This is a genomic window from Lentzea sp. NBRC 105346 (genome assembly GCF_030269605.1).
In the GTDB taxonomy this organism is placed as follows: domain Bacteria; phylum Actinomycetota; class Actinomycetes; order Mycobacteriales; family Pseudonocardiaceae; genus Lentzea.
Map to the genome: position 1 here is coordinate 115,344 of NZ_BSTQ01000017.1, position 56,703 is coordinate 172,046.

Annotated in this window: 57 protein-coding genes and 1 riboswitch (2 of these 58 running past the window's edge); of the genes, 16 read left to right on the plus strand and 41 right to left on the minus strand. The window is 68.7% G+C overall.

What is annotated here, in order from left to right:
- From QSK35_RS31600 to QSK35_RS31635, 8 genes are all read right to left on the minus strand, one after another.
- Nucleotides 1-627, minus strand: partial view of an alpha/beta fold hydrolase gene (locus QSK35_RS31600; RefSeq protein ID WP_285751256.1) — the 5' portion only. Its footprint begins 165 nt before the window's first position; the window shows 627 of its 792 coding nt (coding positions 1-627); it begins with the start codon at nt 625-627; its stop codon lies off the left edge, out of view.
- 112 nt (nt 628-739) lie between these two features.
- Nucleotides 740-1,675 carry a DUF3500 domain-containing protein gene (locus tag QSK35_RS31605; protein WP_285751258.1) on the minus strand — a complete coding sequence of 312 codons (936 nt, stop codon included), beginning with the start codon at nt 1,673-1,675 and terminating at the stop codon, nt 740-742.
- Complete coding sequence (locus QSK35_RS31610) at nt 1,675-2,445, minus strand: Tat pathway signal sequence domain protein (protein ID WP_285751260.1); 771 nt, start codon at nt 2,443-2,445, stop codon at nt 1,675-1,677. The genes QSK35_RS31605 and QSK35_RS31610 overlap by 1 nt, the downstream gene beginning before the upstream one ends.
- Nucleotides 2,446-2,490: 45 nt before the next feature.
- Complete coding sequence (locus QSK35_RS31615) at nt 2,491-2,913, minus strand: hypothetical protein (RefSeq protein WP_285751262.1); 423 nt, start codon at nt 2,911-2,913, stop codon at nt 2,491-2,493.
- A 40-nt stretch (nt 2,914-2,953) separates the two neighbouring features.
- A complete protein-coding gene (locus tag QSK35_RS31620) occupies nt 2,954-3,868 on the minus strand; it encodes an MBL fold metallo-hydrolase (protein ID WP_285751264.1) in 915 nt (304 codons plus the stop codon).
- Between the two features lie 30 nt (nt 3,869-3,898).
- Entirely contained in the window at nt 3,899-4,324 is a 426-nt protein-coding gene (locus QSK35_RS31625) for a CBS domain-containing protein (protein WP_285751266.1), read from the minus strand.
- Between the two features lie 173 nt (nt 4,325-4,497).
- Entirely contained in the window at nt 4,498-4,680 is a 183-nt protein-coding gene (locus QSK35_RS31630; protein ID WP_285751268.1) for a hypothetical protein, read from the minus strand.
- Between the two features lie 184 nt (nt 4,681-4,864).
- Complete coding sequence (locus QSK35_RS31635) at nt 4,865-6,091, minus strand: DUF6923 family protein (RefSeq protein WP_502881747.1); 1,227 nt, start codon at nt 6,089-6,091, stop codon at nt 4,865-4,867.
- 74 nt (nt 6,092-6,165) lie between these two features.
- Between QSK35_RS31635 and QSK35_RS31640 the strand changes: the two genes are divergently transcribed.
- On the plus strand, nt 6,166-6,912 hold the full coding sequence (locus tag QSK35_RS31640; RefSeq protein ID WP_502881751.1) for a bestrophin-like domain: 747 nt from the start codon (nt 6,166-6,168) through the stop codon (nt 6,910-6,912).
- Here QSK35_RS31640 and QSK35_RS31645 read toward each other — a convergent pair whose 3' ends face one another.
- The 10 genes from QSK35_RS31645 to nrdR form a co-directional block, all read right to left on the minus strand.
- The gene (locus QSK35_RS31645; protein ID WP_285751272.1) at nt 6,913-7,566 is read right to left on the minus strand and encodes an EcsC family protein; all 654 of its coding nucleotides are present in this window, start codon (nt 7,564-7,566) and stop codon (nt 6,913-6,915) included.
- 28 nt (nt 7,567-7,594) lie between these two features.
- Entirely contained in the window at nt 7,595-8,428 is an 834-nt protein-coding gene (locus QSK35_RS31650; RefSeq protein WP_285751273.1) for a bifunctional 5,10-methylenetetrahydrofolate dehydrogenase/5,10-methenyltetrahydrofolate cyclohydrolase, read from the minus strand.
- A 20-nt stretch (nt 8,429-8,448) separates the two neighbouring features.
- Nucleotides 8,449-8,530: riboswitch (ZMP/ZTP riboswitch) on the minus strand.
- Nucleotides 8,506-10,971, minus strand: a complete 2,466-nt coding sequence (locus tag QSK35_RS31655) for a PEP/pyruvate-binding domain-containing protein (protein WP_285751274.1) — start codon at nt 10,969-10,971, stop codon at nt 8,506-8,508. Its footprint overlaps the riboswitch before it by 25 nt.
- Before the next feature lie 172 nt (nt 10,972-11,143).
- Nucleotides 11,144-12,133 (minus strand): ADP-ribosylglycohydrolase family protein, encoded by a 990-nt coding sequence (locus QSK35_RS31660; RefSeq protein WP_285751412.1) that lies wholly within the window; start codon nt 12,131-12,133, stop codon nt 11,144-11,146.
- Nucleotides 12,134-12,137: 4 nt separating this feature from the next.
- A complete protein-coding gene (locus QSK35_RS31665; protein ID WP_285751275.1) occupies nt 12,138-13,031 on the minus strand; it encodes an ADP-ribosylglycohydrolase family protein in 894 nt (297 codons plus the stop codon).
- 33 nt (nt 13,032-13,064) lie between these two features.
- A complete protein-coding gene (locus QSK35_RS31670) occupies nt 13,065-13,424 on the minus strand; it encodes a nuclear transport factor 2 family protein (RefSeq protein ID WP_285751276.1) in 360 nt (119 codons plus the stop codon).
- 12 nt (nt 13,425-13,436) lie between these two features.
- A complete protein-coding gene (locus tag QSK35_RS31675; protein WP_285751277.1) occupies nt 13,437-14,153 on the minus strand; it encodes a helix-turn-helix transcriptional regulator in 717 nt (238 codons plus the stop codon).
- Nucleotides 14,140-14,790 carry a ferritin-like domain-containing protein gene (locus QSK35_RS31680; RefSeq protein WP_285751278.1) on the minus strand — a complete coding sequence of 217 codons (651 nt, stop codon included), beginning with the start codon at nt 14,788-14,790 and terminating at the stop codon, nt 14,140-14,142. The genes QSK35_RS31675 and QSK35_RS31680 overlap by 14 nt, the downstream gene beginning before the upstream one ends.
- A gap of 83 nt (nt 14,791-14,873) precedes the next feature.
- Entirely contained in the window at nt 14,874-17,717 is a 2,844-nt protein-coding gene (locus tag QSK35_RS31685) for a vitamin B12-dependent ribonucleotide reductase (protein ID WP_285751279.1), read from the minus strand.
- A 56-nt stretch (nt 17,718-17,773) separates the two neighbouring features.
- Nucleotides 17,774-18,238: a transcriptional regulator NrdR gene (gene nrdR / locus QSK35_RS31690; RefSeq protein ID WP_285751280.1), complete on the minus strand. Its 465-nt coding sequence runs from the start codon at nt 18,236-18,238 to the stop codon at nt 17,774-17,776.
- Nucleotides 18,239-18,556: 318 nt separating this feature from the next.
- Here nrdR and QSK35_RS31695 point away from each other — a divergent pair, with 318 nt between their 5' ends.
- Both QSK35_RS31695 and QSK35_RS31700 read left to right on the plus strand, forming a co-directional pair.
- The gene (locus QSK35_RS31695) at nt 18,557-18,967 is read left to right on the plus strand and encodes a hypothetical protein (RefSeq protein ID WP_285751281.1); all 411 of its coding nucleotides are present in this window, start codon (nt 18,557-18,559) and stop codon (nt 18,965-18,967) included.
- On the plus strand, nt 18,940-21,990 hold the full coding sequence (locus QSK35_RS31700; protein WP_285751282.1) for an AfsR/SARP family transcriptional regulator: 3,051 nt from the start codon (nt 18,940-18,942) through the stop codon (nt 21,988-21,990). The genes QSK35_RS31695 and QSK35_RS31700 overlap by 28 nt, the downstream gene beginning before the upstream one ends.
- A 56-nt stretch (nt 21,991-22,046) precedes the next feature.
- Here QSK35_RS31700 and QSK35_RS31705 read toward each other — a convergent pair whose 3' ends face one another.
- The 3 genes from QSK35_RS31705 to QSK35_RS31715 are packed head-to-tail and all read right to left on the minus strand — an operon-like array spanning nt 22,047 to nt 24,199.
- Entirely contained in the window at nt 22,047-22,454 is a 408-nt protein-coding gene (locus tag QSK35_RS31705; protein ID WP_285751283.1) for a hypothetical protein, read from the minus strand.
- A gap of 15 nt (nt 22,455-22,469) precedes the next feature.
- The gene (locus QSK35_RS31710; RefSeq protein WP_285751284.1) at nt 22,470-23,846 is read right to left on the minus strand and encodes a chymotrypsin family serine protease; all 1,377 of its coding nucleotides are present in this window, start codon (nt 23,844-23,846) and stop codon (nt 22,470-22,472) included.
- The gene (locus QSK35_RS31715) at nt 23,843-24,199 is read right to left on the minus strand and encodes a peptidase inhibitor family I36 protein (RefSeq protein WP_285751285.1); all 357 of its coding nucleotides are present in this window, start codon (nt 24,197-24,199) and stop codon (nt 23,843-23,845) included. The genes QSK35_RS31710 and QSK35_RS31715 overlap by 4 nt, the downstream gene beginning before the upstream one ends.
- A 582-nt stretch (nt 24,200-24,781) precedes the next feature.
- Between QSK35_RS31715 and lexA the strand changes: the two genes are divergently transcribed.
- The gene (gene lexA / locus QSK35_RS31720; protein ID WP_285751413.1) at nt 24,782-25,447 is read left to right on the plus strand and encodes a transcriptional repressor LexA; all 666 of its coding nucleotides are present in this window, start codon (nt 24,782-24,784) and stop codon (nt 25,445-25,447) included.
- A gap of 96 nt (nt 25,448-25,543) precedes the next feature.
- Here the strand turns inward: lexA and QSK35_RS31725 are convergent, their stop codons facing one another.
- On the minus strand, nt 25,544-26,236 hold the full coding sequence (locus tag QSK35_RS31725; protein ID WP_285751286.1) for a GbsR/MarR family transcriptional regulator: 693 nt from the start codon (nt 26,234-26,236) through the stop codon (nt 25,544-25,546).
- A gap of 79 nt (nt 26,237-26,315) precedes the next feature.
- On the opposite strand from QSK35_RS31725, the gene QSK35_RS31730 reads away from it, so the two are divergent.
- The gene (locus QSK35_RS31730; protein WP_285751287.1) at nt 26,316-27,377 is read left to right on the plus strand and encodes a cytochrome P450; all 1,062 of its coding nucleotides are present in this window, start codon (nt 26,316-26,318) and stop codon (nt 27,375-27,377) included.
- Here QSK35_RS31730 and QSK35_RS31735 read toward each other — a convergent pair.
- From QSK35_RS31735 to QSK35_RS31745, 3 genes are read right to left on the minus strand one after another with little or no spacing between them, the layout of a single operon-like run.
- Nucleotides 27,374-28,318, minus strand: a complete 945-nt coding sequence (locus QSK35_RS31735) for a hypothetical protein (protein WP_285751288.1) — start codon at nt 28,316-28,318, stop codon at nt 27,374-27,376. The two genes, QSK35_RS31730 and QSK35_RS31735, sit on opposite strands and share 4 nt — an antisense overlap.
- A complete protein-coding gene (gene hflX / locus QSK35_RS31740) occupies nt 28,315-29,736 on the minus strand; it encodes a GTPase HflX (RefSeq protein WP_285751289.1) in 1,422 nt (473 codons plus the stop codon). The genes QSK35_RS31735 and hflX overlap by 4 nt, the downstream gene beginning before the upstream one ends.
- 28 nt (nt 29,737-29,764) lie before the next feature.
- Nucleotides 29,765-30,253: an ArsR/SmtB family transcription factor gene (locus tag QSK35_RS31745; protein ID WP_285751290.1), complete on the minus strand. Its 489-nt coding sequence runs from the start codon at nt 30,251-30,253 to the stop codon at nt 29,765-29,767.
- A gap of 55 nt (nt 30,254-30,308) precedes the next feature.
- Here QSK35_RS31745 and QSK35_RS31750 point away from each other — a divergent pair, with 55 nt between their 5' ends.
- Nucleotides 30,309-31,550 (plus strand): MFS transporter, encoded by a 1,242-nt coding sequence (locus QSK35_RS31750; protein WP_502881748.1) that lies wholly within the window; start codon nt 30,309-30,311, stop codon nt 31,548-31,550.
- Nucleotides 31,543-32,424 (plus strand): SMP-30/gluconolactonase/LRE family protein, encoded by an 882-nt coding sequence (locus tag QSK35_RS31755; protein WP_285751291.1) that lies wholly within the window; start codon nt 31,543-31,545, stop codon nt 32,422-32,424. Before QSK35_RS31750 ends, QSK35_RS31755 begins: the two co-directional genes overlap by 8 nt.
- Here QSK35_RS31755 and dapF read toward each other — a convergent pair.
- The 3 genes from dapF to QSK35_RS31770 are packed head-to-tail and all read right to left on the minus strand — an operon-like array spanning nt 32,397 to nt 34,770.
- Complete coding sequence (dapF, locus tag QSK35_RS31760) at nt 32,397-33,194, minus strand: diaminopimelate epimerase (protein WP_285751292.1); 798 nt, start codon at nt 33,192-33,194, stop codon at nt 32,397-32,399. The two genes, QSK35_RS31755 and dapF, sit on opposite strands and share 28 nt — an antisense overlap.
- A complete protein-coding gene (gene miaA, locus QSK35_RS31765; RefSeq protein WP_285751293.1) occupies nt 33,182-34,087 on the minus strand; it encodes a tRNA (adenosine(37)-N6)-dimethylallyltransferase MiaA in 906 nt (301 codons plus the stop codon). Before miaA ends, dapF begins: the two co-directional genes overlap by 13 nt.
- Nucleotides 34,084-34,770 carry a class III extradiol ring-cleavage dioxygenase family protein gene (locus QSK35_RS31770; protein ID WP_285751294.1) on the minus strand — a complete coding sequence of 229 codons (687 nt, stop codon included), beginning with the start codon at nt 34,768-34,770 and terminating at the stop codon, nt 34,084-34,086. The genes miaA and QSK35_RS31770 overlap by 4 nt, the downstream gene beginning before the upstream one ends.
- A 170-nt stretch (nt 34,771-34,940) precedes the next feature.
- On the opposite strand from QSK35_RS31770, the gene QSK35_RS31775 reads away from it, so the two are divergent.
- Nucleotides 34,941-36,254, plus strand: a complete 1,314-nt coding sequence (locus QSK35_RS31775; RefSeq protein ID WP_285751295.1) for a DUF349 domain-containing protein — start codon at nt 34,941-34,943, stop codon at nt 36,252-36,254.
- A 62-nt stretch (nt 36,255-36,316) separates the two neighbouring features.
- Here the strand turns inward: QSK35_RS31775 and QSK35_RS31780 are convergent, their stop codons facing one another.
- On the minus strand, nt 36,317-36,796 hold the full coding sequence (locus QSK35_RS31780; RefSeq protein WP_285751296.1) for an Rv2732c family membrane protein: 480 nt from the start codon (nt 36,794-36,796) through the stop codon (nt 36,317-36,319).
- Entirely contained in the window at nt 36,793-38,259 is a 1,467-nt protein-coding gene (gene miaB / locus QSK35_RS31785; RefSeq protein WP_285751297.1) for a tRNA (N6-isopentenyl adenosine(37)-C2)-methylthiotransferase MiaB, read from the minus strand. Before miaB ends, QSK35_RS31780 begins: the two co-directional genes overlap by 4 nt.
- Before the next feature lie 80 nt (nt 38,260-38,339).
- Here miaB and QSK35_RS31790 point away from each other — a divergent pair, with 80 nt between their 5' ends.
- Nucleotides 38,340-39,230, plus strand: a complete 891-nt coding sequence (locus QSK35_RS31790) for a TAXI family TRAP transporter solute-binding subunit (protein ID WP_285751298.1) — start codon at nt 38,340-38,342, stop codon at nt 39,228-39,230.
- Here QSK35_RS31790 and QSK35_RS31795 read toward each other — a convergent pair.
- A complete protein-coding gene (locus QSK35_RS31795; RefSeq protein WP_285751299.1) occupies nt 39,220-40,614 on the minus strand; it encodes a sensor histidine kinase in 1,395 nt (464 codons plus the stop codon). The genes QSK35_RS31790 and QSK35_RS31795 overlap by 11 nt on opposite strands.
- Nucleotides 40,611-41,288 carry a response regulator transcription factor gene (locus QSK35_RS31800; RefSeq protein WP_285751300.1) on the minus strand — a complete coding sequence of 226 codons (678 nt, stop codon included), beginning with the start codon at nt 41,286-41,288 and terminating at the stop codon, nt 40,611-40,613. Before QSK35_RS31800 ends, QSK35_RS31795 begins: the two co-directional genes overlap by 4 nt.
- Before the next feature lie 161 nt (nt 41,289-41,449).
- On the opposite strand from QSK35_RS31800, the gene QSK35_RS31805 reads away from it, so the two are divergent.
- The 4 genes from QSK35_RS31805 to QSK35_RS31820 all read left to right on the plus strand — a co-directional run bounded on the left by QSK35_RS31805 (nt 41,450) and on the right by QSK35_RS31820 (nt 44,719).
- The gene (locus QSK35_RS31805) at nt 41,450-42,178 is read left to right on the plus strand and encodes an amino acid ABC transporter ATP-binding protein (protein WP_285751415.1); all 729 of its coding nucleotides are present in this window, start codon (nt 41,450-41,452) and stop codon (nt 42,176-42,178) included.
- 37 nt (nt 42,179-42,215) lie between these two features.
- On the plus strand, nt 42,216-43,106 hold the full coding sequence (locus QSK35_RS31810; RefSeq protein WP_285751301.1) for a glutamate ABC transporter substrate-binding protein: 891 nt from the start codon (nt 42,216-42,218) through the stop codon (nt 43,104-43,106).
- A gap of 72 nt (nt 43,107-43,178) precedes the next feature.
- Entirely contained in the window at nt 43,179-43,826 is a 648-nt protein-coding gene (locus QSK35_RS31815) for an amino acid ABC transporter permease (protein ID WP_285751302.1), read from the plus strand.
- A complete protein-coding gene (locus QSK35_RS31820) occupies nt 43,823-44,719 on the plus strand; it encodes an amino acid ABC transporter permease (protein WP_285751303.1) in 897 nt (298 codons plus the stop codon). The genes QSK35_RS31815 and QSK35_RS31820 overlap by 4 nt, the downstream gene beginning before the upstream one ends.
- A gap of 42 nt (nt 44,720-44,761) precedes the next feature.
- Here QSK35_RS31820 and QSK35_RS31825 read toward each other — a convergent pair whose 3' ends face one another.
- From QSK35_RS31825 to QSK35_RS31865, 9 genes are all read right to left on the minus strand, one after another.
- The gene (locus QSK35_RS31825; protein WP_285751304.1) at nt 44,762-46,321 is read right to left on the minus strand and encodes a CocE/NonD family hydrolase; all 1,560 of its coding nucleotides are present in this window, start codon (nt 46,319-46,321) and stop codon (nt 44,762-44,764) included.
- A gap of 135 nt (nt 46,322-46,456) precedes the next feature.
- Nucleotides 46,457-46,735 carry a hypothetical protein gene (locus QSK35_RS31830; RefSeq protein ID WP_285751305.1) on the minus strand — a complete coding sequence of 93 codons (279 nt, stop codon included), beginning with the start codon at nt 46,733-46,735 and terminating at the stop codon, nt 46,457-46,459.
- Between the two features lie 40 nt (nt 46,736-46,775).
- Nucleotides 46,776-47,633, minus strand: coding sequence for a helix-turn-helix domain-containing protein (locus QSK35_RS31835; protein ID WP_285751306.1), 858 nt, complete (start codon nt 47,631-47,633; stop codon nt 46,776-46,778).
- Nucleotides 47,617-48,129, minus strand: coding sequence for a DUF6879 family protein (locus tag QSK35_RS31840; protein ID WP_285751307.1), 513 nt, complete (start codon nt 48,127-48,129; stop codon nt 47,617-47,619). The genes QSK35_RS31835 and QSK35_RS31840 overlap by 17 nt, the downstream gene beginning before the upstream one ends.
- On the minus strand, nt 48,123-48,317 hold the full coding sequence (locus QSK35_RS31845) for a hypothetical protein (RefSeq protein WP_285751309.1): 195 nt from the start codon (nt 48,315-48,317) through the stop codon (nt 48,123-48,125). The genes QSK35_RS31840 and QSK35_RS31845 overlap by 7 nt, the downstream gene beginning before the upstream one ends.
- A gap of 264 nt (nt 48,318-48,581) precedes the next feature.
- Complete coding sequence (locus QSK35_RS31850; protein ID WP_285751311.1) at nt 48,582-49,331, minus strand: succinate dehydrogenase/fumarate reductase iron-sulfur subunit; 750 nt, start codon at nt 49,329-49,331, stop codon at nt 48,582-48,584.
- Nucleotides 49,328-51,196: a fumarate reductase/succinate dehydrogenase flavoprotein subunit gene (locus QSK35_RS31855; protein ID WP_285751313.1), complete on the minus strand. Its 1,869-nt coding sequence runs from the start codon at nt 51,194-51,196 to the stop codon at nt 49,328-49,330. The genes QSK35_RS31850 and QSK35_RS31855 overlap by 4 nt, the downstream gene beginning before the upstream one ends.
- An 8-nt stretch (nt 51,197-51,204) precedes the next feature.
- Nucleotides 51,205-51,969 (minus strand): succinate dehydrogenase subunit SdhC, encoded by a 765-nt coding sequence (sdhC, locus tag QSK35_RS31860; protein WP_285751315.1) that lies wholly within the window; start codon nt 51,967-51,969, stop codon nt 51,205-51,207.
- Nucleotides 51,970-52,063: 94 nt separating this feature from the next.
- On the minus strand, nt 52,064-52,357 hold the full coding sequence (locus QSK35_RS31865; RefSeq protein ID WP_285751316.1) for an Rv0250c family protein: 294 nt from the start codon (nt 52,355-52,357) through the stop codon (nt 52,064-52,066).
- A 205-nt stretch (nt 52,358-52,562) separates the two neighbouring features.
- Between QSK35_RS31865 and edd the strand changes: the two genes are divergently transcribed.
- The 3 genes from edd to QSK35_RS31880 all read left to right on the plus strand — a co-directional run.
- Nucleotides 52,563-54,407 carry a phosphogluconate dehydratase gene (gene edd / locus QSK35_RS31870; RefSeq protein ID WP_285751317.1) on the plus strand — a complete coding sequence of 615 codons (1,845 nt, stop codon included), beginning with the start codon at nt 52,563-52,565 and terminating at the stop codon, nt 54,405-54,407.
- A 3-nt stretch (nt 54,408-54,410) separates the two neighbouring features.
- Nucleotides 54,411-55,031: a bifunctional 4-hydroxy-2-oxoglutarate aldolase/2-dehydro-3-deoxy-phosphogluconate aldolase gene (gene eda / locus QSK35_RS31875; protein ID WP_285751318.1), complete on the plus strand. Its 621-nt coding sequence runs from the start codon at nt 54,411-54,413 to the stop codon at nt 55,029-55,031.
- A gap of 117 nt (nt 55,032-55,148) precedes the next feature.
- Nucleotides 55,149-56,703, plus strand: partial view of a PEP/pyruvate-binding domain-containing protein gene (locus QSK35_RS31880; protein WP_285751319.1) — the 5' portion only. Its footprint extends 413 nt past the window's final position; 1,555 of the gene's 1,968 nt are visible here — the first part of the coding sequence; the start codon lies at nt 55,149-55,151; its stop codon lies off the right edge, out of view.

The window sequence follows — 56,703 nt, forward strand, 5'->3', positions numbered from 1 at the left end:
GCCGACCAGGAACGCGCTGCTGTACGGGATGACGACCTCGTCGGAGACCGTGGTGATCACGGTGTAGTCCGGGCCGTTCACGGTGTCGCCGCCGGCGTTCAGGGTAGTCAGGAAGTCCGAGCCCACCATCTGCTCACGGCACGCCTCGCACACCGTGTACCCGGTCGGGATGGTCAGCGGGTTGGTCGTGCCGTGGTTCGACGGCACGATCCCGACGAGGTCGTCGACCTTGTTGGCGCCACCGAGGAACCTCACGTAGTAGCGGGGCATCATGCCGCCCTGGCTGTGCCCGACGAGGTCGACCTTCCGGGCGCCCGTCGCGGACAGCACGGCGTCGACGAACGGCGCGAGCTGCGCGGCCGAGTCGGCGATCGGGCCGGTGGCGTCGTCGCCGTAGTTCAGCGCGAACACGCAGTACCCGGCGTCGGCGAGGACCGGCGACAGCGTCGACCAGTTCTTCGCCATGTTCTCGAACGTGCCGTGCACCAGCACCACCGGTTCGGGGTGCGCGGCGGACGGCTTGCAGGACCAGTCGTTGGCCCCAGGGGGCGACACGTCGACCACATCGGCCGTGGCCGGAACAGCGAGAGCGAACAACATCAAGACGGCGGCGATGACGGCGCGCACGCATTCCCTTTCGTCACCGCGTCCTCCCACAACCTGCACTGGTCACGCGGTAGGCAGGGAGTGTGAGGAATGGATTAACGTCATGTCAACCGCGGTGACGATCAGGTTTCGTTCAGTGACGGACGGCCGCGAAGTGAGCGGCGAGCAGATCGTCGCCGAAGTCGCCGGAATGACGGCGCCACACGGTGTGCGCGTGGTTGGCCTCGTTCTGCGTGTTGTCGTACTCGATGAGCAGCTCAGGCCCCTGGACGCGGTAGTAGTGCCCCTCACCGCGTCGCGTCGAGCCCTCCCACGAGAAGTGCAGCCGCTCCGGGTCGATCCGCTGGAACTCCTCGTCGGCGAGCTCGAACGCGAGCCGGTCAAGGTAGAACCGGACGATCTCGACGAGCAGGTCGCCCGCGCCCTTGCCGAGCTGGGCCGGGGTGACGCCGACGGGTTCCTGCGGGCGGATCGTGGGCTGGTTGCCGGTGCGGATGTCGTGCGGCGCGGTGTCCGACACGATCGCGAGCCGCCGAGCGGTCGGCCCCATGCGGTCGAGGAGCTCACGCGCGAGCTCCTCCTCGAGCCGCAACGGCTGGCCGACGACGCGTCCCCGGTACGTCACGCGCGCCGGGTTCGCACCGAGGAAGAACGGCGTCGCGGACACCTGTCCCTCGGCGACGACGACGTTGACCGACACGTGGTGTCCCTCGATGCGCCAGCCCCACGGCTCGTCACCGCCGGGCGTGCCGAACAGGACGGTCCAGTAGTCACCGTTGTGCCGGTCGCGGTGGCCGCCCTCGCGGTGGTCGAGCACGTCCTCGAGCGCCATGACCGCCGCGGCCTGCGCGTAGGCGTGCGGGCTGAGCACGGTCGCGAGCATCCCGTGCACGGCCTTGCGCTGGGCCCGCCGGAGATCGCCGAGGACGAGGCCGGCCCGCTCGCCCGGCGTGTATGCCCAGCGGTGCCGCAGTGCGTCGTCGGTGATCGGACGGACCGCGGCCTCGCGCTGGTCGCCGTCGAGTGAGTTGAGGAACCGGCGCGTGGCCTCGGCGACGTCATGCAGCATCATTCGAATTTATAGGCCTTCAGGTTCCGCAGCAGCAGGTAGCAGTTCTGCAGTGAGCCGGACGTGTCACCGAGCGACCGGTAGATCCCCCACTTGGGGCGTAGCCGATCGTCCAGCCAGGTGTCCACGTTCGTCTTCGTCGCGTCGATCACGGTCTGGGTTCCGTTGCGGACGATCCACCGCACGCGGCCGGTGCCGTTGCCGACCTTGATCTCGACCTCGGTGTCGATCCACTTGTTGTGCAACGGCTCCAGGTCGACGTTGCCGACGGTCACGTTGCCCTCGGTGACCTTGAACTCGATCTTCTGGGTGCTGCCGTAGCGGCGCAGCGACATCACGGTGACCGGTGCCGAGCCGAGGCCGGGCATCTTGGTCTGCATGATGTGCGTGAAGCTCGTCGTCGACTTCAGCGAGCTCGGGATGAACATGGAGTAGGTCCACTTCCACGTCTCGCCGTTGAAGATGTCGATGTTCTTGCCGGCCGCCTTCATGCCGCGCACCTCGTTGCGCTGCCGGTCGGTCGATGTGTCGCGGTCCCGTGTGTGCATGTCGAACCGGTAGTCGTTGCCGGACACGTAGATGTGCTTGACGCCGGGGTGCGAGCCCGCGCGGTCGTCCTCGACACCCTCGAACGCGCCGAGACCGTCCTTGTTCGCCTGCGGGCTCCACTTGAGCTGCCAGGAGGCGGCGTGTGCCGCCTCCGATCCCGCCATGAGCAACGGCACCGCGGCCGCCCCACCGATCAACGCCGAACGCCGACTGATCCGCACGCCCGTCTCCTCCCGAGACCGTTGGCGGCGGTTTTGGGAAAAGGTCTATACAACTGCGATCCCATCATCGGCGGCCGATCGTGTCAACGGCCACAGGGCCAACGGCAGCAACACCGCCACGACCAACGCCACGACGTTCCCGATCCGGTCCGCGACCGGCATGTGGTCGAGGTGGTTCAGGTGGAACGCGAGGTGCGGCACCGCGAACGCGACGTACGCGACCAGCGCCGCGCGCACCACCGTCCGTTGTGCCGTCACCGCCGCGAACACCAGCACCGCGCACAGCGACAGGCTCAGCGCGCCGAAGTCGCGCATCAGGTGCTCGTTGTACGGCGGGAACATGGCCACCCAGTGCGTGCCGGGGAACGGCCCGTTGTCGAAGAACGACCGCGGGGCGGCCAGGGCCCATCCGCCGACGAACGCCTGTGCTGCCGCGAGAACGCCTAGTCCAGTCCTGAGGAGTGTCATGCTGATCAGACGACACAGGTCCTCGTGATGTGACCGGAAGTCAGGCGTGACTGCGGATCGGGCCGCCGCTGAACGCCATCATGTCGCCCCACACCTTGGCCACGTCGAGCCGCGCCTCGATGTCGTTTCCGTCGAGCTCGCTGTACGCGCGGTGCAGGTTGCCGACCAGCCGCTCGCTCTCCTGCCACGTGTCGAACCGCGACGCGGCCTTGCCGCGCACCACTTCCAGCGGCGTGCGCCCGGCCGCGTGGCCTTCGCGTGCCAGTGAGTCGACGAACGACGCGTACGCGGAGAGATCGTCGAGCAACGACGTGACCTCGTCGCCGCGGCACACCGGGCCATGGCCGGGCACCAGCACGTCGGGCTCGAGAGCGCGGATCCGTTGCAACGCCTGGGGATATCCGGCGACGCTGCCCTCCGCGAGGAACGGCTGCCCGCCCGAGAAGGCGATGTCGCCGGCGAACAGCACGCGTTGCGCGGGCAGCCACACGACGACGTCGCTGCGCGTGTGCGCCGGGCCCACGTGGTGCAGCTCCACAACGGTCTCACCGAGGTGCAGCGTCAGCGAGCCGGTGAACGTGACGTCCGGCGGGCGCACCTCGATACGGCCGTAGTCCGGTCCGGTGAGGACCTGCGACGCCAGCAAACCCGCCGCGAGCACGTCCTCACGGCACTTCACGTGCCCGATGATCGGCATGTCCGCGGGCATCAGCCAGTTGCCGTACGTGTGGTCGCCGTGGTGATGGGTGTTCACGAGCGCGCGCGGCCGCCGTTCGGTGACGCCCTCGACCGCGGCGAGCAACGCACGGTTGCGCGCCTCGGTCGAGGTCGTGTCCACGAGCACCGCGGACCCGTCGTCGCCGACGACGAGCCCGGTGTTGTTGATCATCCACGACCCGTCGGGCTGGATGTAGGCGTGGGCGCCGGGCGCCACCTCGACCAGTTCAGGCTTCACCCGGCCAAAACTAGCTCGTGACAGCCAGAGTCAGCTGGTGATGTATGCCTGGAGTTGGTCGGAATCGGTTTCCAGCTGGCTGATCCTGCTCTTCACCACGTCACCGATGCTGACGATGCCGACGAGCTCGTCGCCCGAGATCACCGGCACGTGCCGGAACCTGCGCTCGGTCATCACGACGGTCAGGCTGTCCACGGTGTCCGATGGCGAACACGTGAACACATCGGCGGTCATGATCTCCGACACCGGGGCGGACAACAGGTCCGCACCGCGTTCGTTCAACCTGCGCACGATGTCGCGCTCGGACACGATGCCGGCGACACCGCTCCCGCCCACGACGACGATGGCGCCGACGTTGTGCTCCGCGAGCTTTCTGAGCAGCTCGGTCACCGTCGCACCAGGGTCGATCGTTGCGACCGCCGAACCCTTGGTCCGCAACACGTCCGCGATCCTCATGTGGCGCCTCCAGATCCTCACTGCGGTCCGGTGACCTACCCCACCCAGGCTAGAGCGGATCCGGACAGAACGGGAGATCTTGACGCCCGATAGGTGCATGCGAACGGTGCATACCGCAGGTCAGCGCCGCCCGGCGCCTGGTGCAACGCCAGGCGGCCGGACGGCGGGAACGCTCAGCCGCGGCGCCTGACGGCGTACTGGCGCGGCGCCACGACGGGACCGGACCGGCCCCCGCGGTTCTGGACGGGAATCTTCCCGCCGCCACCGTGCTTGGCGGCGCGCCGATCGCGACGGCTGAGCGGAGTCTGGTCCGGAATCTCCGGATTGGGATGTTCTGGGTGCTTGTCCGCAGGCATGCGAAGACCTCCTCGAATTCGAGGCGTGCAAAAGAGCGGCCGGATGGACGGCCGTGAACGACCCGCGAGGGTCACCTGGAGACATGAAGACGCGCGGCAGCGGATGCGCTGCGGGGCGGAGGAAGGACCTGTCAGATCACGTCCACCACGCTAGCGCCGCTGCCGCGCGCCACCAATCGAATTTCTACCTGCGAGAACGCGCCGCGGCGCCGGAGGCGCCGAGCAGGACGAGCACGATCGTCGCGATCGCCCACTTGCGGGTCTTGGTCATCGACGTCGGCTCGGGCGAGGCCGACGCCACGTTCCGCGGTTCCGGCCGCTTGGCGCCCGGCCGGGGCGGAACCAGCTGCGGCGCCACCGACGGCGGCGGCGTGCTCGGCGGCGGCGTGGGCACGGCCGGCTGCGGGGGTGCGGGCGGCTGTGCCGGTTTGGCGGGTTTGGGCGGGGCGGGCGGCACGGGCTGCGCGGGCGGGATGGGGACGTTCGACTTCGGCGGCATCGGCGCGGGCAGGCACCCGGCGCCGTCGACGAACCCGACCGGCGCCGCGCTCGAGACCTCGGCCGGCGTGTACTTGCCGTCGAGTGGCACGCGGTAGAACCGGCTGCGGTGCAGGAACCCGTTGTTCGTCGCGTAGAGGTTGCCCGCGCTGTCGGTGACGACCGCGCCGTAGGTCGACCCGCCGGGCAGGCCCTCGGGTGCACCGACCTTCGTGACCGCGCCGGACACCGGGTCGATCGTGACGATCTTGCCGGGACCGAAGCCCGCGGACGACAGGCCGTACAGCTTGCCGTCCACCGGGTTCACCGCGAAGTCGTCCACCGTGGACCCGAGCCAGCCCGGTTCCAGCCGGACGGTCCGGACGATCGTGAGGTACGTCGGGCTCGCCGGGTCGATGTCGACCGCGTGCAGCTTTCCGCTGTCCCGCAAGTAGAACAGCGTGCCCACGACGGTGCCCGCGCTGACGTCGTCGAACTTGTACCAGGGTGCCCGGATCGCGCCCATGTCCGTGGCCTTGCCCTGCTTGTCCAGCAGCACGATGTGGGCGGGGAACATGTGCCAGTCGTCGCGCTCGCGTGTGGCCAACGCCACTAGCCGGCCGAGCGCGGGCGAGTACCCCAGCGCGTTCACCGCGTAGTCGAGATCGGCCACAGTGGTCACTCCACCGGATGACACGTCGACCCTCACAAGCGTTGCCAGCACACCCGGCGCAGACGCCCTTACCTGAAAGGCCTCGCAGTTCGCCGGTGCGGCATACGCAACGGGGCTGGTCGCGAGGGTAAATAGCGCCAATAGAGACGCACTAGTACACATCGCAACGAAATCCGGTCGCCACCGCATTGGAGCAGCCCCTTGCGACAATCGGGTATTTCTGCCGTCGTTGAGCCGCATTCCCACCTGACCACAATTCATCGGACCGTGCTGTACCGGCCACAGTAGACCGTGGTCTAATCCCACACCAGAAAGGAGCCGAATTGAGTATTTATGTGAACGGCCTGCTCTGGGTTCTCGGAGCGGCTGCGATCTCCTCCGCCTTGGTAGTTGTGACCCGTCGGTTCGGCTCGGAGGACGACCGCGAGAAGACGCTCGGATCGGGCGGCGCGGTGTTCAGCATCGTCGGCGGCCTGCACGCCGTGCTCGTGGCGTTCATCCTGATCTCGCTCTTCGACGGCGCCAACGCCGCCGAGGACGCCGTGAACAAGGAGGCGAACGGACTCGTCGCGGTGAACTGGGCGGCCAAGTCGCTGCCCGAGCCCGCCCGCACGAAGGTCGACGAGCTCGGCAAGCAGTACGTCGGCATCGTGGTCGACGAGGAATGGCCGCGGATGAGCGACGGCGGCGACATCGGCAACAAGGGCTGGGACAAGCTCAACGAGCTGCGCGCGACGATCGCGGACGCCGCCCCCGACGGCGACTGGCAGCTCGACCGCAAGACCGAGGCCGCGAACCAGCTGTGGGACGTCTACCAGGCCCGGCAGGCCCGGCTCGACGCCGCGGGCGGCGGGGTGAACCCGGTCGTCTGGCTGGCGCTGATCATCGGTACGGTTTTGTCGCTGTTGTTCCCGTATCTGTTCGGCGGCCCGAACCTGATCTCGCAGCTGCTCATCACCGTCACCCTGAGTTCGACGTTGATTCTGCTGTTGTTCGCGATCTACCAGATGCAGAACCCGTTCAGTGGTGGAGTTCACATCCCGCCGGACGCGTTCACCGCGGCAATGGACCGGTTGAGTTAGTCAATCGGCTTCCTCTATGGCAGCTTCCTCGATGGCCACGACTTCACCGTCGATGACCATCGGGGAGCTTTCCTCGTTGGTGAAGAACTTGCGCGCGAATGCGCCGACCGCCCTGGTCGAGGCGGCGTCGAAGCCACCGCCGATGACGCCGCCGACCAGTGGAACGCCCTTCGCGAGCGTGGCCCCGGCCTTCTTGCCGCCGTACTTCGCCAGCAAAGCGGCCGCGACGCGTTTGTTGAACTGACCGATGCCGACTTTCTTCAACAGGTCCGTGCCCGCGTTGCCGAGCAGGCACAGCAGGATCGCGGTCTGCACCTCCTCGCTCTCCAGGTCCCGCCCGTAGACGGCGGCGATCGAGGCGATCAGGTGCGTCTGGATCACGTAGGAGGCCGTCACGTTCGTCGGCAGCGTCACCGGCAAGGTGATCAGCCCGCCGAGGTTCGTGACGAACCCCTGTGCGCCCGCGAGCGCGACGTGGTTGCGGATCAGTTGCCTCACCGCGCGGTCCCGGTCGCCCTCGCTCTTGGCGAGGGCGTCGGCCGCGGACTCGCGTGCGCTCTTGAACGGGCCGAACCCGTCGACGCCCACGCGCAGCAGATGGTCGACCAGGCCGGACCCGGCCTTGGCGAGCGCGCCCGGTTCTTCAGCTGACACGTCTCGACATTACCCCGCGACGAGATCGTTAAGCGTCGAGTCGCCGATGCGCGGCGTCGACGGTCTGCTCCAGCAGCACCGCGATCGTCGTCGGCCCCACCCCGCCCGGCACCGGCGTGATCAACCCGGCCCGTCCGGCTGCCTCGTCGTAGGCGACGTCGCCTACGTTGCCGGGGTTGTAGCCCGCGTCGATGACCGTGGCACCGGGCTTGATCCAGTCGCCCCGGACGAACTCCGGCTTGCCGACCGCGGCGACGACGATGTCCGCCGTGCGCACGATCTCCGGCAGGTTCTCGGTCCTGGAGTGGCAGATCGTGACCGTCGCGTTGCGCGCGAGCAGCAGCATCGCGACCGGTTTGCCGAGGATGGGGCTGCGGCCGATGACGACCGCGTGCTTGCCGCTCGGGTCCACGTCGTACGCGTCGAGCAGGCGCATGATCCCGCCGGGCGTGCAGGACGCGAAACCTGGTTCGCCAAAGGACATGGCGGCGAACGAGTGCATCGTGACGCCGTCGACGTCCTTGTGCGGTGCGATCGCCTCGAACGCCGCGCGCTCGTCGATGTGGCCGGGAACGGGGTGCTGCAACAGGATTCCGTGCACCGCCTCGTCCTCGGACAGCGCGGTGATCGCCGCGACGAGCTCCTCGGTGGTGGTCTCCGCGGGCAGTTCGACGAGCCGGGAGTCGATTCCCGCCTTGTGACAACGGTTGCGCTTCATCCGCACGTACGTCACCGAGGCGGGGTCGTCGCCGACGATCACGGTGGCCAGACAGGGTTTGCGGCCCGCACGCTTCTCGTACTCACCCGCGCGTTGTGCCGCACGGCCGACGATGTCGCGCGCGAGTTCGGTTCCGGACATCATGGGCAACTCCCTCTACTTGTCAGAGTTGCCCAGGCGCGCGGCGGGTTCGGCGGGCCGCTTCCCGGTGGTGGTCCACCTCAGGCGCCAGTCACGGCCTCCTCCAGTGTAGAGACCACGCCCGTGGCGCCGTCGACCGTGATGGTGTCGCCGGTCTTGATCCGTGTCACCGCCTCGCGCACGCCGACGACGGCGGGGATGCCGTACTCGCGGGCCACGACCGCGCCGTGCGAGTTGGCGCCGCCCATCTCCATCACCAGGCCGCCCGCCGTGAGGAACAACGGGGTCCAGCCGGGGTCGGTCGACGGCGCGACGAGGATCTCGCCCGGTTCGAGGTGCGCGCCGACCGGGTCCATCACGACGCGGGCGGTGCCGGTGACCGTGCCGGCCGACGCCGGGGTGCCGACGAGGTCGCCCTCCGCGACCGGACCGCGGTGCGCTTCGGGTTCGGTGCCGTCCGACAGCAGCACGCGCGGGATGTGCCTGCGCCGCATCTCACGGTCGTACACCTCGCGACGCTCACCGACCAGCGGGCGCAGATCCCCTTGCGGGGACCGCATTTCCTCGAACGTCAGGAAGAACACGTCGTCGCGCGCGTCGAGCCGGTCCGCCGCGACCAGCTGGTCGCCGATCGCCGAGATCTCCTTCCGCAACCGGCCGAACAACGTGATGATCAGGTACTTCGGGTACTCGCGCAGACCGGCGAGCAACCGCGTGCGCTTCAACGCGAAGCGCACCAGCCACCCGCGGCCGCGGGCCCTCCGTGCCAGCGTCTCGATCATCGCCTCGGCCTCCGCCGCGCCCCGCGCGAACAGGGCGTCCGGCGCCATCGAGTCGTCCTCGAGCTTGAGGTAGTTGCGCACCACGCCGCGGACGTAGGCCGGGTCCTCCGACCAGCGCGGCAGCCCGAGGTCGATCTCCGCGACGGCCCGGTCGCCCCACAACGACATGAACTCGTCGAGGCCGCCGCCGTTCTCGAACTCCTGCCGCGCAACGGGATCGTCGCGCAGCCGCCGGGCGAGATCCCACAGCGCGAGGTCCATCTCGGTGGTGATGTTGTTCGGCAGGCCGCGCAGGATCGTCTGCAGCTCGCCCGGCTTCGTGCGGACGATCTTGCTCACCAGGCCGAGCATCGCGAACCCGACCAGCACGGTCGGCATGATCCGCGGGATCACCGGAATGGTGCACTCGCGCAGCGCCTGCTCGACCGTCATGCCACGCGCGCGGCCGAGCACTTCTTCCTTCAACCGCAACGCCTTCGCCGCCGCCTTCTCCGGGTTCACCAGGGCGCGGACCGCGGTGACCGGGAGGTGGAAGCGCCGTGCGAGCCGCAGCACCCGCTTGATCGCCGGCCACGGCGAGGACTGCGTGACCGTCAGCCGCGGGTCGTCGTGCAGGCTCTTCAGCACCTCGGCCGACCGCGCCTCCATCACCCCGAGGAGTCTGCCGACGAACTCGCGGCCCACCCGGCTGCGCATCACGTTGGTGAAGTCGAAGAAGATCCGCTCCCCTGCCTCGGTGTAGCTCTGTGACTTCGGGTCGCCGACGACGATCTCCAGCGCCGACTTGGCGATCTCCCGGAACGCCGCGCGTCCGGCCGGCGTGATCGGCCGCTCGAGCCCCTGCGCCAGGCTGAAGCAGAAGTAGACGTGGAAGCCTTCCCGGTCCGGCACCGGGAACAGCGTCGTGATCGGCCGCGCCTGGGTGAGGTGCAGCGAGCCGTCGGCGTCGATCGCCCACTCGGTGTCCTGCGGGCTGCCGTAGTACTCCTGCACCCGCGCGCCCAGGTCCGCGAGCTCCAGGATCTGCGCGTCGGTGAGGCACGGCTCTTCGTTCGCCTCGGACGTGACGTGCTCCGTGCCGCCGCCCCGCTTCGAGCGGATCGCGAGCCGCTTGTCCCCCAGGCGCCTTTCGACGATCTCGTTCCCGTCGACGACGAAGTGGTCCGGGTTCACCGCACCCGACACGACGGCCTCACCGAGGCCAGGACTCGCGTCGATGACGACCTGGTCCCGCTTGCCCGTCACGGGGTTCGCGGTGAACATGACGCCCGAGACGGCCGAGTCGACCATCCGCTGGACGACGACCGCGAGGAAGACGCTGCCGTGGTCGATGCCGTTGCTCTCCCGGTAACTCACCGCCCGCTCGGTCCACAGCGACGCCCAGCAGCGGCGCACCGCGTCGAGCACGTCGTCGGCGCCGACGACGTTCAGGAACGTGTCCTGCTGTCCGGCGAAGCTCGCGAACGGCAGGTCCTCCGCGGTGGCGCTGGAGCGCACCGCCACCGGGACGTTCTCGCCGAGCTTCTCGTACTCGGCGACGATCGCCCGCGCGACCTCGTCCGGGACGGGTGCGTTCAGCAGCTGTTCCCTGGCGTGCGCGGGGTCCGCGGTCGTCGCGACCATGCGGTAGGCGTCGGTCGTGACGCAGAACCCCTGCGGGACCGGGAGCCCGGCCTTGGTGAGCTCACCGAGGTTCGCGGCCTTGCCTCCGACGACAGGGAGCATCGTGCCGTCGATGGCGCTGAAGTCGAGGACGAGCGACATGGGTTCCTCCAGACGTGTCTGAACAACACGTTAGGAGCGCGCGACCAAAAACTCAACACGTGATGAATAAATCACTCCGATGGGCGCCGTCGACTGCGACGACGTCGTCGTCGAAGTCGGGATCAGCAGTGATATGCGGCGTGCAGAATGCAATATATTGCGTTCTGCATCCTTAGTCCCAGAGTCGGCCGAACGCGACGAGCTCGTCGCCGTGCTCGATCCGCTCGACCCACTCCTCCGGCCAGGCGTCGGCGCCGTACGCCGCGCCGGCGAACGCACCCGCGAGGCACGCGATCGAGTCGGAGTCACAGGACGTCGTCGCTGCGCGGCCGAGCATGGCGACGACGTCGTCGTCGCGGAACATCAGGAAGCAGTGCAGCGCCGTCGCCAGCGCCTCCTCCGCGATCCAGCCCTCCCCGGTGGCCAGACACGGGTCGACGGCGGGATCGGGATCGGCCGCGACAACGGCGTCGAGCGCGCCCAGGCACTCGTCCCACCCGCGCGCGATGAAGTCGGCGGGGTCGTCGACGCCGGGCCGCTGCCACAGCTCGCCGAGCCACTCGGAGTGGTAGGTCGTCCGCTGGTCGGCGCAACGCTGGCGCAACGCGTCGAGCACGTCGTCCACGGGCATCCCGCCGCGCAGCCAGTGGATCGCGAACGCGGTCAGCTCGCTGGCCGCGAGCGCCGTCGGGTGCCCGTGCGTGAGCGCCGACTGCAGCTGCGCGAGACCGGCCCGGACGGCGTCGTCGATCCGGGTGAGCAGCCCGACCGGTGCGACGCGCATGTTCGCGCCGCATCCCTTGGACGACGTCCCCGTCGATTGGATCCAGGGCAGCCCGTCCGCGAGCTTCTCGCACGCGGCGAGGCACGTCATGCCGGGCGCGCGGTTGTTGTCCGGACTCGCCCACCACTCGACGAAGTGCTGCCGCAACGCTTGCTCTACACGATCAGGCTCGGGCGGAACGTCCCGCAACGCGCGGGCGACCGCCAGGGTCATCTGGGTGTCGTCGGTGATCAGCGCGGGATCGCCGTCGAGCTTCCGCGGCCCCTCGGGCCCGTAACGCGCGACGATCTCGTCGACGGTCATGAACTCGGTGGGCGCGCCGAGGGCGTCGCCGTACGCAAGAGCCAGCAGGCATCCGGTCGCTCGCAGAGACGGGATTTGGCTACTTCCGTACCCGGATCGCCCAGTCCGGCAACGGTTCCCGCGCGGCGAGCCAGTCGTCCGGCGGTCGCCCGACGATCCCGCCGACGATCGCGCCGGTCGTGTCGACATCCCCGCCGGCCTCGACGCACGCGGTGATCGCCGCCCGGAAGTCGAACCGCGTGGCCGCCACCCACAACGCGAACGGCACGGTGTCCTGCGCCGTGACGCGCGACCCGTTGCCCAGCTCATACGCGGCCTCGGCCACCGATTTCGTGAGCAGCGATCGCGCGCGGCGGGTCAACTTGCGGACCTGTCCTCCGGGCAGATGATCGAGAACGGCGTCGAGGAGGTCCGTGGGGCGCGTGCCGTTGAGCCGGGCCATTGTGGCCACCGCCGAAGCGACCGCGATGGCCACGGCACCCGCGATTCCCTCGGGGTGTTGATGAGTGACTTCCGCGGACTTGATCGCTTGCGCGACAACGGTTTTCAGGTCATCGGCGAAGTAGGCACCGAGCGGCGCGACCCGCATGGCGGCGCCGTTGCCGCACGACCCCTGACCGCCGAACGCGGCACCGGCCGCCGAACGCCACGGCACGCCGTCCCGGATCTGGTGCAGGATCACGACGGCACCGGCGCCGTAACCGCGATAGGGCTCGCAGCGGTCCGCGAACTTCCACGCCAGCCGGTCCTGCTCCACCTCACCGTGGTCACGCAATTCGGTGACGAGGTTGCAGGCCATCTCGGTGTCGTCGGTCCACTCCCACGGTCCCGCGGGCGGCCTGCCCGCCACGAGATCGGAAAGCGAGCGGCCGGCCATGAAGAACTGGGCGCCCAGCGCGTCGCCGACGGACAACCCGTCGAGCGAGGAGTACGCGAGATCCAGGCGCGCCCGTGCATGAAGGACGATGCGCATCACCGTCCATCATGCACTGCGGCGCAACGGTTTTTAGCTCGACAGGATCCGGCTCCCGCTCACCGACCAAGCCTCGGCGATCCGATCACCCTCCAGCCGCAGGATGTCGATCCCGCCCGTGGTCACCGACCCCCGCACGTCATCGGTGAGATCGGCCAACCAGCGGCACGCGACATGCGAGCCGTCAAAAATCGGCCCGACGTCCGTGCGGTAACGCAACTCGCGATACCCGGACCGGAAGGAGTCGATGAACCGAGTCAGATCAAGAGGTCCGCGCAAGGAGTCAGTGTCGTCCCGGCCACCGAAGTGAATCCGGAAGGAGGGCGTGAGAATGCGCTGCCCCAGCGCGAGATCGCCGTTCCACATCGCTGTCCAGTCATCCCAGATGGTCATGGACACCAGGGTTCAGCCCGAAGGCGACACCGTCCTGTCGGTGTTCGCGGTCACACCGATGAGCTCGTGCCCGAGCGCGTCGATGTCGCGCAGGTCGATCGGCCGGGCGGGCACGGCCTCGTCGAGCATCGAGGCGTCCCGGATGCGGTCGAACCGGAACCCGCGCACCGCCGACCGCAGCCGGCACCACGCCAGCAGGTACCAGTGCGCTCCGCCGAGATACCCCAGCGGCTCCACCACCCGATCGGTGACGACGTCGTTGCGGTCCGCATAGGACAGTCGCAGCACCCGCCTAAGACCCAAAGCTTCCTGCACCACAGCGGGAACGCCAACAGCAGGCGAAGCCACGAAAACGACCCGCGCGGCCAGTTCGTCGGCGGCGACCACTTCGGACGACGGCATGACGGCGCGCACCTTCTGCAACGCCGAACGCGCGGCCGAGGCGAACGGGCTGCCGGACAACCCGTGCAGGCCGACGGCGAGCGCGGTCGCCTCGGCGGCGGAGAGTGACAGGGGTGGCAGGGTTCGCCGCCGGTCCAGGACGTAGCCGCCCGCGCGGCCGGGCACGGCGTGGATCGGCACGCCGGCCTGTTGCAACGCGAGCAGGTCGCGCTCGATCGTGCGGGTGCTGACCTCGAAGTGCCGGGCGAGCCAAGAGGCACTGCGCGGCCGCGGCGATACCGCCCGGAGTTCCTCTACGAGCGCGTACAGCCGGTCAGTCCGGTTCACAAACTCCCCTGAACAACTCGCAGGCGTCGGCGAAGAACCGCCGGCGCGTCACCCCCAGCCTGCGCAACGCCCGTCCGTGGTCGTACACGACGACGAGCAAGGCGCCGGCGAACAGCACCCACCACACCGCTCTGGCCGCCGCGGGCAGCGGGCCGAGCCGATCGCGGTGGAACGGCACGTGCCGCTCCTCGTCGCTCAGGATACGTCCGGCCACTTCGGTCGTGAGCGGATCACTCGTGCCGTCACGCAACGCCCGGTAGTACCGCAGCGCCACGACTTCCGCGATGAGCAACACCATCAGCTCGAGCCTCAGGCCGAGCGCCCGCCGCAACCGCACGAACACCGTGTCGCTCCAGTGGCTCGCGATCGTGGGCTGCTCAGCGGCATGCAGGAGGTTCTCCAGCATGCGCGCGTGGTTCTGTTCCTCGGCGACGAACAGGCGTGCCGCCCTGCCGTAGGTTCCGGTGCCCGCCTTGGCGATCAGGTTGGCGCCGTCCCCCGCCTCGCCGACCTGGAACCGTTGCACGCTGCGGACTATGTCCGGGTGCATGCTGGCCCCGGCCGCCCAGTCCGGATCACCGGCCCGCGAGCGCCGGCGCGCTTCCGCCTCGAAGTTGTCGACCCACTTGGTGAACACGGTTCGACGATGCCCGACCGATGTGAAGGTTCTGTGCAGAAAGGCCGGGACCCGTGCGGGTCCCGGCCTTCGGTCAACGACGATCAGCTGCAGCCGGACGTGCTGCCGCAGCCCTCGCACAGGTAGCAGGACCCGGCCGGGCGCATCTTGGTGCCGCACGTCATGCACAGCGGCGCGTCGGCCGCCTTGCCGAGGTGCAGCTCCAGCAGCTCGGTCGAGCTGCCCACGGACTTCGGCGCCTCGACGGCCTTCGAAGGTGCAGCCTCCACGGAACCGCGCAGACCCTCGAGGTCCACATCGGACGATCCGCCGCCGTACTCACCGGCCACCTGGGCGGCCCGCTCGTCGGCGGTGAAGATGCCCAGCTGGGCGCGCTTGTCGTAGGGCAGGTAGTCCAGCGCCAACCGGCGGAACAGGTAGTCCAGCACCGAGGTCGCGATGCGGACGTCCGGGTCGTCGGTCATGCCCGCCGGCTCGAAGCGCAGGTTCTGGAACTTCGAGACGTAGAACTCCAGCGGGATGCCGTACTGCAGACCGACCGAGATGGACATGGAGAACGCGTCCATCACACCGGCCAGGGTGGAGCCCTGCTTGCCCAGCTTGACGAAGATCTCGCCGAGGCCGTTGTCCGGGTACGAACCGGCGTGCAGGTAGCCCTCGGCGCCGCCGACCGTGAACGACACCGTCTGCGACGGGCGCTTCTTCGGCAGGCGCTTGCGGACCGGGCGGTACTCGATGACCTTCTCGGACTCGGCGGAGGCCGACGAGGAAGCCGACTTGCCCGCGGACAGCGGCTGGCCGACCTTGCAGTTGTCGCGGTAGATCGCGAGCGCCTTCAGGCCCAGCTTCCAGCCCTGGTAGTAGATCTCCTCGACGTCCTCGACGGTCGCCGTCTCCGGCATGTTGACCGTCTTGGAGATCGCACCCGAGAGGAACGGCTGGGTCGCGGCCATCATGCGCACGTGGCCCATCGGGGCGATGGACCGCTCGCCCATCGCGCAGTCGAACACCTCGTAGTGCTCCTGGCGCAGGCCCGGCGCGTCGACGACGTGGCCGTGCTCGCCGATGTACTCGACGATCGCCTCGATCTGCTCTTCCTGGTAGCCCAACGCCTTCAGCGCGCGCGGCACCGTCTGGTTGACGATCTGCATCGAGCCGCCGCCGACGAGCTTCTTGAACTTGACCAGGGCCAGGTCGGGCTCGATGCCCGTGGTGTCGCAGTCCATCATCAGGCCAATGGTGCCGGTCGGGGCCAGCACGGACGCCTGCGCATTGCGCCACCCGTTGCGGGCGCCGATCTCCAGCGCCTGCTGCCACGCCTCGGTCGCGACCTTGTGCACGGCCGCGTCGTTCGCGTGGTACGTGCGGATCAGGTCGTTGGCGGCGGCGTGCTTGCGCATGACGCGCTGGTGCGGCACGGAGTTGCGGGCGTAGCCCTCGTACGGGCCGACGAACCCGGCGAGCTCCGCGGAACGGCGGTACGAGACACCGGTCATCAGCGAGGTGATGGTCGCGGCGAGCGCGCGGCCGCCCTCGGAGTCGTACGCGTGGCCGGTCGCCATCAGCAGCGCGCCGAGGTTGGCGTAGCCGATGCCGAGCTGGCGGAACTTGCGGGTGGTGTCCGCGATCGGCTCGGTCGGGAAGTCCGCGAAGCAGATCGAGATGTCCATCGCGGTGATGATCAGCTCGACGGCCTTGGCGAACGTGACGGCGTCGAACCTGCCGTCGTCACCGAGGAACTTCATCAGGTTCAGCGACGCGAGGTTGCAGCTGGAGTTGTCCAGGTGCATGTACTCCGAGCACGGGTTGGACGCGGTGATGCGGCCCGACTCGGGGCAGGTGTGCCAGTCGTTGATCGTGTCGTCGTACTGGATGCCGGGGTCGGCGCACTCCCACGCGGCCTTGGCGAGCTTGCCGAACAGCGTCTTGGCGTCGACGCGGTCGATGACCTCACCGGTCTGGCGGGCACGCAGGCCGAAGTCGCTGCCGCTCTCGTAGGCGTGCATGAACTCGTCCGAGACCCGGATCGAGTTGTTCGCGTTCTGGTACTGCACGGACACGATGTCCGCGCCACCGAGGTCCATGTCGAACCCGGCGTCACGCAGCGCACGGATCTTGTCCTCTTCGCGCGCCTTGGTCTCGATGAACTCCTCGACGTCCGGGTGGTCGACGTCGAGCACGACCATCTTGGCCGCCCGGCGGGTCGCGCCACCGGACTTGATGGTGCCCGCGGACGCGTCCGCGCCACGCATGAAGGAGACCGGACCGGAGGCGGTGCCGCCGGAGGACAGCAGCTCCTTCGACGACCGGATCCGGGAGAGGTTGAGTCCGGCGCCGGAGCCGCCCTTGAAGATCAGGCCCTCCTCGCGGTACCAGTTGAGGATCGACTCCATCGTGTCGTCGACCGCGAGGATGAAGCACGCGCTGACCTGCTGCGGCGACGAGGTGCCGACGTTGAACCACACCGGCGAGTTGAAGCTGAACACCTGGTGCAACAGCATGTAGGTGAGCTCGTGCTCGAAGATCTCCGCGTCCTGCTCGGAGGCGAAGTAGCCGTGCTCCTTGCCCGCGCCCACGTAGGTCTTCACCACGCGGTCGATCAGCGCCCGCAGCGACTGCTCCCGCTTGTCGCTGCCCACCGCGCCACGGAAGTACTTGCTGGTGACGATGTTCGTCGCGTTCACCGACCAGAAGTCGGGGAACTCGACGCCGCGCTGCTCGAAGTTCACCGAGCCGTCGCGCCAGTTGGTCATGACGACGTCGCGACGCTCCCAGGTCACCTCGTCGTACGGGTGCGTGCCCTCGGTCGTGTAGACCCGCTGCACCTTGAGCGCCTTCTGACCAGTGTCCTTCTGGCCGGCATCCTTCTGGGCAGCACCGTTGCGCGCGGCTGTCTTCTTGGCTGAGCCGCCGACGGTCTCCGTCACGGTTGGTCCCTCTCCCTCATTCCAAAAGTTTCGAAAGAACATGCGCACTGGGCGGATCACGGCTCCACGTGGTCCGCGCGGGCAGTGCGAAGATCAGAGATCTCCTTCTCGAAGTCCTCGACGGACGAGAAGGAGCGGTAAACGCTCGCGAAGCGCAGGTACGCGACCTCGTCGAGCTCCCGTAGCGGGCCGAGGATCGCCAGCCCCACCTCGTGGCTGGGGATCTCGGCGCATCCGGTCGACCGGATCGACTCTTCCACTCGCTGGGCGAGCTGCTGGAACGCGTCCTCGTCGACCGGCCTGCCCTGGCAGGCCCTGCGCACACCGGTGACGACCTTGTCGCGGCTGAACGGCTCCGTCACCCCGGAGCGCTTGACCACGGCGAGGACGGCTTCCTCGACGGTGGTGAAACGTCGGCCGCAGCCGGCGCAGGAACGACGGCGACGGATCGCCTGGCCGTCCTCGACCTCACGGGAGTCGACCACGCGAGAGTCCGAGTTACGGCAAAAAGGACACCGCACGCCTGCCTCACCCCTTCCCGGCGCAGCACCGACCGCAGCAGCCCCACCGGTCGGGTTACCCACAACCTGTGGACTACTTACAACGGTGTAACCACTAGATGTAGGGGTAGAACCTAGATCGCGACGCAAGAGGTTGCAACTCGACACGGCGTGTCGGGCGACACTCGGATGGAGGAATCCGGGGTGACGTGCGACGACTACGCAGCGATGTGACAACGTCGCGCATCGAGGCGGTGTCCGAGCCTCGTGATATTCCTTGGTTGCATCTTTCGGGTGACTTGAAAACCACGAGGGAGGAAGCCCGTAATGGGGGCTGGGGTGAAGAGGGCTGGGCTACTGGCCCTGCTGGTGGTCGCGAGCAGTGTGCTGACACCGGCGGCGGACGCCGCCACGGGGTCGGCGACCGCCAAGTGCACAGAGGGAGAGTTCAGCGGCAAGTTCACGCTGACCTACGACATCGGGACCGACAAGCTGCGGCTGAAGAGGGGCATCGGCAGCGCCGGGCCGTACATCGGCGACTCGGGTGAGATGCACGTCCGGGTCTTCTACCAGGACGGCCCGACCGAGAACACGGTGCTGCGGAAGTCGGCGACCGGCCTGCGCTCGGACGAGACCGGTTCGGTTCCGGTCGAGGGCACGAAGGTGCCGCGCTCGGCGCGGTCCTTCGTCGTGGTGAAGTTCGCCGACAGCAGCGGCGAGAAGTGCACGGCGAAGAGGGAGCTCCGCTGAGGTATCGCCTGCTCGGACCGGTCACGGTCCTCGGCCCGGACGGGCCCGTGCGCCCGGCCGGGCAGAAGCAGGCGACGGTGCTGGCGGCGTTGCTGCTCAGTCCGGGACGGGTCGTGCCGGAGGACCGGCTGATCGACCTGACCTGGGGTGAGCAGGCGCCGCGCAGCGCCCGCGGCCGGCTGCAGGTACACGTGTCCGACCTGCGCAAGCTGCTCGGCGGCGACGTGATCACGCGGGGCGCCTCCGGCTACTCGATCGAGGTCGCACCGGGCGAACGCGACCTCGACCTGTTCGACGACGCCGTCGCCCGTGCCCGTGAGCTGTCCGGCGACGCCGCGATCGAACGCCTGCGCGAGGCGCTGGACCTCTGGACGGGCACGCCGCTCGACGGGGTGAGCGACGAGCTGGCGGAGCTGGAACGACCGGCGCTGGCCGAACGCCGGCTCGCGGTCGTCGAGGAGCTGCACGACCTGCGGATCGCCGCGGGCCACCACGCCGAGACGGTCGGCGAGCTGCGCAGGCTCGTCGACGAACACCCGTATCGCGAACGTTTGCGCGCGGCGCTGATGCTCGCGCTGCACCGGTGTGGCCGCACCGCCGAGGCACTCGAGGCCTATTCGCAGGGACACGAGCTGCTCGTGTCCGAGCTCGGCATCGAACCCGGACCGGGTCTGCGCGACCTGCAGACCCGGATTCTGCGCGGCGAGGACCAGGCGCCGGTCACTCCGTCCACACCGGTCACGGTCCGGCCGGCCGAACTCCCCTTGGCGGCCAGGGGTTTCGCGGGCCGCGCGACCGAGCTCGCCGCGCTCGACGAGAGCGACGACGGGGTGTGGGTGATCACCGGAACCGCGGGCGTCGGAAAAACCGCCCTCGCGGTGCGGTGGGCGCACACGGCCCGCGACCGCTACCCGGACGGCCAGCTGTACGTGAACCTGCGCGGGTTCGACGCCGACGACGAACCGCTCAGCCCGGCCGCCGCGCTCGCCCAGCTGCTGCGCACGCTCGGCGCGGCACCGTCCGAAACGGACGACCAAAGTGGACTGTTCCGGTCGCTGCTCGCGGACCGGAAAGCGTTGGTGGTACTGGACAACGCTCGTGATGCGGCCCAGGTGCTACCGCTGCTGCCGTCGTCGGGCCGCGTGCTGGTGACCAGCAGGCACCGCCTCGGCGACCTGGTCGCGCGCACCGGCGCCCGGACGATCACGCTGACGCAGCTGCCGGAAACCGACTCGCACGCCCTGCTCGTGTCCGCGCTCGGCGCGGATCGGGTCGCCGCCGAACCCGCGGCCGCCGCCGAGCTCGCCGAGGTGTGCGGGCACCACCCGCTGGCGTTGCGCATCGCCGCGGCCAACGTCGGCACGAGCATCGCCGCCGCCGTGACGGAGCTGCGCGCCGACCCGCTGCTCGCCTTCGACGGCGCGGAACAGAGCGCGGTCGCCACGGCGTTCTCCGTGTCATACCAAGCACTTCCAGCCGGCCAGCAGCGGTTGTTCCGGTTGCTAGGGATCGTGCCTGGAGCGGACTTCACGCCGCACGCCGCGGCCGCGCTGCTCGACACCGACCCCGCGACGGCGACCCGGCTGCTGCGCGGGCTGAGCGCCGCGAACCTGGTCGAGGCCCACGCTCCTGGGCGCTTCCGGTTCCACGACCTGGTCCGCCGCTACGCCGAAGAACGTTTGACGGCAACGGAAACCTCACCGGCCTGGGAAAGGCTGTTCGCCGGCTATCTCGCGATCGCCGACGCCGCGGTCGCACTGCTGGCCAAGCGCATCGTGACGCTCCCCCGCGACGACGAGCCGTTGCCGAGTCCCGTCGGGTTCGCCTCCCAGGCGGAAGCCGTGGCGTGGCTGGACGTCGAGGCCCCGAACCTGGTGGCCGCGCTGCGCCGGGCCGCCGTCACCGGCCCGCGGCCGCAGGTCTGGTACCTGGCGGACGCGGTGCGCCGGTTCTTCCACGACCACGGCCGGCGCGCCGAGTGGCTCGAGCTGGCACCGGTGTTGCTACGGGCGGCACAACAGCACGAGGCATCCGCCGCGGAGGCGTTGGTACGCCTGACGATGGGCGGAGCGGCGTTCCGCGAGGGACGGCACGAGGACGGCGTCACGCACACCGCGGAAGCCGCGCGAGCCAGCCGCGCATGCGGGTGGCGCGAGTGCGAGGCGACCGCGGTGGCGAACCTCGGGTCGATGCTGGAGTGGACCGGCCGGCTCGCCGAGGCCGTAGAGCACAGCCGCCGTGCGATCGAGCTGTTCCGGGAGCTGGGCAACCCGTCCGGTGAGAGTCTGGCGCTGAACTCGTTGAGCTGCCACTACCGGCAGCTGGGCAGGCTCGCCGAGGCCAGAGCGTGCCTGGACGAGTCGGTCGCGTTGTGCCGCAAGGAATCTCTCGCTTTCTGGGAGGCGGCCAACCTGGCCGACCTGGGTTCGGTGCTGCTGGGACTGGGGGATCTGGAGGACGCGGAGCACACGCTGGTGCTGGCGCTGAAGTTGTTCCGCGAACAGGGATCCCGGTTCGGCGAGGCCACCGCGCTCAGCGGGTTGAGCGCGGTGCACCTCGCCCGCGCCGACCGTGATTCCGCGGGGGATGCCGCGGCGGAGGCGCTGGAGCACGCCCGTCAGGACGGCGACCAGCAGGCCGAAGCGGTCGCCTTGCTCGCGCTGGGCCGTGCCACGGCCACCGCGGAACACCTGGTGCGGGCGCGGGAGATCGCGACGCGGTCCGGCCTGCGCGGGCTGGGTGCGGAGATCTCCGCCGCCCTCGCACACGTCGTGGCCGCGAACGACCCCGATGGGGCTCGCCCCCATGCGGCCACCTCCCTCGACGTGGCGCGGGCGGGCGGGTTCCGGCTCCTGGAGGCGGAGGCCCTGATGGCCATCGCCGCCGTGGAGTCGGCCTCCGGTCATCCCGCGCAGGCCGGACACGCGGTGCGGGAGGCCCTGCACATCTGGCGCGACACCGGTCATGTCACCGGCGTCGCACGCGCGACGCGCACCCTGGAGGGCCTGACCGCCCATTCATGAGGCTGGGACGGCCGTGAGCGGGTTGGACGACCACCGCTCACGGCCGGGTCTTCAACTCAGGCGACGCCCGTGTCGGTGTCGCAGTACTTCAGCGGGGCGCCCTTCTCCTTCTGCAGGCACACCTGCAGGTAGACCTTGGTGCCCTCGGGGATCTCGATGTCGTCCGGGAACGAGTCGCAGTTCAGCCGCGGGTCCTGGTGGTGACCGGTGTGGTGCCACAGCTTGCGCTCGTGCGTGACGCCGCCCGTCGTCCAGGTGAGCCGGCCGCGCACGCCCAGGTCGTCGTAGTCGCGGTCGCAGATGCCGAAGTGCTCGCCCTCGGCCTTGAACCACGCCATGCCGCCCTTGGGGTCCGGGTCGTCGCTGTAGACCTCGGTGTCCCTCGACGCGCTGGCGCCCGGTGTCATGGACAGCATCGCGCCGAACGCGAGCGCGGTCGCGAGGACCATTCGAGCCTTGTTCACTGGTTTCCCTTTCGGTTATCGGGGAGTTTTGACGCGGAGCACTCCGGCGAGCGCCTTCTCCGCGAGCGAGGTGTCGGTGAAGTAGTCCCAGCAGCTGCCGCTGGTGTTGGTGCTGCCGCCACTGAGCACGCCCTTGGCGGCCACGCCGCCATCGCTGCGAATCGTGTAGATCGGCGCACCCGAGTCGCCGCCCTGCGTGCATCGGCCGTCGCGGTGCCCCTCGGTGGCGTTGCGCAGCTTCGAGCCGTCGCGGTAGCGGACGGTCACGTTGGTCGAGATGACCTTGTAGCCGCACATCTCGCCGGTGACCTGACCGCTGACGCAGTACCGGTCACCGCCGCCCGAACGGCTGTTCCACTTGCTGGTGACCGCGCGGGAGGCGCTGGAGGTGTGGCCGCCGCGGTACACGCGATAGCTCGACGCCTTGCCGGCGGCCATCTTGATCGTGGAGACGTCGCCGGAGTAGTAGGCCTGGCCGTTCCACTTCACCGAACCCGTGGTGTTGTTCCAGTTGTCCGCGGTGACCTTGCCCAGCAGCCCGTTCGGGTTGTACTCGTTCTGGTTCAACGACGTGCAGTGCCCTGCGGTCAGCAGGTAGGACTTGCCCTGGTGCACCCAGCCGAACGACGTGGTGCAGCCGTCGAAGTACGCGCCGCCGTAGAACGGGCTGGTGTCCGACTGCCGGTTCGCCTTCGGCGCCGGCGCGGTCAGGCCCGGCACCAGGTACAGCGCGACCCGGTCGGAGCCGTACCGAGCGGCAAGTGCCTCCCGCAGTTCCTGCGTCACCGCCGCCGCCTTGACCAGCACACGGTTGTTCGGCGCGTCGACGTACGCCGTGCGCAGCTGTTCGCCGCCCGGCAGATCGGTCCGGTCGAGAACGTCCTGCTGCACCTGGTCGAGCTCGGCGAAGCCGTACTTCACCTTCGGCACCGACGGCCGGGTGATCCACGGCGGATCTACCTGCTGTGCCTGGAAAGCGGCTTCGTCGGGGTTCGCTTCCTCCACCGGCTTGTCCACAACGCCGTCGTCCGGAATGGACCCGTCGTCCGCCCCGAGCTCCTGCTGCGCCTGCGGTGACACGCTCATCGGCGCGCCCGCCGCGTCGAAGGCCGCCTGCGACGCCGTGGCCTTCACCGGGGCGTAGACGATGTCGCCCTTCGCGAACGGCATGGCGAGCTCGGCCGGGTTGGCCAGCGCGCGGTCCATCGCGACGTCGAGCGCGGCGCGGGTGCCCCCGGTCAGCTCCGCCTGGTCTTCGCGCGGGTCGTGGGTGATGACGGCGACCGCGGTGCTCGTCGCGGGCTGGTCACCGGTGATGGCGGCGTGGGCGACGCTCAAGCTGGACAACGAGACCAGGAACGCGAGGCCAGTCGCGATGACGGCGCCTCTCACCGGACCGACTTCGCGGAGAAGTTCGTGCCCGCGAGCTGGGCACCCGGCGCGTAGCGTACGGACCGCGTGCCCCGGCAGTTCCGCTCGGTGTGCAGCGCGACGGCCGTGCTCCCGGTGCCCACCTTGAGCGACCGGACGACGTAGGCGTTGTCCAGCAGCAACGGCCGGACGTTCGTGCAGTCCCGGCCGTTGACCGGGATCTCGAGCTTGTCACCGCGGAAACCCGGCTGCGGCCAGAGGCAGACGGTGTGGTCGGCACACGAGGTGTCCGCTGCCTGTGCGGCGGGTGCGGCGGCGAACATCGCCAGCGCAGCGGCGCCGGTGAACAGCACCGTGCGCAGGTGCTTCGGCATTCTTCCTCCGGAAGTGGTCTGGTCTGTCGGGACGCATCGTCGACAGACCCACTTCCGTGAGGCTTCGGTCTCGCTTCGGTCGGTGTTCTACGGGGTGACACCTGACTGCTGCAGGTACATCAGCCCGAGCACGACGACGGTCAGCATGCTCAGCACGCCGACGGCCACCAGTTCGAGCGTCGACTCGCGCTTGGGCCGCACCTCGCACGACCGTGATTCGCGTTGCGCGACCGCCACCACGGGCCGTGGGCGCGTCGCGGGACGCCGCGGCAGGACGCGCGGACCCGATCGAAGGGGCCGTCCGAGCGCGACGTCGGAGACTTCTTGCCTCGTTCGAACGAGAACCGCCATGACGCCCTCCGATAACTAACGCTGCAGGTCATCCAGCTTGATCGAACATTGGTTCGATCGAACGTCCGTGCGAATTTGTACCACGGGCAGACGCCGAAATCCACAACACGCCGACACTTAGCTCGAACAGGTGTTTGATCTGCGCGAGAAGTGCGACTACCGTTCCAACCTGAAGATCGACGAACAAAGGACTGGACTGTGGCACGCAAGACGATCGTGAATCCGGACGATGTGCCGCTGACTCCCGCGCGGGTCACGGACATCGCCGGCAACGCGGGCCTCACGCTGCGCCAGCGCAAGGTCCTGGACGTCATCCGCGACTGGGTGGACCGGTTCGGCTACCCGCCGAGCGTGCGGGAGATCGGCGAGGCGGTCGGCCTGACGTCGACGTCGTCGGTCGCCTACCAGCTGCGCGCGCTGGAGCGGAAGGGCTTCCTGCGCCGCGACCCGAACCGCCCGCGCGCGGTGGGGATGCTGCCGAACGAGATCGACCCCGGCCTCGACCCGATGTCCAAGCCGACCCCGGCGTACGTGCCGATGCTCGGCCGCATCGCCGCCGGTGGCCCGATCCTCGCGGAGGAGTCCATCGAGGACGTGTTCCCGTTGCCGCGCGAGATCGTCGGCGAGGGCGAGCTGTTCCTGCTGCGGGTCGTCGGTGACTCGATGGTCGACGCGGCCATCACCGACGGCGACTGGGTCGTGATCCGCAAGCAGCCGACCGCGGACCAGGGCGAGATCGTCGCCGCCATGATCGACGGCGAGGCGACCGTCAAGACGTTCAAGCGCAAGGACGGGCACGTCTGGCTGCTGCCGCACAACGAGGCGTACCAGCCGATCAACGGCGACGAGGCGACGATCCTGGGCAAGGTCGTCACCGTGCTGCGTCGCCTGCCTTAAGGGTCGCGCGGAATGGCTTGCGAAGTGCCATGAGGGGAGCTTCGCAAGCGCTGACCGCTATGAAGGGTCCCCTCATCGCACATCTGCGAGGCCTGCCTACCCGCGCGAACTCTTAGTGCGTTCCGCCGCCCACCAGCTCTCGCCGACCTCGTACATGGTCTGACTGAGGTGCTCGAAGAACCTGGCCATCAGGTCCAGACGCTCGCCCGCGGGCGTCGCCCCGAACAGGGCGGCGCCCTCGCGGCCGACCTCGGCCCACCGGAAGTTCATCCGCGTGCTTGCCAGCCACGCCTGGTACCAGACGTCGGCTCCGACCACGTAGTGCTCGCGACGCGTGCGGGGGTCGCGCGTGCGCTGGATCAGGTCCGTCGTCTCGAGCATCGCCACGGCCTTCGAGATCGAGGCCGGGCTGACCCCGAGCCGCCGCGTCAGCTCCCCCGTGGTCATGCTGCCGCGGTCGCTCATGTGGACACACGCCAGCACCCGTGCCGCGGTCTTCGGGATGCCGGTGTTGATCATCAGCTCGACGAACCGGTCCATGAACTCGCGCTCGGCGCCCGGCGGTGACTCGATGGGTTCGACGGTCGCGGTCCGGCGCGCCCGTTTCGCCGACGCCTGCTGCGCACGGTCGGCGCGGTAGGCGTAGATGCCGCCGTTGCGGTTCACCTCGCGGCTGATCGTCGACGTCGGTCGTTGCAACCGGCGGGCGATCTCGGCGTAGCCCAACCCCTCGCGCAGTCCCGTCGCGATGAACTGGCGGTCCAGCCGCGTCAACCGTCCTCCAGGCACGGAAACAGGGTGCATTAACCCACACGCTGTTGCAACCGATTCGTTGCTGCTACCTGAAACGCAACGTAGCTTTCGGGTCATGGAAACACAGGGGGAACTCCAGCGCATGACCTATCCGGACGGCCACGAGGGCTGGCTCGCCACCGGCCGCTCGGCGGTCCGCGCCGTCCTGTCCGACGACCGGTTCAGCGTCCGGCCCGACCTCATGCACAACCCGTGGGTGGACACGGGTGGCCAGAAGCCGCCGCCTCCGGCGCCCGGCCTGTTCGGCGACATGGACGCGCCCGACCACACCCGCTACCGCAGGCTGCTGACCGGGCAGTTCACCGTCCGCCGGATGCGGCTGCTCGAGGACCGGATCCGGGAGATCACCGCAGACCATCTCGACGCGATGGAGCGCAACGGACCCACGGCCGACCTCATCACGGCGTTCGCGCAGCCGATCCCGGCGCTGACGATCTGCGAACTGCTCGGCGTGCCGTACGAGGACCGGGGTGGGTTCCAGGACGACATTGTCGCCGTCACCGGCAGCATGGTCGACTACGACGCGCTGATGGAGGCGCTGGCCCGGCAGCAGGCGTACATCGGCGAGCTCGTCGTCCGCAAGCGCGCCGAGCCGCAGGACGACCTGATCAGCGGGCTCACCGAGTCGGACCTGACCGACGAGGAGATCGCGAACATGAGCCTGTTCCTGCTCGGCGGCGGGCTCGACACCACGACCAACGTGTTCGCGACCGGTCTGCTCGAACTGCTGCGCGAGCCGGAACGGGTCGAACGGCTGCGCACCGAACCCGAGGTCGTCGTCGAGGAGATCCTGCGGGCGGTGAGCATCATCCCGATGACGGCCCGCAGCGCGCTGGCCGACGTCGAGATCGACGGTCGGCTGGTCCGGGCCGGCGAGACGGTCGCGTTGTCGATCGAGGACGCGAACAAGGACCTGAGCGGAGGCCACGTTTCGTTCGGGCACGGCATCCACCAATGCATCGGGCAGCAGCTCGCCCGTGTGGAGCTCAAGGTCGGGTTCCCGGCGTTGTTCGACCGGTTCCCGAAGCTGCGGCTGGCCGTGGCCGAGTCCGAGCTGCCGTGGCGGCCGCACGCGCTGGTGAGGGGAATTCTCGAGCTGCCGATCGCGTGGGACTAGGCGCGGCGACGCAGCCTGAGGCCGAAGAACAGGGCCAGCGCCAGGACGGTGCCGCCGATGCCGAGCGCGAGCGGCCAGTTGTCCCACGACGAGACGACCTCGGTGCGCGGCTGTGCGGCCGGGGGAACCGTGGTCGTGGTGGTGGGTGGTGGCGGTTTCGCGAGCGCCGCCGCCCCCGCGACCGCGCGGATCGGGGTGCCGGCGCCTTCGGAGGCCGACAGCAGCGTGCCGTCGGGTTCGAACGCGATCGCCTCGCCCTGTGGTTCGTTGGGCAACGGCACCCGCACCGGGTCACCGGACAGCGCCTTGACCAGGTCACCGTCCTGGACCGGGAAGAGGTAGGCGTCGGTGTAGGTGCGCAACGCGACGACGGACCCGTCCTGGGTCTGGGCCGCGCCGGTCACCAGCCGTGAGTCGAGCGTGCCCTCGAGCGGCCCGCCGGGAGTGTCCGTGGACGAGAGCGACACGCGCGCGACCTGTTCCATCGCGACCGGGGCCGCGGCGTTCAACGGCGCCACCGGCCGGTACACGAGCGCGGAACCGAGGGGCTCCTTGGTGATGATGTACGGGGTGCCGGTCTTGTCGAGCAGCAGTGCTTCGGCGTCGTGTTTGCCGTCCGGGTAGGTGAGCCGGAACAGCTGCGCGGAGCCGTTGGGCGACACGACGTGGATCGCGACGGTCTCGCGGGACTTGTTGTTGTCGCCGGTGTCGGCGAGCCACAGCTTGCCGTCCGGTGCGAGGGCCATGTCCTCGACGTCGAACGGGTTCACCGGCGCGGTGATGGTCCGCCTGACGACGCAGTCGCGGCCCATCACCTGGATCTTGATGGTGCCGTCGTCGCTGTCGTCGACGGCGTAGAGGTTCTTGCCGTCAGAAGTGAGCCCGGACAGCTCCTCCGAGCTGACCGGGCACACGTCTACTGGCGGTGGTGGTGCGATCAAGCAGGCGTCCCGTTGACCGAGAACTGCTCCAGCACGCCCGCCAGGTCCGGGCGGACCCGTGCGGACACCAGCGTGCCGTTCTCGGTGTGCTTCTCCGAGAGGACCTCGCCCTCGCGGTGCACCCGCGCGACGACCTCGCCGCGCGCGTACGGCACGAGCGCCTCGACCACGACCTCCGGCCGTGGCACGCGGTTCGCGATGACCGTGCGCAGTTCGTCGATGCCGATGCCGGAGTGCGCCGACACGAACACCGCGTCCGGGAACAGGTGCCGCAGCCGCGCCATGCCGAGCTCGCCGACCGCGTCGATCTTGTTCACCACGAGCAGCTCGGGCGGCATGGGCGCGTCGCGCTTCTCGTTGATCTCCCGCAGCACCTCGCGCACCGCCGTGACCTGCTTCTCCGGCATGCCGTCGGAGCCGTCGACGACGTGGACCAGCAGGTCCGAGTCGGCGACCTCCTCCAGCGTCGACCGGAAGGCCTCGACCAGCTGGTGCGGCAGGTGCCGCACGAACCCGACCGTGTCGGTCAGCGTGTACGCCAGGCCGTCCGGCGTGAGCGCCCGGCGGGTCGTCGGGTCGAGGGTGGCGAACAGCGCGTCCTCCACCAGCACACCCGCGCCCGTCAACGCGTTCAGCAGCGACGACTTGCCCGCGTTGGTGTAGCCCGCGATCGCGACGCTCGGGACCTCGTTCGCCACGCGCTTGCCGCGCTTGGTCTCCCGGATCACGCTCATCGCGGCGATCTCGCGGCGCAGCTTGGAGATGCGCGCGCGGATCCGCCGCCGGTCCGTCTCGATCTTGGTCTCACCGGGACCGCGCAGACCCACACCGCCGTTGCCGCCACCGGCCCGGCCACCGGCCTGCCGGGACAACGTCTCACCCCAACCGCGCAGGCGCGGCATGAGGTACTGCAGCTGGGCCAGTTCGACCTGGGCCTTGCCCTCCTTCGAGGACGTGTGCTGCGCGAAGATGTCCAGGATCAGCGCGGTCCGGTCGATGACCTTGACCTTCAGCTTCTCCTCCAGCTGGCGCAGCTGGCCCGGCGACAGCTCACCGTCGCAGATCACCGTGTCCGCGCCGCTGGACAACACCACGTCACGCAGCTCGGTGACCTTGCCGGAGCCGATGTAGGTCGCGGGATCGGGGCGGTCGCGCCGCTGCACGACGCCCTCCAGCACCTCCGAACCGGCGGTCTCCGCGAGTCGCGCCAGCTCGGCGAGCGAGGCCTCGGAGTCCGCAGCGGTCCCCTCGGTCCACACACCGACCAGCACGACCCGTTCCAGGCGCAGCTGCCGGTACTCGACCTCGGTGACGTCCTCGAGCTCTGTCGAGAGCCCGGCGACCCGGCGAAGCGCGGCACGTTCGGCGAGTTCGAACTCACCGGTGGACAGGTCGTCCCATTCGATGTTTTCCGTCATTTGCCCTTCAGTTTCCCATGGATCGGAGTCACTCCCCCGGATACACCGCGAGGTAGATCGCGACACGGGGGGCTTCCGGATCCGCCGGCTCTTCGGCCAGCTCTCTCATCAACGCTTCGAGACGCCGTTTCAGTTCCTCGGGGTCGGCGTGCACGACCAGCCTGGTCATGTCCACTTCCCCGACGCCGACATCGGCGACCTCGCCCAGGAAAGCGTGCAGCATCGCCTGCCCGACGGCGACCATATTTTCGCTGTTGTCCAGTTCCCAGGAGAGCCCGGTGGATCGATACGGGATCTCCTTGGCCCCCCGGTTGCCCGCTCTAGCCGGCAGGGCCTCCAGGAACCCGGTCGCGACGAGTTTGCGCACGTGGTGCAGCGTCGTGGCGGGGTCCTTCTGGAGCCGATCGGCCAGCTCCTTGTTGGTGAGCGGCCGCTCGTGGGTCAGCCGGATGATGCGCAGCCTCAGGTCTGAACTGAGGGCCGCGACCTCGTCCGGCGTGGACTTTCTCCTGTGCACGGCCCCGAGTGTAAGTGATTGACAGTTTCCAATCACTCGGCGCAGACTGCGTGTCATGGCACTGCGGGGGCACCAGGACTTCAGCCGGTTGTGGACCGGCGAGACCATCAGCCAGTTCGGCGCGATCCTCGGGTACACGGTGTTCCCGCTGCTCGCGGCCCAGTTGCTGCACGCGTCGCCGTTCGAGATGGGGCTGCTCGAGGCGGCGCTGATGAGCGCGTTCCTGGTGATCGGGCTGCCCGCGGGCGTGTGGGTGGACCGGATGCGGCGCCGGCCGTTGATGATCGCGATGGACCTGCTTCGCGCTGCCTTGGTGCTGACCGTGCCGATCGCGTGGTGGCTGGACGCGCTGACGCTGCCGCACCTGATCGTCATGGCGCTGTTCCTGGGCGTGTGCACGGTGTTCTTCGACGTCGCGTACCAGTCGTACCTGCCATCGCTGGTCGGCCGGGACCACCTGGTCGAGGGCAACGCGAAGCTGCAGGCCAGCGCCTCGGTGGTCGAGGTGACCGGGCCGGGGCTCGGCGGTTTCGCGGTGCAGTTCCTGGGCGCGGCGAACGCGGTGCTCGCGACCGGCGTCGGGTACCTGAGCTCGGCGTTCTTCCTGTGGCGGATTCGCGCGGCCGAGCCCACGCCGGTGCGGCACGAGTCGCCGAACCTGGTGCGCGAGGTCCGGGAGGGCCTGGCGTTCGTGTTCTCGAACCGGACGCTGCGGGCGATCGTGGGCTGCACCGGCACCGCGAACCTGTTCAACGGCGTGCGGATGGCCGTGCTCGTGCTGTTCCTGGTGCGCACGCTGGACCTGACGGCGGCGCAGGCGGGCCTGGTGTTCAGCTTCGGCGGGCTCGGCGGTGTGCTCGGTGCGCTGACCGCGACGCGCGTGCAGAAGTGGGTCGGCCAGGCGCGGCTGATCTGGGTGTCGATGGTGGTGACGTCGCCGGCGCCGTTGCTCATGCCGCTCGCGGGGCCGGGGTTGCGGATGGGGTTCGCGCTCGCCTCGGTATTCGTCTTCGGATACGGCGTGATCGTCTACAACATCGCCCAGGTCAGCTATCGGCAGGCGATCTGCCCGGACCACCTGCTCGGCCGGATGAACGCCAGCATCCGCTGGGTCGTGTGGGGCGCGCAGCCGATCGGCGCGCTGGCCGGTGGCGTGATCGGCGAGTGGATCGGCATCGTCGGCACGCTGTGGGTGTCGGCGATCGGCGGAACGCTCGCGAGTCTGTGGGTCGTGCTGTCACCGTTGAGGACGATGCGCGACATACCGGAGATCTCTAGCGTCAAATCCCATGGTTGATACAAGCGTGCTGCGGGACGGGCTCTACTTCGGCGAAGGACCCCGGTGCGGACCCGACGGACGGTTGTTCTACTCCGACTTCTATGCGCACGAGGTCCGCGCGATCGACATCGACACCGGCGACGACGAACTCGTCTGCACGGTCGACGGCCAGCCGTCCGGACTGGGCTGGCTTCCCGACGGCCGCATGCTCGTCGTCTCCATGCTCGACCGCCGCGTGCTGCGCCTGGAACCCACCGGCGAGCTCGTCGAGCACGGCGATATATCGCATATTGCATCCTTCCACGCGAACGACATGCTCGTCGACGACGCCGGCCGCGCCTACGTCGGCAACTTCGGCTTCGACCTGCACGGCCTCATCGACGAGGTCGGCATCCCCGCGCTGCTCGACCCGTCCTACGACCCGCCGGGCGCGTCGCTCGCGCTCATCAGGCCCGACGGCGACGTCGTCGTCGCGGCCGAGGACCTGAAGTTCCCCAACGGCACGGTCCGTATACAGAATGCAGAATCCAATATATTGGTTATCGCCGAGACGATCGCCTTCCGGCTGACGGCGTTCGACGTCGCCGACGACGGCACCCTGTCTAACCGGCGGGTGTGGGCCGACGTCAAGGAACACGGGATCGCCCCCGACGGCACCTGTGCCGACGGCGACGGCATCTGGGTCGCGCCGGCACTGCAGGCGGCGGCGTACCGCGTCACCGAGGGCGGGAAGGTGACGCACCGCGTGGAGACGACGCAGCCGTGCTTCGCCGTCGCCGTCGTCGGCGACACGCTGGTGTGCGTGACGGCGCCCGACTCACATCCGCGGATCGCGGCCGCCGAACGCCAGGGGAAGCTGGAGACCTACCGGATCGAGTCCCACCAGGCCTGATCGAGCTCACCGCGGGCCACCAGCACGGCCGGGCCGGTCAGCGTGGACGTCGTTCCCTCGATCACGACGGTCACCTGACCGCCCAGCACGTCGACGGTCGCCTTGCCGGAGCTCTGGCCGATGCCCCACAGCCAGGACGCGACGGCGGCGACCGTCCCCGTCCCGCAGGACCGGGTCTCGCCCACGCCGCGTTCGTGCACGCGCATGCGCAGGGCGCCCTCGTCGAGGACGTTGACGAACTCGACGTTCACGCCGTGCGGGAACATCGCGGGGTCGTGGCCGGGTGGCACGGTCAGGTCGAACTCGTCGACCGGCACGTCGGTGACGCACGCGAGGTGCGGGTTGCCCATGTCGACGGCGACGCCGGCGAAGCCCCGGCCGTCGACGGCCGCCAGCGAGGCGCCCACGACCTTGGCCGGGCCCATGTCGACCGTCACGGAGCCATCGGGGTGCGTGACGACGGGCTTCTCCCCCGCCCTGGTGTCGACGACGAACTCGCCCTCCGGCTGCAGGCCGGCGTCCACCAGGTACCTGGCGAACACACGCACGCCGTTGCCGCACATCTCGGCGATCGAGCCGTCGGCGTTGCGGTAGTCCATGAACCACTGGCCGGCATCACCTCGCACGACCCGCAGCACGCCGTCCGCGCCGAGACCGCGCTGGCGGTCGCACAGCGCGCGCACGCGGGCGTCGGTCAGGTCCAGCTTGCCTTCGAGGTCGGGCAGGATCACGAAGTCGTTCTCCGTGCCGTGCCCCTTCACGAACTCCACGTGACCAGGTTACTTGCCGCGTCCAAAAGATCTTCGCGGGAGCCGTCGAGCCAGGTGGTCCGGTCGTCCCGCCGGAACCACGAGCGCTGCCTGCGCACGAACCGGCGGGTGGCGCGCTTCGTCTCGGCAACGGCCTCGTCGATCGTGCACTCACCGTCCAATGCGGACAGCACCTGCTGGTACCCGAGCGCGCGGGAGGCGGTCTTGCCGGACCGGAGGTCCGGGAGCAGGCCGCGCACCTCGTCCACCAAACCATCAGCGAACATGAGGTCCACGCGGCGGTCAACGCGCGAGTCCAGTTCGGACACCTCGCGGTCGACCCCGATCAGGATGGTGCCGTAGCGCGCGGGACCGGGTTTCGGGAGCTGAGCGGAGAACGGCTCGCCGGTCAGCTCGATGACCTCCAGCGCACGCACGATCCGGCGGGTGTTGGACGGCAGGATCGCCGCCGCCGCGACCGGGTCCAACGACACGAGCCGCTCGTACAGCACGCCCGCGCCGGCCGAGAGAAGCTCGGCCTCCAACCTGGCCCGGACGGCGTCGTCGGTGCCGGGAAAGCGGAGGTCGTCGAGCACGGCCTGCACGTACAGCCCGGAGCCGCCCGCGAGGATGGGCGGCTTCCCGAGATCCAGCAGCTTCTCGATGACGGCCCGCGTGTCGCGCTGGTAGGCGGCGACCGACGCGGTCTCGGTGACGTCGAGGACGTCGAGCAGGTGGTGCGGCACGCCGCGGCGTTCCGCGAGCGACATCTTCGCGGTGCCGATGTCCATGCCGCGGTAGAGCTGCATGGCGTCGGCGTTGACGACCTCACCGCCGAACCGCAGCGCGAGCGACACGGCCAGGTCGGACTTGCCGGTGGCGGTGGGACCGACGACCGCGATGGGCGTGATCACGAGCGCTCCCACACGGCGACGTGGTAGCCGACGCCGAAGGGCGCGTAGAACTCGGCACGCGTGCACTGCCACGGTCCCGGCACTCCGGCGAGCACCTGCCACGCCGGCACGCCCTGCGCGCCGAGCTCGCGAGCCAGATCGAGGTCGATGGCCAGAATCCCGTCGGTGTCAGAGGTTTTGAGCAGCCGGTGGACGTGCTCGTCGAACGGTCCCGAACGCTCGTCGTTTCCGCCGGGCGAGCGCAAACCATGGCGGATCGAACCGTCGCCCAGTACGAGCAGGCCCACCTCGCCGGGTTCGTCGTCCAGGCGCCGTCCAATTGAGACACATTCGGCCGACGACACGAAACGGGGGACGACTTCGACGTGTGACACCTCGGCTGCGCAGCGTTCCCGCAGCCAGGCCGCCACGAGCACGGGCAGCGGAACATCGGTCGCGGAAGGTCCGTCACCCCCCAGTGACACCTTCACATCGACGCCATAACCGAGAAAAGTTCCGTTCGTGGCAGGTCCGAAGCGTGCTGGACCCGCGTCGTCGACCGCGACGGCGACCCATCGGCGAGGCAGTTCTCCTGCCGCCGCAAGGGTTGCGGCCCGCAGCTCGGCGGTTTCGGCGGCGGCTCCCGCGACCAGTTCGGGGACGAGCAGGGGCGGGTGCGGGACGACCGCGGCACGCGTGATCACGACGAACCAGGCTACCTATCGTGGACTCCCAGTACCGAGTCGAGCTCTGACCTGTTTGAATGCGCGCGGGGTACTGGGGACTATGGAACCCCCGGTACCCGGACGCATCGGCCTCGCCGCTGGCGGGGCGCTCGTGGCTGGCACGGGCACCAGATGGGAGGAAACCGGCGATGTCGGAGCAGGACAGCACACCTTCGGTTGAGGGTGTAGTCGAGGAAACGCCGAAGGAGACCGTGCAGGCGACGCCTCCGGCCGTTCCCGTGGCATCGGACCACCCTGACCGCTGGGGCCGCGTGGACGCGGACGGCACCGTGTACGTGAAGACCGCCGACGGTGAACGCGCGGTCGGCTCGTGGCAGGCCGGTGAGCCGACCGAGGGACTCGCGCACTTCGCCAGGCGGTTCGACGACATCCGCACCGAGGTCGAGCTGCTGGTGACGCGGCTCGAGTCGGGCGCGGGCGACCCCAAGCACGCGATGACGAGCGCCAAGCACGTCAAGGAGACCCTCGCGGAGGCCGCGGTCGTCGGCGACCTCGAGGCGCTCGCGCGGCGCGTCGACCACGTGCTCGCCCGGGCCGAGGTGGGGCTGGAGAAGGCGAAGGAGGCCAAGGAGGCCGCCCGCGCCCAGTCCGTGGCCCGCAAGCAGGCGCTGGTCGAGGAGGCCGAGTCGCTGGCCAACGAGTCGACCCAGTGGAAGGTCGCGGGCGACCGCCTGCGCCAGATCCTCGACGAGTGGAAGACGATCCGCGGTGTCGACCGCAAGACCGACGAGCAGCTCTGGCGCCGGTTCTCCAAGGCCCGCGACGCGTTCAACCGCCGCCGCGGCTCCCACTTCGCGGACCTCGACCGGCAGCGCTCGGTCGCGAAGACCCGCAAGCAGGAGCTGGTCGAGGAGGCCGAGAAGCTCATCGACTCCGACGACTGGGGCCCCACGGCCGGTCGCTACAAGGAGCTGATGGTCGAGTGGAAGGCCGCCGGGCGTGCGCCCAAGGAGGCCGACGACGCCCTCTGGCAGCGCTTCCGCGCCGCCCAGGACGCGTTCTTCCAGAAGCGGTCCGAGGCGTTCTCCGAACGTGACGCCGAGTTCGCGGCCAACGCGAAGCTGAAGGAAGAGCTGCTGGCCGAGGCCGAGCAGATCGACCCGTCGCACGACCTCGAGTCGGCCCGCCAGCACCTGTACAAGATCCAGGAGCGCTGGGACGCCATCGGCAAGGTGCCGCGTGAGCGCATCCGCGAGCTCGAGGGCAAGCTGCGCGCGGTCGAGGAGAAGGTCCGCACGGCCGTCGACGCCCAGTGGCGCCGCTCCGACCCCGAGGCCGAGGCCCGCGTCGCGCAGTTCCGCGAGCGCGTCGAGGAGTTCGAGGCCAAGGCGACCAAAGCACGTGCCGCGGGCGACAAGCGCCGGGCCGAGCAGGCCGAGGCGCAGGCCGCCCAGTGGCGCGAGTGGCTCGCCGCCGCCGAGCAGGCCCTCGCCACCCGCTAGTCAGAAGTGCCGTTAGGGGCACCCTTGCGACATCTGATGTCGCAAGGGTGCCCCTAACGGTCTTACAGGCGTGGCGGACGGGAAGCGGCGATGCGCAGCCACTTCACCAGCAGCACGATCACCGCGATCACGGCCAGCACCAGCCCGAACCCAGGCCCAGGCCCCGGCGTCTTGTTGCTGGTCGTCGTCTGCTGCGACCAGATCGACAGCACGCCGATCACGGACCCGGCGAACAGCCCGAGCGCGCAGACCCAGGCCATCCCCCACCGCCGCGTGACGAGTCCGATCCCGGATCCGAGCACACCCACGACGAGCGCCACGAACACGAACAGCCGGGGCAGGAAGCCGACCAGCGGGTCGCCGAGCAGCACCGAGAGCCCGCGCACCGACCCCACCCACGGCATGATCAGCGACAACAGGATCGCGAGCACCGAGATCGCGATCGTCAGAGCGCCGGCACCGGGGTCGATCCGCCGGGCGACGTCGCGTTCCACCTCGTCGATCTCCTCGCCGTATGCGGCGAGGTCGTCCGGATCGCTCACTGAGCAGCACACCCCGAAACGGCAGGCAGCGGAGCGGGCTTGCCGAAGCCCGGCAGCCCCAGGGACACACCGGGCGTGCGGGGCTTGATCCCCGCCTCGGACCGGTCACCGGCCAGGGTCCGGCGCCACGACCGGACGGTGCCGTCGGCCACCAGGTAGTGCGGCGCCGCGTAGGTCACCTCGGTCTCGATCACGTCGCCGGGCCGGATCGCCAGGTCGCCGGGCGCGAAGTGCACGAGCCGCCCGTCGCGGGCACGGCCGCTCATCCGGTGCGTCTCGGAGTCGCGCTTGCCCTCGCCGGACGCCACGAGCACCTCGACCGTGCGGCCGACCTGTTCGCGGTTCAGCTCGAAGGTGATCTCGTTCTGCAACGCCACCAGGCGGTCGAACCGCTCCTGCACCACGTGCTTGGGCAGCTGGTCCGGCAGCGAGGCCGCGGGCGTGCCAGGGCGCTTCGAGTACTGGAACGTGAAGGCCGACGAGAACCGCGACTGGCGCACCACGTCCAGCGTCGCCTCGAAGTCCGCGTCGGTCTCGCCGGGGAAGCCGACGATGATGTCCGTCGTGATGGCCGCGTCGGGCATGGCCGAGCGAACGCGAGACAGGATGTCCAGGTACTTCGCCGACCGGTACGACCGCCGCATCTCCTTCAGCAGCCGGTCCGAACCGGACTGCAGCGGCATATGCAGCGAGTGGCAGACGTTGGGTGTCTCGGCCATCGCGGTGATCACGTCGTCGGTGAAGTCCTTCGGGTGCGGCGAGGTGAACCGCACGCGCTCCAGGCCCTCGATCGAGCCGCACGACCGCAGCAGCTTGCCGAACGCGTACCGGTCGCCGAACTCGACGCCGTAGGAGTTGACGTTCTGCCCGAGCAGCGTCACCTCCAGCACGCCCTCGGCGACCAGCGCGGACACCTCGGCGAGGATCTCGCCTGGCCGGCGGTCCTTCTCCTTGCCGCGCAGCGACGGCACGATGCAGAACGTGCAGGTGTTGTTGCAGCCGACCGAGATGGACACCCAGCCCGAGTAGGCCGAGTCGCGGCGCGCGGGCAGCGTGGACGGGAACGTCTCCAGCGAGTCGAGGATCTCGACCTGCGCCTCGCGGTTGTGCCGGGCGCGGTCCAGCAGCACCGGCAGCGACCCGATGTTGTGCGTACCGAACACCACGTCCACCCACGGCGCGCGGCGGACGATCTCGCCCTTGTCCTTCTGGGCCAGGCAGCCGCCGACGGCGATCTGCATGTCCGGGTTCGCGGCCTTCAACGGCGCCAGGTGACCGAGCGTGCCGTAGAGCTTGTTGTCGGCGTTCTCGCGGACCGCGCAGGTGTTGAACACGACGACGTCCGCCTGCTCGTCACCCGAAACCGGGGACAAGCCCGCGTCCTCCAGCAGACCGGCGAGGCGCTCGGAGTCGTGCACGTTCATTTGGCAACCGAACGTGCGGATCTGGTAACTGCGGGTCACTGCAACCAACCTTTCGTCGGTGCAAGCGTAGAACGCCCGCGTGCGACGATGCGCGGGTGCTTGGACGTGTACATGCCGCGATGACCTTGCTGGCCGTGGCGGGGACGGTGCTCAGCGGCTGCAGCAGCACGCTGGAGAACGTCAAGCTCACGATGGCCGCGGGCGGGAAGACCGGCGTGTACTACGCACTCGGCAACGCGCTGGCGGACATCTGGAGCGGACGGCTCGGCATCGCGCGGCCGCAGGTCGTCGCGACCGCGGGCTCGGTCGACAACGTCAAACGCCTGGTCAACGGCCAGGCCGACGTGGGGTTCTCGCAGGCCGACGCGACGGACATGGTCGGCGCGGCCAAACTGCGGGCGCTCGCGCGGATGCACGACGACTACCTGCAGATCATCGTCAGGGCGGACGTCCAGGCGAAGACGCTGAGGGAACTCGGCGGGCTGCGCGTCTCCATCGGCGAGCCGAGCTCCGGAGTGGAGCTGATCGCGAACCGCGTGCTGGAGTCCGTGAAGGTCACGCCGAACATCCTGCACCTCAACCTGGAGGCGTCGGCCAGGGCGATGCAGGAGGGCAGGCTCGACGCGTTCTTCTGGTCCGGCGGTCTGCCGACGCCGCAGATCTCCATGCTCACCAAGTCGCTGGGCGTGCGCATGCTCGACCTGAGCGCGGATCTCCCCGCGTTGCTGGAGCAGTACCCCGTCTACGGGTCGGCGACGCTGCCCGCGTCCACCTACGAGCTCACCGGCGGCCCGGTGACGACCTTGGTGGTGCGCAACTTCCTGCTCGCCACTGAGTCCATGTCGGACGAGGTGGCCGAGGCGCTGGTGCGCCAGCTCTTCACCGCGCAGCCGGAGCTCGTCCGGGCGAACTCGGCGGCCCGCACGATCGAGCGGCGCAGCGCCATCGAGACGTCACCGATCCCGCTGCATCCCGGCGCGATGCGCTATTACCGGGACATCAAGGTGTAGGCGCCGCAGGCAGCTCGACAACGACCCGCAGGCCGCCCTCGTCCGGCGACTCCAGCCGGACGGCTCCCTCAACCCGTTCCACGACGAGCCGCACGATCGACAGGCCCAGACCCGATCCGGGCACGTTCTGGTGCGCCGGGCTGCGCCAGAACCGGTCCGTGGCGCGCTCCAGCTCGTCGGGCTGCAAGCCGGGCCCGTGATCGGTCACCGAAAGCCGCACGACGCCGTCGGTGCGACGCACGTCGACGACGACAAGTGTCCCCTCTTGGGTGAATTTCAGGGCGTTGTCGAGCAACGCGTCGAGCACGGTCTCGACGCCGCGCGGCGGCGCGAGCGCGGTGCCGCCGGGTTCGCCGTCCAGGACCAGGTGCACCTCCTTGGCCGCGGCCGCGGCCTGCCAGGCGGACAGCCGCTCGGCGACCGACTGGTCGACGTTCACCGGAACGGGGTCGACCGAGCTGGACTCGGCGCGCGCCATGGCGAGCAGCTCGTCGAGGATCCGGTTCAGCCGGTCGGTCTCCGAAAGCGCTTCCCGCTGGTGCACCTCGGCCTCGAAGTCGACGTGTCCCTCCAGGTTGGACAGTCGGAGTTTCAACGCCGTCAACGGGTTGCGCAGCTGGTGCGACGCGTCGGCGACGAACGCCCGTTGCGCGGCCAGCACGTCGCTCACGTTCACCGCCATCTGGTCGAACGAGCGGCTGAGCTGCCGCAGCTCGGGCGGCCCGTGGTCGGCGTCGACCGGCGGCACGGGCTTGCCCGCGACGACGGCCGCGAGCAGCTTGCCGGTCGCCTCGTCCAGCGCCTGCACCGGCCGCAGCGTCCAGCGCACCACCGGCAGCGCGAGCAGCACCGCGAGCGCCAGCACCAGCAGCGACGCGGCGAGCAGCAACGCCCACCAGCCCAGGATCTCCAGGCGCGTCTTGCCGGTCGGCGAGAACGTCACGACCGCGCCGCGCACCTCGCCGTCCACCAGCACCGGCTCGGCCAGGATCATCTCCGTGGCGCTCCACGGCATGAACAACGGGGGCGCGGACGGCAGCCGTCCCGCGATCGCCTCCTTCACCCGGTCCTGCACCATGGTCTCGGTGAACGGCAGGCCCGCGCGCGACGTCACGAGTGGACGGTCGGGCTTGTCGCGCCCGACGAGGGCGACGCCGATGCCGTAGAGCTCGTCGTAGCGTTCCAGCTCCTCGCGCAGCTGCTGCGGTTTGTCGTCGATCAGCGGCCGCGCGGCCAGTGACGCGAACCGGCTGGTGTCGGTGAGCCGGTCGAGGAACAGCTCCTGCTGCTCCGCGGCCGACACGTTGCGCCCGAGCGGGAGCCCGAGGCCGACCAGCACCAGCACGATCAGCGCCAGCACGACCCCGAGCAGGCGCGACCTCATTGGTTCTGGCCCAGGCGGTACCCGACCCCGCGCACGGTTTCGAGCAACGCCGGGCGGCCGAGCTTCGTGCGCAGCGTGGCGACGTGGACGTCGAGCGTCCGGTTGGCGCCGGACCACGTGCGGCCCCACACCTCGGCCAGGATGCGCTCACGCGTGCACACCGCGCCGCCCGCGGCCATGACCAGGGCGAGCACCTGGAACTCCTTGCGCGACAGCGACACGGCCTCACCCGCGACGGTGACCTCGTGCCGGCCGAGGTCGACCCGCACGTCACCGGTCTGGAAGACCTCGGTGCTCGACGCGCCGACCCCCACCGGGTCGGAGCCGCGCCGCCGCCGCACGGCGTGCACGCGCGCCACGAGCTCGCCGACGTCGTACGGCTTCACCAGATAGTCGTCCGCGCCGGCGTGCAGCCCGAGGATCCGGTCGTCTATTTCTCCGCGAGCTGAGACGACGATTATGGCCACATCGCTGGCCGCACGGATCGCGCGACACAGCGTGACGCCATCGATGTCAGGCAGGCCCAGATCCAGCAGGACGACGTCGATCCCGTTGAGCCGGTCGAGGGTGCCTCTGCCGGTGGCCTGCCGGTCGACGCTGAAACCCCGCCTGGTCAGGGCGGGAAGCAACGCTTCCGCTACCCGATCGTCATCCTCGACGAGCAGCACGCGCACTTTTCGGACCTCCCGGGCAACCGACGTCAGCCTGTGACAGAGTTGAGACCCTAAGTCTTGCTCAATGTCCTGGACTGGTGTGGTGGCACAACTCTAGGTTTCCGCCAGCGCCGACGACCCCCAATATGGAGGACTGGATGACTGCCGCCTCTACCCCGCCGATGATTCGCATGGCGGGTGTGGACAAGTTCTTCGGCCCCCTGCACGTGCTCAAGGACGTGCAGCTGGAAGTGCCGAAGGGGCAGGTCGTGGTCGTGCTGGGGCCGTCGGGTTCCGGCAAGTCGACCCTGTGCCGGACCATCAACCGGCTCGAACCGATCGATTCAGGAACCATCGAGGTCGATGGTCAGCCGCTGCCGGCCGAAGGAAAGGAACTGGCCCGGCTCCGCGCGGATGTCGGCATGGTGTTCCAGTCCTTCAACCTGTTCGCACACAAAACCATCGTCGAAAACGTGATGCTGGCGCCCGTCAAGGTGCGCAAGACCGCGGCCGCCGAGGCCCGCAAGACCGCGATGGAGCTGCTCGAACGAGTCGGCATCGCCAACCAGGCGGAGAAGTTCCCCGCCCAGCTCTCGGGTGGCCAGCAGCAGCGAGCCGCGATCGCCCGCGCGCTCGCGATGCGCCCGAAGGTGATGCTGTTCGACGAGCCGACCTCCGCGCTGGACCCCGAAATGGTCCAGGAGGTGCTGGACGTGATGACGACCCTCGCCAAGGAGGGCATGACCATGCTGGTCGTGACCCACGAGATGGGGTTCGCACGCAAGGCCGCGAACCGGGTCATCTTCATGTCCGACGGCGAGATTGTCGAGGATTCGACCCCGGAAGAGTTCTTCTCGGCGCCGAAGTCCAACCGCGCGAAGGACTTCCTTGGCAAGATCCTGACGCACTGAAGTCCGCTAGCTGAACTGACAAGGCAGGAGAAGGACGATGAGGGTTCGCACCCTTGCGGCGTTGCTGCTGGCAGGTGGTCTCGCCCTGACCGCGTGCGGCAAGGAGGGCACCCCCGGCGACACGGGTGGCTCGACCGGTCTGTTCACGGTCGAGAAGGACGTCAAGGTCGAGGGTTCCCCGACGTTCGACAAGGTCAAGGCGCGGGGCAACCTCATCATCGGCGTCAAGGAAGACCAGCCGGGCCTGGGCTACAAGGACCCGACGACCAACAAGTACAGCGGTTTCGACATCGAGATCGCCAAGCTGATGGCCGCCAAGCTGGGCTTCGCCGAGGACAAGATCCAGTTCAAGACGATCCAGTCCGCCGCGCGCGAGCAGGCGATCATCAACGGTGACATCGACTACTACGTCGGCACCTACACGATCAACGCCGGTCGCAAGGAGAAGGTCGGCTTCGCCGGCCCGTACTTCCAGGCCGGTCAGGACCTGCTGGTGAAGAAGGACAACTCCGACATCACCGGTCCGGACACCCTGAAGGGCAAGAAGGTGTGCTCCGCGACCGGCTCGACGCCGGTGAAGAACCTCAAGGAGAAGGGCCTCGTCGAGCCGGAGAACATCGTCGAGTTCCAGTCCTACTCGCAGTGCGTCCAGAAGCTCCTCGACGGTGAGGTCGTCGCGGTCAGCACCGACGACGCGATCCTCAAGGGCTACGCCTCGCAGGAGCCCGAGAAGCTGAAGGTCGTCGGCAAGACGTTCTCGAACGAGCCGTACGGCATCGGTGTCGCGAAGGACGACAAGGCGCTGCGCACCAAGTTCAACGACGTGCTGCAGGCCGCCTTCGACGACGGCACCTGGCAGAAGATCTACGACGCCACGCTCGGCAAGTCCGGTGCGAAGGCGCAGCACCCGGCTGTTGACCGGTACTGATCGCTGTTCGCGGCCGGTGGACTCGCACGCGGGTTCACCGGCCGCCCCGTTTCCCGGACGGCAAGGAACCCCATGAGCGTTCTCACCAACAACCTGGACCTGTTCCTCAGCGGGTTCGGCACCACGTTGCGGCTCTTCCTCATCTCCGGCGTCCTGTCGCTCGTGCTGGGCACGATCCTGGCGATGCTGCGGGTCAGCCCGGTGCCGGTGTTCCGCGCGGTGGGCACGACGTACGTGACCGTGGTCCGCAACACGCCGCTGACCCTGGTGTTCGTGTTCTTCGTCTTCGCGTACCCGTACCTGGAGATCATCAAGTTCGACTTCTTCACCAGTGCGGTCGTCGCGCTGACGCTGTACACGTCGGCGTTCATCTGCGAGGTCGTGCGCTCCGGCATCAACACCGTGCCGATCGGTCAGGCCGAGGCGTCCCGCGCGCTGGGCCTCACGTTCGGCCAGATGCTCAGCAACATCGTGCTGCCACAGGCGATGCGCTCGGTGGTGCCGCCCATGGTGAGCACGCTGATCGCGTTGCTGAAGAACACCACCGTCGCCGCGGGTTTCTCCGTCGCCGAGGCGGGCCGCATCCGCGACGCGTTGTCCGAGCAGGGTGAGAACGTCCTGGTGGGACTGCTCTGGGTGGCGGCCGGCTTCATCATCCTGGTCATGCCGCTGACGTTGCTGCAGCGGATTCTCGAGAAGCGTTGGAGCGTGGCGCGATGAGCTCCGTCCTGTTCGACATCCCGGGCCCCCGCGCCCGGATGCGCTACCGCACGCTGGCCATCGTCGGCGCCCTGGCGATCGCGGCGCTCGTCGGGTACGTGGTCTACCGCTTCGCGGACACGGGCCAGTTCACGGCCCGCAAGTGGGAGTTCATCCAGTACGAGCAGATCCAGATCGGACTGGTCACGGCGCTCGGCCGGACGTTGAGCGCGTTCGGCCTCGGCGCCGTGCTCGCCATGATCTTCGGTGCGATCTTCGCGGCGGCCCGCCTGTCCGACCACGCGTGGATCCGCACGCCCGCGGCGGTGATCGTCGAGGGCTTCCGCGCGATCCCGCTCGTGATCATGATGTTCTTCTTCTACTACGGCCTGCCTTCGGCCGGCATCAAGATGAGCGCGTTCACGGCCGTCGTGCTGGGCCTGACCCTCTACAACGGATCAGTGCTCGCCGAGGTCTTCCGTGCGGGCATCAACTCGTTGCCGCGCGGGCAGAGCGAGGCCGCGTACGCGCTGGGCATGCGCAAGACCCAGGTGATGGTGCTGGTCCTGCTGCCGCAGGCGTTGCGGGCGATGCTGCCGACCATCGTCAGCCAGCTCGTGGTCTTGTTGAAGGACACCGCGCTCGGCTTCCTCATCACCTACGAGGAGCTGCTCAACTGGGGCCGCCAGCTCGGTTCCCAGCTGCAGTTCGGGCGGCCGTACGTGCCGACGATGCTGACCGTCGCGGCGATCTACATCGGTATGTGCCTGCTGTTGACGTGGTTCGCGAACTACCTGGAGAAGCGCAACCGCCGCAACAAGAAGGTCATCAAGCTCGACAACAACAAGGCCGAGGGAATAGTCCTCGGTGAGTCCATGGGCGCCGGTGTGCCTCCTGGGGCCGGTACTCTCTGACCGGTGTGAAAGGGGCGGCCGAGTGGCCGCCCCTTTTCATATCTAGCGCACCGGCAGCCCCAGCGTGCCGCCGTTGACGGTCACGGGAATCGGCACCACGTTGCCCGCGTAGGCCGCATCACTCGCCGCCACCACGACCCGGATGCTGTGCCCCGCCTGCCACTTCTTCACGACGCCGGGCAGCTCGACGTGCACCGGCTTGGCCGGATCCACCCGAGCCGGCGAGATCAGCCGATGCTGCAACGTGACCGTGCCGTCCGGCGCGACGTCGTAGAGCTTCGCGAACAACACGACCTCGGCCGCCGGCGCGGCGAGGTTCAGGTCGAGCGCCGGCATGCCGACCGTGACGAGGTCCTGCGTGACCGGGACCGTCCACTGTGCGAACGTGCCGGGCCCGTCGATCAACGGCGACAGCTGGTCCGGAATGGACGACTGGAGGGCCGAGGTCTCCGAGTAGCTCGTCGGCACCGGCGCGTTCGTGTACGTCTGGGCGCCGGTCAGCGGGAACTGCCGCGTGGTGCCGACCGGGTAGGTGCCCGAGTCGTACGTCCCGGACCAGTCCTGGAAGTACGCGAAGTCCGGCCCCGTGTTCACGGACGCCTTCTTGAGGTACCGGTCGAACCACGCGAAGTACCGGCCCTCGAGGTAGGCCTCCTCGCCGGGCGCGGGCGCGCTGTCGCTGTGGCCCCACTTCTGCCAGATCATCTTGACCGTCGTGCCCTGCTGCTTGAGCCCGCGGTACGTGGCCGCGGCCTCCTGCAGGTTGAACAGCGTGTCGGCCTGGCCCTGCATCAGCAGCGTGGGGGCCTTGACCTTCGACATGTAGCTCGCGACCGACGCGTGCCGGGCGAACGCCGTGGTCTCGGGCGACGGGTAGCCCTGCAGGAGCAGCTGCGCCATGGCCGCGCACGCCTGGTCGGTGAAGTTGGGGCACCCGACGTTGCGCGCGGGGTCGATCGTGGCGCCGGTGAGGCCGTCGAGGATGCCCTCGCCGAAGAACAGGCCGGACCAGTGTCGCTTGTGGACGCCGGGGCCGCTGCCACCGTTGTTCGGCGCCAGCGAGTACGACAGGTCGTTCCAGGTGATCACCGGGACGAGCGCGTCCACGCGTGGGTCGATGCTCGCCACCGCGAACTGGATCTGCCCGCCGTACGACCCGCCGATCATGCCGACCCTGGGGTCGGTGCCGTCCTTCTTGACGAAGCCGATCTTCGTTCCGTCCTTCGCGGCCTTGGTGCCCGCGAGGAAGTCGACGAGCTGCTTGCCCGCCTTGCCGTCCCAGTCGGGGTCGTCGAGCGTGATCTTGCAGCCGCTGCCGCCGAACCCGAGTCCGGAGTAGCTGAGCACCGCGTACCCGCGGTTCACGAGTTTGGCCGCGATCGCGGCCTGGTCGTCCTTCGACCCGCCGAACCCGTTGGTGGTGAGCACCGCGGGCACCTGGGCGGTCGTGGCCGGCCGGTACAGGTCGGCGACGACGTCGCAGTGCGTGTCGTCGTTGGGCCCCACGACCACGTCGAAATGCAACGTCGTCTTGGACCCCGTGTCGGCGTTCGCCGCTGTCGCGCCCCCGAGCACCAACAGAACAGCCAGCAACCAGCGCACTTCGCCTCCCGAAGCGGGGCCGCTCACCACTGAACGACCTCCGCCCGGTCCAACGATCACTCACCCATCCGGGTTACGACCACGTCGCGCCGTCGACGCCGCCCGAGCCTTCACCATCGGTACCGCGCATGTGGTTCACCTCCCCCAGATATCGAGCCCGGACCAGCCCAGGACGGTGCTGACGACCTCCGGCGTGGTGCCCTCGGTCTGCCGCGTCATGCCGCGGTGCACCAGGCGCACCGCCTCACACTGGTCGGTGCCGTATACCCGGATCAGGTCCGCGGCATTCCCCCGATGACGCACGTAGATCAGCGACTCCGGGTCGTCCGGGTCGCCTTGTACGAACAACCTGAAGCCGGCCGCCACCAGACTCAGCACCGCCGCCGTCTCCACGGGGAAATCACCAGAACTCACAGAAATGACGCTAAGGCTTTGGTCGCTCCGATCGCGACTTTCAGTCGCGGCTCTGCATAAACTCTTCCGCCACTTCCCAAAGGAATGCGGTAGCGTCATCACCAGTAAGCGCATGATCGTAGAAGAAATCGAACAGTTCGAGATGATACTGAACATCTTGCGGCTCGCGCAGCGAGACCGCACCGGAGAACAACTCGGCAACAACCAGGCGATCGTCATAGATGAAGAAGATGTTCAGCGGCCCTCGACGCACCTCTGCGGAGAACGGCAGAATGGCGATGTCAATGTTCGCCCGAGTCGACACCTCTGCCATGTGCGCGACCTGGCGGGCCATGACGCGCTGGTCAACATAGCGCCAGCGAACGGCCTGCTCAGTCATGAGAAATACAAATCTCTTCGACTCGTCGCCAAGAACTCTCTGCGAATCAAGGCGGGCCTGCACCGCCTTCTCCACATCGATGACTGGGGCACTCTTTGCAACCGGCGAAAAGGCCAGCCGCATGTACTCGGGTAGCTGCAGCAGGCCTGTCGGCATGGCCGGCAGGAACTGCTTCACAACCGCCGACGACTCGATGAGCGCCTTGATCTCGTCCTGCATCTTCCACAGGCCCATACTTGCGTAGGCCCGGTAGGACACGTAGTCGATGTTGGCTGCCCGCGCCACCGCGACCAACTCCCGCGCGGCATCAGCAGGCACCTGCAGGGCGCGGAGGATGCGCTCGACATCAGCAACCGAAGGAAGGATCTTTCCGCGTTCGATCCGGCTGATCTTCGACTGGGACATGGCGCATCGGACGGCCAGCCTCTCCCCCGAGAGGCCAGCCGCCTTGCGTAGTTGTCTCAGCGCAGCCGCCAGACCTTCACGGCGCTGTCGCTGTTCGTCAGGCTGAATACTCACTGAATGGGACGGAGTGCTCCAAGGCGTAGTCGCGCCACGCGAGGTACTTCGCCAGATCCGGAGGATTCTCCAGGACCTCTCGGTCGCGGAGAGTGTTGTCGTCATTGAAGTGCAGAAGCAGGACAGTAGACTCGTCGAACAGCCAGAAGTCCAGATCTGGTAGGTCGAGCTCTCGATCGGTGATGTCGACGATTCGATAGTCCTCACCCGCCTTGGTGTTGCGAGGAACACCAATCGTCAACAACCAGCGGGTATAGTCAGTGTACGGACGGCGAACCAGCTTCGCTCGCTGCATAGTCTTGCCAGCGGCAATGTTCGCCGAAACCAGATTCCTCCAGTCCGTCGAGTACTTCATATCGTCGTACGGCTCGCCTCGGAGGAACTTGTTGAAGTTCTCTTGCTCGTTGGGCATGTTGTAAATCTGGCGCGTCTCCAGCCGGAATGCGCTGCGCGTATAGGTCTCGAAGAGGCCGTTACTTGGCGGCATGGTCAGCATCCTTCCAGAGCGGCGAGCGCTTCCCGTACCAAATCCACGGGCAATTCGACCGCTTGCTCCCCGTCGCCGAGCTCCACCTCGGCGACCACGCTCTTCCCCTGGAGCACCAACGTGCCGCGATCGGATGCGTAGATGGTGTCGCATCCGTTCACTTCACATGCCCCTGCCAGCCTGCGAAGGTTGTTCATGACACCGAGAGTGCCACAGTGGACACTGTGGGTAGCAAGCCTCAGTCGCGGATCCGCATAAAGTCGTTCGGACCTGAACGCCGGGACGATCCGGTGGCTATGCCAAGTCCACCGGATCGCCGGCCGTCCGGCTACGAAGACGTCACTCCGTCGCAACCGCCCGAGCCATCCCCATCAGTACCGCGCACGTCCATCACCTCCCCTACCGTCGACCCGAAATCGACGGTAGGGGTTGGAGGATTTCCAAGGTCAGCCACGAAAGGCTCAAGACCGGCGGAAGAGCTTGTTGCCCAGCCACACGATGGGGTCGTACTTGCGGTCCGCCACGCGTTCCTTCATCGGAATGAGCGCGTTGTCGGTGATGTGGATGTGCTCGGGACACACCTCGGAGCAGCACTTGGTGATGTTGCACAACCCGAGCCCGTGCGACTCCTGCGCGGAATCGACGCGGTCCGCCGTGTCCAGCGGATGCATCTCCAGCTCGGCGACCCGCATCAGGAACCGGGGCCCCGCAAAGGCTTCCTTGTTCTCCTCGTGGTCGCGGATGACGTGGCAGGTGTTCTGGCACAGGAAGCACTCGATGCACTTCCGGAACTCCTGCGACCGTTCGACGTCCACCTGCTGCATCCGGTACTCGCCGGGTGCCAGGTCCTTGGGCGGCGTGAACGAGGGGATCTCGCGTGCCTTCGTGTAGTTGAAGGACACGTCGGTCACGAGGTCGCGGATCACCGGGAACGTCCGCATGGGCGTCACGGTGATGACCTCGTCCTCGGTGAAGGTCGACATGCGGGTCATGCACAGCAGCCGCGGCTTGCCGTTGATCTCCGCCGAGCACGAGCCGCACTTGCCCGCCTTGCAGTTCCAGCGCACGGCCAGGTCCGGGGCCTGGGTGGCCTGCAGGCGGTGGATGATGTCGAGGACGACCTCGCCCTCGTTCACCTCGACGGTGAAGTCCTCCAGCGCGCCACCGGTGTCGTCACCCCGCCACACGCGGAACTTGCCCTGGTAGCTCATGACAACTCCTCCGGCGTGAGGTACTTCTCCAGCTCGGCGCGGTCGAACAGGTCCAGCAGGTCCTTGCGGATCGGGATCTGGGCCTGTTCCTCGACGTTCACCCGCGTCCCGTCCAGCGAGCAGACCAGGAGCTTGCGCCGCCAGTCCGCGGACATCGCCGGTGCGTCGTCACGGGTGTGCCCGCCGCGCGACTCCGTTCGCAGCAACGCCGCGCGAGCAACACATTCCGACACCAGCAGCATGTTCCGCAGGTCCAGTGCCAGGTGCCAGCCGGGGTTGAACTGCCGGTGGCCCTCGACGGACAGCGACTGGGCGCGTTCCTTCAGCTTCTCCAGGCGCTCCAACGCCTCCTGCATCTCCGACTCACGACGGATGATGCCGACGAGGTCGTTCATCGACTGCTGCAGCTCCATGTGCAGCGTGTACGGGTTCTCCCCGCCCTCCGCCTGGAACGGCGCCAGCGCGGTCTCCGAGGCCCGCGCCACCGCTTCGTCCGAAACGGACGGACGTTCGGAAAGCCCGCGCACGTAGGAAGCCGCGCCCTCACCGGCGCGACGGCCGAACACCAGGAGGTCGGACAACGAGTTGCCGCCCAGGCGGTTCGAGCCGTGCATGCCGCCGGACACCTCGCCGCACGCGAACAGCCCGTTGACCGACGACGCCGCCGTGTCCGGGTCGACCTCGACGCCACCCATCACGTAGTGGCAGGTCGGGCCGACCTCCATCGGCTGCGCGGTGATGTCCACGTCGGCCAGTTCCTTGAACTGGTGGTGCATCGACGGCAGCCGGCGCCGGATCTCCTCGGCGGGCAGGCGGGTCGAGACGTCGAGGAACACGCCGCCGTGCGGTGACCCGCGCCCGGCCTTGACCTCGGAGTTGATCGCACGGGCGACCTCGTCGCGGGGCAACAGCTCCGGTGGGCGCCGGTTGTTCGCCTGGTCGGTGTACCAGCGGTCGGCTTCCTCCTCGTTGTCCGCGTACTTGTCCTTGAACACCTCGGGGATGTAGTCGAACATGAAGCGCTTGTTCTCGGTGTTGCGCAGCACGCCACCGTCACCGCGGACCGACTCGGTGACGAGGATGCCCTTCACCGAAGGCGGCCAGACCATCCCGGTCGGGTGGAACTGGATGAACTCCATGTTGATCAACTTCGCACCCGCGCGCAGCGCGAGCGCGTGGCCGTCACCCGTGTACTCCCACGAGTTCGACGTGACCTTGAACGACTTGCCGATGCCACCGGTCGCCAGGATCACCGCGGGCGCCTCGAACAGCACGAACCGGCCGGACTCGCGCCAGTAGCCGAAGGCGCCGGCGATCCGGCCCTCCTCGACCACCAGGTCGGTGACGGTGAACTCCTGGAACACGCGCAGGCGTTCCTCGTAGTGGCCGAACTCGGCGAAGTCCTCTTGCTGCAACGACACGATCTTCTGCTGCAGCGTGCGGATCAGCTCGAGCCCCGTGCGGTCGCCGACGTGCGCGAGCCGCGGGTACTCGTGACCGCCGAAGTTGCGCTGCGAGATCTTGCCGTCCTTGGTGCGGTCGAAGAGAGCCCCGTAGGTCTCCAGCTCCCACACCCGTTGCGGCGCCTCCTGCGCGTGCAGCTCCGCCATCCGCCAGTTGTTCAGGAACTTGCCGCCGCGCATGGTGTCGCGGAAGTGCACCTGCCAGCTGTCGGACGAGTTCACGTTGCCCATCGCCGCCGCGATGCCGCCCTCGGCCATCACGGTGTGGGCCTTGCCGAACAACGACTTGCAGAGCACCGCCGTGCGCATGCCGTGCTCACGGGCCTCGATCGCGGCACGCAGACCGGCACCGCCGGCACCGATCACGAGGACGTCGAACGAATGCCGTTCCACCTCGGGCAAAACCACTCCTAGTTGATGATGCGGAGGTCGGAGATCGTCCCCGATGCGACCAGCGCGACGTACAGGTCCGTGAGGCAGACGAACACCAGGGAAGTCCACGCCAGCAACATGTGCCGGTTGTTGAGCTTCGAGACCTGGGTCCACATCCAGTACCGCACGGGATGCTTCGAGAAGTGCTTCAACCGCCCGCCCGCGATGTGCCGGCACGAGTGGCACGACAGCGTGTACGCGCCGAGGAGCCCGACGTTGACGAGCAGGATGATGTTGCCGAGCCCGACACCGGTGCCGAAGGCGACGATCGCGTCGTAGATGTTGATCAGCAGCAGGATCGAGGCCGCGTAGAAGAAGTAGCGGTGCAGGTTCTGCGCGATCAACGGGAACCGCGTCTCACCGGTGTACTTGGTGTGCGGCTCGGCCACGGCGCACGCGGGCGGGGACATCCACGCCGCCCGGTAGTAGGCCTTGCGGTAGTAGTAGCAGGTCACGCGGAACCCGAGCAGGAACGGAAGAATGATCACCGGCGGGGTGAGGAAGCCGGGGAGCTCGGGCAGCGGCCGGCCGAAGTGCGCCGCCGCGGGCAGGCACTCCTCGCTGAGGCACGGGGAGTACATCGGTGTGAGGTAGTGGTACTGGTCGACCCAGTAGTAGTCGCCCTGGAATGTGCGGAACGCCGCGTAGATCGAGATGAGCAGCAGCCCGACGAACGTCGTCAGGGGCGGCAGCCACCACCGGTCAGTGCGCAACGTACGAGCGGCGATTTCTGCCCTCGCCATGCCTCACCTTTCGTTTTTCACAACGCTGTGAACAAACCGTCTGGGTGGAAAGCGACGGCCCCCGCGTCCGGCGGGGGCCGTGAAGACCGCTGGGTCAGGAACCCTGACGGTACCCACCCAGTCCTTCGTCGTCTGCGTCCTTCCAGAGGGACTCGTCGTACGGCGTGTCGGGCACGACGACCACCTCCCGTTCGACCCTCGGAGCCTCGCGCTGGCGCGGTGTGCTGTCGATGTCGACGAGCTCCGTCGCGTCGATGTCCATCCGCTCGACGTCGTTGGCGAGCCGCTGCACCGCCGCCACGTCGCCATATCGGCCGCGCAGCGCGGACACACAGTGGCGCAGCTGGCCGATCACCCGGCGCAGCTCGACGATCTCAGTCGATGTCATGAGGGCACCTCCGTCCCCGTCCCGAGGTCTTGCGGGTCGTGTGCTGCATGCTGCCGTGACACGCGTCACGTGACAAGCACCACAGCCGTCCCAGTTACTGAATCGTTTTTGAAGGACCGGGCCCTCATCACCTACTGTTGCTGCCGTCACGCCAGCCATGGGACGCCAGAGTCGTCGTCCGACCTGTGATCCCCTGGAGAGACGCATGAGCGAACTGCACCCCGTGATCAACGAGGTGACCGCCCGGATCGCCGCGCGCAGCATCGACACCCGTTCGGCCTACTTGCAGCGTGTCGCCCGTGCTCAACAGGACGGCACGTCCCGCACTGGCATGGCCTGCAGCAACCTGGCGCACGGGTTCGCGGGCATCACCGGCGGCGACAAGGAGAAGCTGCGTCAGCTGCGCAGGCCCAACGTCGCGATCGTCTCCTCGTACAACGACATGCTGTCGGCGCACCAGCCGTTGCGGGACTACCCGGCGTGGATCAAGGACGCGGTTCGCTCGAACGGCGGCGTGTCGCAGTTCGCCGGCGGCGTGCCCGCGATGTGCGACGGCATCACCCAGGGCCGTGACGGCATGGAGCTGTCGCTGTTCAGCCGCGATGTGATCGCGATGTCGACGGCGGTGGCGCTGTCGCACGACATGTTCGACGCGACGCTCTTGCTCGGCGTGTGCGACAAGATCGTGCCCGGCATGCTGATCGGCGCACTCTCGTTCGGTCACTTGCCGGCGATCCTCGTGCCCGCCGGCCCGATGGCGTCCGGTTTGTCCAACAAGGAGAAGGCCCGCGTCCGGCAGCTCTACGCCGAGGGCAAGGCCACCCGCGAGGACCTGCTCGAAGCCGAGGCGCAGTCGTACCACTCGCCCGGCACCTGCACGTTCTACGGCACGGCGAACTCGAACCAGATGGTCGTCGAGGTCATGGGCCTGCACCTGCCCGGCGCCTCGTTCGTGCCACCGGGCACCGGGCTGCGTCGCGCGCTCACCGAGCACGCCGGCCGCCGCGCCGTCGAGCTCGCCCGTGAACGGGTGACGCTCGCCGACGTCGTCGACGTCAAGGCGATCGTGAACGGCGTCGTCGCGCTGCTCGCGACCGGCGGCTCGACCAACCACACGATGCACCTCGTCGCGATCGCGGCGGCCGCGGGCATCGAGCTCGCCTGGGACGACTTCGCCGACCTGTCGTCGGTGGTGCCGCTGATCGCCCGCGTCTACCCGAACGGCAGCGCCGACATCAACCACTTCCAGGCCGCGGGCGGCGTCCAGTTCGTCGTCGGCACCCTGCTCGACGCCGGGCTGCTGCACCCCGACGTCCAGACCGTCGCCGGTCCCGGCCTCGACCGCTACCGGCAGGAACCCGCGCTCGTCGACGACGAGCTCGTCTGGCGCGACGGCCCCGGCCGATCCCTGGACACCAATATATTGCGTTCTGCATATCAGCCGTTCGCCGCGGACGGCGGCCTGCGCGTGCTGTCGGGCAACCTCGGCCGCGCCGTCATCAAGGTCTCCGCCGTCGCCGACGACGACCGCGTCGTCGAGGCGCCCGCGCGGGTGTTCACGACGCAGGAGGCGTTCCAGGAGGCCTTCCAGGCGGGCGAGCTCGATCGCGACGTCGTGGTCGTCGTGCGTCAGCAGGGTCCGCAGGCCAACGGCATGCCCGAGCTGCACAAGCTGACGCCGCCGATGGGCGTGCTGATGGACCGGGGCTTCAAGGTCGCGCTCGTCACCGACGGCCGCATGTCCGGCGCGTCGGGCAAGATCCCGGCCGCCATCCAGGTCACCCCCGAAGCCGCCGTCGGCGGCCCGCTCGCGCGCGTCCAGGACGGCGACGTCGTGCGGCTCGACGCCCGGCGGGGCACGCTCGAGGTGTTGGTCGACGCGCGCGAACTCGCGCAGCGACCGCTCGTGGACTTCCCGCCGACCGGCCGCGAGTGGGTCGGCACCGGGCGCGAACTGTTCGGCGCGTTGCGGCGAGCGGTCGGTCCGGCGGATCGTGGTGCCACGGTCTTCGGCCCGATCACCCCTGACCACTTCTTCCAGGAGGTCTGACCCGTGAGCGCCCACCTGCTCGAGCTGTCGCCCGTCATCCCGGTGGTCGTCGTCGACGACGCGGCGCACGCGGTTCCGCTGGCGCAGGCGTTGCTGCGCGGCGGCATCGGCGTGATCGAGCTGACGCTCCGCACGCCCGCCGCGCTGGAGGCGATCGAACGGGTCGCGGCCGAGGTTCCGGACATCGTGATCGGCGCGGGCACGGTCACCGCACCCGAACACGCCGAGCAGGCCGCGAAGGCGGGCGCGAAGTTCCTCGTCACGCCCGGCACGACGGACCGGGTCTTGGACGCCGCCGAGGCGACCGGCCTGCCGTTCCTGCCGGGCGCGGCGACGGTGTCCGAGGTGATGCGGCTGGCCGAACGCGGCCTCACCGCGCTGAAGTTCTTCCCCGCCGAGGCGGCCGGCGGCGTCGACTACCTGAAGTCGATCGGCGGCCCGATCCCGCACGTCCGGTTCTGCCCGACCGGCGGCATCACCCCGGAAACCGCGCCGAACTACCTGAAGCTGCCGAACGTCGGCTGCGTCGGCGGCTCGTGGCTAGCTCCGAAAGACGCATTGGCCGCCGGCGACTGGGCACGAATTGAGACGCTGGCAAAAGCGGCAGCGTCCCTTGTGGGTTAGACCACGCCTGACCCTCAAACCCGCTCGTCAGGCCCATATGAGACGAATTCCCGGGAATACACACCAAGATCACCGTGTCACACTTGCTCGTTGCAAAGACGCACGAGAGGAGCAGGTGTGCCTGTCCAGGAAGCCGACGTCGCGGGTCTGGTTGGCGAGCAGCTGACGCTGTCCGCATTCAACCAGCTTTCCGGAAGTCTCGGTGGCTATTCGTTCGTGAAGGTCGTCGTCGACCGCCAGACGAAGACGATCCACTTCCTGAACAACGCGCGCTACGCGTTTCACGCCTACTACATCGGCGTGGAGATCCTCGGCGTGTCCCAGGAGGACATGCAGGCCCGCATCGACGAGTACAACCAGGGCTTCTACCACGACCCCGACCGGCGCTTCTTCCTCGGCATCCTGTCCATGCACATCCGCGGCGAGAAGCGCATCTTCTCGCTGGAGACCGTCGAGGTCGACACCATGTCGGTCGAGATGATCCGGTTCTTCCACGGCTTCGTGCGCGACCACCTGGACCCCGCGCTGCCGTTGCTGTTCAAGCCGGCGAACCACCTTCAGGAACAGGCCGTCGCGGCGATCCCGGCCGACGAACTGCCGCGCATCCTCGCGCATGAATTGTTCTCCTCCGCGCAGTTCGTCGCCCTGAACCCCGGAAAGGCGCGCGGGCGGCTGCGCGCGTTCCGCACCGAGGACGAGTACCGCAAGAACACGCTCGAGTGGTACGACATCGTCGTCATGCACCGCGTTCCGGACGACATTCCGCGGCTCGCGGGCATCATCAACGCCGAGCACACGACCCCGTTGTCGCACACCAACGTGCTCGCCACCGGCTGGTCCATTCCGAACGCCATCCAGATCGGCGCGTTCGACCTCATCGACCGGGAGAACCTCGACGGCCAGTGGGTCGAGTACGAGGTGTCGGCGGCCGGCGCCAACGTCGGGCTGCGGCTGATCGACGAGCCGGAGGACATCGGCAAACGGCCCGCCTGGTACGCCCAGCGCATCTCGCTGGAGGAGCCCGAGGCCTACGACGTCCCGATCGTCAACCTCGCGCAGATCCGCTACAACGACAGCCACCGCTACGGCACCAAGGCCGCGAACCTCGGCGAGCTGCACCACGTGCTGGCCACCGAGACCCCGCGCCGCCTGCTCGGCTTCTTCCAGGTCCCGCGCCCGCCGCGGGACAACCTCATGCCGTACCTGGCGAAGCTGCTCGACGTTCCGGAGCACGCCGACCTGGTCGCCGCGGCACAGCAGCTGATCGCCAAGCGGGTGCGCGTGCCGCGCGGCATCGCGCTGCCGTTCTCGTTGCAGCAGCGGTTCCTCGAGGGCTCGCCGAAGATCCAGCAGCAGATCGGCAAGCTGAAGATGGCGCTGGAGCTCAACGCCAAGGAGATCGAGCCGCTCTGCGTGGAGCTGCAGCGGATGATCCGCCAGACGCGCGTGCCGGACCGGATCCTGAGCGAGCTGGACACCGCGCTGATCTCGCACCTCGCGGGCGTGCGCAACTTCGTGGTGCGCAGCTCGTCCAACGCCGAGGACCTCGCCGGGTTCTCCGCGGCGGGCATCTACGAGTCGTACAACCACGTCTCCACCGCCGAGAAGATCGTGCAGAGCGTCAAGGAGGTGTGGGCGTCGCTGGTGTCCGCGCGGAGCGTGCGGCTGCGCC

What these genes read in the sequence shown, in the direction of transcription:
- QSK35_RS31805 (WP_285751415.1), top strand. Translation starts at nt 41,450, where the DNA reads ATGATTCGCATGGCGGGTGTGGACAAGTTCTTCGGCCCCCTGCACGTG.
- QSK35_RS31605 (WP_285751258.1), bottom strand. Translation starts at nt 1,675, where the DNA reads ATGCTGCATGACGTCGCCGAGGCCACGCGCCGGTTCCTCAACTCACTC.
- QSK35_RS31650 (WP_285751273.1), bottom strand. Translation starts at nt 8,428, where the DNA reads ATGATGTCCGGAACCGAACTCGCGCGCGACATCGTCGGCCGTGCGGCA.
- QSK35_RS31670 (WP_285751276.1), bottom strand. Translation starts at nt 13,424, where the DNA reads ATGACCATCTGGGATGACTGGACAGCGATGTGGAACGGCGATCTCGCG.
- QSK35_RS31850 (WP_285751311.1), bottom strand. Translation starts at nt 49,331, where the DNA reads ATGAGCTACCAGGGCAAGTTCCGCGTGTGGCGGGGTGACGACACCGGT.
- edd (WP_285751317.1), top strand. Translation starts at nt 52,563, where the DNA reads ATGAGCGAACTGCACCCCGTGATCAACGAGGTGACCGCCCGGATCGCC.
- QSK35_RS31810 (WP_285751301.1), top strand. Translation starts at nt 42,216, where the DNA reads ATGAGGGTTCGCACCCTTGCGGCGTTGCTGCTGGCAGGTGGTCTCGCC.
- QSK35_RS31655 (WP_285751274.1), bottom strand. Translation starts at nt 10,971, where the DNA reads ATGTCGCTCGTCCTCGACTTCAGCGCCATCGACGGCACGATGCTCCCT.
- QSK35_RS31730 (WP_285751287.1), top strand. Translation starts at nt 26,316, where the DNA reads ATGGAAACACAGGGGGAACTCCAGCGCATGACCTATCCGGACGGCCAC.
- QSK35_RS31790 (WP_285751298.1), top strand. Translation starts at nt 38,340, where the DNA reads ATGACCTTGCTGGCCGTGGCGGGGACGGTGCTCAGCGGCTGCAGCAGC.
- QSK35_RS31750 (WP_502881748.1), top strand. Translation starts at nt 30,309, where the DNA reads ATGGCACTGCGGGGGCACCAGGACTTCAGCCGGTTGTGGACCGGCGAG.
- QSK35_RS31840 (WP_285751307.1), bottom strand. Translation starts at nt 48,129, where the DNA reads ATGCTGACCATGCCGCCAAGTAACGGCCTCTTCGAGACCTATACGCGC.
- QSK35_RS31665 (WP_285751275.1), bottom strand. Translation starts at nt 13,031, where the DNA reads ATGCGCATCGTCCTTCATGCACGGGCGCGCCTGGATCTCGCGTACTCC.
- QSK35_RS31820 (WP_285751303.1), top strand. Translation starts at nt 43,823, where the DNA reads ATGAGCTCCGTCCTGTTCGACATCCCGGGCCCCCGCGCCCGGATGCGC.
- hflX (WP_285751289.1), bottom strand. Translation starts at nt 29,736, where the DNA reads ATGACGGAAAACATCGAATGGGACGACCTGTCCACCGGTGAGTTCGAA.
- QSK35_RS31815 (WP_285751302.1), top strand. Translation starts at nt 43,179, where the DNA reads ATGAGCGTTCTCACCAACAACCTGGACCTGTTCCTCAGCGGGTTCGGC.
- QSK35_RS31625 (WP_285751266.1), bottom strand. Translation starts at nt 4,324, where the DNA reads ATGAGGATCGCGGACGTGTTGCGGACCAAGGGTTCGGCGGTCGCAACG.
- QSK35_RS31635 (WP_502881747.1), bottom strand. Translation starts at nt 6,091, where the DNA reads ATGAATTGTGGTCAGGTGGGAATGCGGCTCAACGACGGCAGAAATACC.
- QSK35_RS31865 (WP_285751316.1), bottom strand. Translation starts at nt 52,357, where the DNA reads ATGACATCGACTGAGATCGTCGAGCTGCGCCGGGTGATCGGCCAGCTG.
- QSK35_RS31755 (WP_285751291.1), top strand. Translation starts at nt 31,543, where the DNA reads ATGGTTGATACAAGCGTGCTGCGGGACGGGCTCTACTTCGGCGAAGGA.
- QSK35_RS31775 (WP_285751295.1), top strand. Translation starts at nt 34,941, where the DNA reads ATGTCGGAGCAGGACAGCACACCTTCGGTTGAGGGTGTAGTCGAGGAA.
- QSK35_RS31715 (WP_285751285.1), bottom strand. Translation starts at nt 24,199, where the DNA reads ATGCCGAAGCACCTGCGCACGGTGCTGTTCACCGGCGCCGCTGCGCTG.
- QSK35_RS31615 (WP_285751262.1), bottom strand. Translation starts at nt 2,913, where the DNA reads ATGACACTCCTCAGGACTGGACTAGGCGTTCTCGCGGCAGCACAGGCG.
- sdhC (WP_285751315.1), bottom strand. Translation starts at nt 51,969, where the DNA reads ATGGCGAGGGCAGAAATCGCCGCTCGTACGTTGCGCACTGACCGGTGG.
- QSK35_RS31845 (WP_285751309.1), bottom strand. Translation starts at nt 48,317, where the DNA reads ATGAACAACCTTCGCAGGCTGGCAGGGGCATGTGAAGTGAACGGATGC.
- QSK35_RS31795 (WP_285751299.1), bottom strand. Translation starts at nt 40,614, where the DNA reads ATGAGGTCGCGCCTGCTCGGGGTCGTGCTGGCGCTGATCGTGCTGGTG.
- QSK35_RS31630 (WP_285751268.1), bottom strand. Translation starts at nt 4,680, where the DNA reads ATGCCTGCGGACAAGCACCCAGAACATCCCAATCCGGAGATTCCGGAC.